Annotated in this window: 53 protein-coding genes and 1 tRNA gene (2 of these 54 only partly in view); 20 read left to right on the top strand and 34 right to left on the bottom strand. The window is 65.4% G+C overall.

Annotated features, from left to right (window positions below; all coding sequences use genetic code 11):
• Positions 1–320, bottom strand: partial view of a murein transglycosylase A gene (gene mltA, locus AC1DB0_RS09680; protein WP_054421202.1) — the start only. The gene continues 982 nt to the left of window position 1, outside the view; only the first 320 of its 1,302 coding nucleotides appear in the window; it begins with the start codon at positions 318–320; its stop codon lies off the left edge, out of view.
• Positions 321–355: 35 nt separating this feature from the next.
• Complete coding sequence (gene apaG, locus AC1DB0_RS09675) at positions 356–730, bottom strand: Co2+/Mg2+ efflux protein ApaG (protein ID WP_006227296.1); 375 nt, start codon at positions 728–730, stop codon at positions 356–358.
• A gap of 131 nt (positions 731–861) precedes the next feature.
• Between apaG and rpe the strand changes: the two genes are divergently transcribed.
• From rpe to trpC, 6 genes are all read left to right on the top strand, one after another.
• Positions 862–1,590: a ribulose-phosphate 3-epimerase gene (gene rpe, locus AC1DB0_RS09670; RefSeq protein ID WP_054421201.1), complete on the top strand. Its 729-nt coding sequence runs from the start codon at positions 862–864 to the stop codon at positions 1,588–1,590.
• Between the two features lie 12 nt (positions 1,591–1,602).
• On the top strand, positions 1,603–2,310 hold the full coding sequence (locus AC1DB0_RS09665; RefSeq protein ID WP_342067459.1) for a phosphoglycolate phosphatase: 708 nt from the start codon (positions 1,603–1,605) through the stop codon (positions 2,308–2,310).
• A gap of 275 nt (positions 2,311–2,585) precedes the next feature.
• The gene (trpE, locus tag AC1DB0_RS09660) at positions 2,586–4,106 is read left to right on the top strand and encodes an anthranilate synthase component I (protein WP_054421199.1); all 1,521 of its coding nucleotides are present in this window, start codon (positions 2,586–2,588) and stop codon (positions 4,104–4,106) included.
• A gap of 44 nt (positions 4,107–4,150) precedes the next feature.
• Positions 4,151–4,717: an aminodeoxychorismate/anthranilate synthase component II gene (locus tag AC1DB0_RS09655; RefSeq protein ID WP_054421198.1), complete on the top strand. Its 567-nt coding sequence runs from the start codon at positions 4,151–4,153 to the stop codon at positions 4,715–4,717.
• A 17-nt stretch (positions 4,718–4,734) separates the two neighbouring features.
• Positions 4,735–5,766, top strand: a complete 1,032-nt coding sequence (gene trpD, locus AC1DB0_RS09650; protein WP_054421197.1) for an anthranilate phosphoribosyltransferase — start codon at positions 4,735–4,737, stop codon at positions 5,764–5,766.
• The gene (gene trpC, locus AC1DB0_RS09645; protein ID WP_054421196.1) at positions 5,763–6,551 is read left to right on the top strand and encodes an indole-3-glycerol phosphate synthase TrpC; all 789 of its coding nucleotides are present in this window, start codon (positions 5,763–5,765) and stop codon (positions 6,549–6,551) included. Before trpD ends, trpC begins: the two co-directional genes overlap by 4 nt.
• A 15-nt stretch (positions 6,552–6,566) precedes the next feature.
• Here trpC and AC1DB0_RS09640 read toward each other — a convergent pair whose 3' ends face one another.
• The gene (locus AC1DB0_RS09640; RefSeq protein WP_476757418.1) at positions 6,567–8,453 is read right to left on the bottom strand and encodes a sigma-54-dependent Fis family transcriptional regulator; all 1,887 of its coding nucleotides are present in this window, start codon (positions 8,451–8,453) and stop codon (positions 6,567–6,569) included.
• A gap of 221 nt (positions 8,454–8,674) precedes the next feature.
• Here AC1DB0_RS09640 and adh point away from each other — a divergent pair, with 221 nt between their 5' ends.
• Positions 8,675–10,204 (top strand): aldehyde dehydrogenase, encoded by a 1,530-nt coding sequence (gene adh / locus AC1DB0_RS09635; protein WP_054421194.1) that lies wholly within the window; start codon positions 8,675–8,677, stop codon positions 10,202–10,204.
• 196 nt (positions 10,205–10,400) lie between these two features.
• Positions 10,401–10,778, top strand: a complete 378-nt coding sequence (locus tag AC1DB0_RS09630; RefSeq protein WP_391568278.1) for a DUF779 domain-containing protein — start codon at positions 10,401–10,403, stop codon at positions 10,776–10,778.
• A 1-nt stretch (position 10,779) separates the two neighbouring features.
• Here the strand turns inward: AC1DB0_RS09630 and AC1DB0_RS09625 are convergent, their stop codons facing one another.
• Both AC1DB0_RS09625 and AC1DB0_RS09620 read right to left on the bottom strand, forming a co-directional pair.
• A complete protein-coding gene (locus AC1DB0_RS09625; RefSeq protein ID WP_476757417.1) occupies positions 10,780–11,010 on the bottom strand; it encodes a hypothetical protein in 231 nt (76 codons plus the stop codon).
• Positions 11,007–11,618: a DsbA family protein gene (locus AC1DB0_RS09620; protein ID WP_476757416.1), complete on the bottom strand. Its 612-nt coding sequence runs from the start codon at positions 11,616–11,618 to the stop codon at positions 11,007–11,009. The genes AC1DB0_RS09625 and AC1DB0_RS09620 overlap by 4 nt, the downstream gene beginning before the upstream one ends.
• Positions 11,619–11,858: 240 nt before the next feature.
• Here AC1DB0_RS09620 and AC1DB0_RS09615 point away from each other — a divergent pair, with 240 nt between their 5' ends.
• The gene (locus AC1DB0_RS09615; RefSeq protein WP_054421190.1) at positions 11,859–12,833 is read left to right on the top strand and encodes a LysR substrate-binding domain-containing protein; all 975 of its coding nucleotides are present in this window, start codon (positions 11,859–11,861) and stop codon (positions 12,831–12,833) included.
• Between the two features lie 302 nt (positions 12,834–13,135).
• Positions 13,136–15,187 carry an LTA synthase family protein gene (locus tag AC1DB0_RS09610; RefSeq protein WP_476757415.1) on the top strand — a complete coding sequence of 684 codons (2,052 nt, stop codon included), beginning with the start codon at positions 13,136–13,138 and terminating at the stop codon, positions 15,185–15,187.
• A 6-nt stretch (positions 15,188–15,193) separates the two neighbouring features.
• On the opposite strand, the gene selD is transcribed toward AC1DB0_RS09610, so the two are convergent.
• Positions 15,194–16,255 carry a selenide, water dikinase SelD gene (selD, locus tag AC1DB0_RS09605; protein WP_342067462.1) on the bottom strand — a complete coding sequence of 354 codons (1,062 nt, stop codon included), beginning with the start codon at positions 16,253–16,255 and terminating at the stop codon, positions 15,194–15,196.
• Positions 16,256–16,407: 152 nt separating this feature from the next.
• On the opposite strand from selD, the gene AC1DB0_RS09600 reads away from it, so the two are divergent.
• Both AC1DB0_RS09600 and AC1DB0_RS09595 read left to right on the top strand, forming a co-directional pair.
• Positions 16,408–17,508, top strand: a complete 1,101-nt coding sequence (locus AC1DB0_RS09600; RefSeq protein ID WP_054421188.1) for a transglutaminase-like domain-containing protein — start codon at positions 16,408–16,410, stop codon at positions 17,506–17,508.
• Positions 17,509–17,528: 20 nt separating this feature from the next.
• Positions 17,529–18,068, top strand: a complete 540-nt coding sequence (locus AC1DB0_RS09595) for a TlpA disulfide reductase family protein (protein WP_427951576.1) — start codon at positions 17,529–17,531, stop codon at positions 18,066–18,068.
• An 85-nt stretch (positions 18,069–18,153) separates the two neighbouring features.
• On the opposite strand, the gene AC1DB0_RS09590 is transcribed toward AC1DB0_RS09595, so the two are convergent.
• The 7 genes from AC1DB0_RS09590 to fdnG form a co-directional block, all read right to left on the bottom strand.
• A tRNA-Sec gene (locus tag AC1DB0_RS09590) sits at positions 18,154–18,249 on the bottom strand.
• A 60-nt stretch (positions 18,250–18,309) separates the two neighbouring features.
• Positions 18,310–20,256, bottom strand: a complete 1,947-nt coding sequence (gene selB, locus AC1DB0_RS09585) for a selenocysteine-specific translation elongation factor (protein WP_476757414.1) — start codon at positions 20,254–20,256, stop codon at positions 18,310–18,312.
• Positions 20,253–21,683, bottom strand: a complete 1,431-nt coding sequence (selA, locus tag AC1DB0_RS09580) for an L-seryl-tRNA(Sec) selenium transferase (RefSeq protein WP_447576970.1) — start codon at positions 21,681–21,683, stop codon at positions 20,253–20,255. The genes selB and selA overlap by 4 nt, the downstream gene beginning before the upstream one ends.
• A 1-nt stretch (position 21,684) precedes the next feature.
• Positions 21,685–22,617: a formate dehydrogenase accessory protein FdhE gene (fdhE, locus tag AC1DB0_RS09575; RefSeq protein ID WP_342067467.1), complete on the bottom strand. Its 933-nt coding sequence runs from the start codon at positions 22,615–22,617 to the stop codon at positions 21,685–21,687.
• 78 nt (positions 22,618–22,695) lie between these two features.
• Positions 22,696–23,328 carry a formate dehydrogenase subunit gamma gene (locus tag AC1DB0_RS09570; RefSeq protein WP_054421183.1) on the bottom strand — a complete coding sequence of 211 codons (633 nt, stop codon included), beginning with the start codon at positions 23,326–23,328 and terminating at the stop codon, positions 22,696–22,698.
• Complete coding sequence (gene fdxH / locus AC1DB0_RS09565; protein ID WP_175170585.1) at positions 23,321–24,220, bottom strand: formate dehydrogenase subunit beta; 900 nt, start codon at positions 24,218–24,220, stop codon at positions 23,321–23,323. Before fdxH ends, AC1DB0_RS09570 begins: the two co-directional genes overlap by 8 nt.
• Positions 24,221–24,230: 10 nt before the next feature.
• Positions 24,231–27,299, bottom strand: coding sequence for a formate dehydrogenase-N subunit alpha (gene fdnG, locus AC1DB0_RS09560; RefSeq protein WP_156336342.1), 3,069 nt, complete (start codon positions 27,297–27,299; stop codon positions 24,231–24,233).
• A 339-nt stretch (positions 27,300–27,638) separates the two neighbouring features.
• Between fdnG and AC1DB0_RS09555 the strand changes: the two genes are divergently transcribed.
• Positions 27,639–29,216, top strand: coding sequence for a DUF1254 domain-containing protein (locus tag AC1DB0_RS09555; protein ID WP_476757413.1), 1,578 nt, complete (start codon positions 27,639–27,641; stop codon positions 29,214–29,216).
• Positions 29,217–29,295: 79 nt separating this feature from the next.
• Positions 29,296–29,802, top strand: coding sequence for an acyl-CoA thioesterase (locus tag AC1DB0_RS09550; RefSeq protein ID WP_054421179.1), 507 nt, complete (start codon positions 29,296–29,298; stop codon positions 29,800–29,802).
• A 64-nt stretch (positions 29,803–29,866) separates the two neighbouring features.
• On the opposite strand, the gene AC1DB0_RS09545 is transcribed toward AC1DB0_RS09550, so the two are convergent.
• The 18 genes from AC1DB0_RS09545 to AC1DB0_RS09460 all read right to left on the bottom strand — a co-directional run bounded on the left by AC1DB0_RS09545 (position 29,867) and on the right by AC1DB0_RS09460 (position 47,456).
• Positions 29,867–30,874, bottom strand: a complete 1,008-nt coding sequence (locus AC1DB0_RS09545; protein WP_054421178.1) for a sterol desaturase family protein — start codon at positions 30,872–30,874, stop codon at positions 29,867–29,869.
• A 2-nt stretch (positions 30,875–30,876) separates the two neighbouring features.
• Positions 30,877–31,617, bottom strand: coding sequence for a polysaccharide deacetylase family protein (locus AC1DB0_RS09540; protein ID WP_175170589.1), 741 nt, complete (start codon positions 31,615–31,617; stop codon positions 30,877–30,879).
• 118 nt (positions 31,618–31,735) lie between these two features.
• Positions 31,736–32,716 (bottom strand): YVTN family beta-propeller repeat protein, encoded by a 981-nt coding sequence (locus AC1DB0_RS09535; RefSeq protein WP_054421177.1) that lies wholly within the window; start codon positions 32,714–32,716, stop codon positions 31,736–31,738.
• A 175-nt stretch (positions 32,717–32,891) separates the two neighbouring features.
• Complete coding sequence (locus tag AC1DB0_RS09530; RefSeq protein ID WP_342067469.1) at positions 32,892–33,764, bottom strand: DUF2950 family protein; 873 nt, start codon at positions 33,762–33,764, stop codon at positions 32,892–32,894.
• 5 nt (positions 33,765–33,769) lie between these two features.
• Positions 33,770–35,302 carry a DUF3300 domain-containing protein gene (locus AC1DB0_RS09525; protein ID WP_476757412.1) on the bottom strand — a complete coding sequence of 511 codons (1,533 nt, stop codon included), beginning with the start codon at positions 35,300–35,302 and terminating at the stop codon, positions 33,770–33,772.
• 120 nt (positions 35,303–35,422) lie between these two features.
• On the bottom strand, positions 35,423–35,638 hold the full coding sequence (locus tag AC1DB0_RS09520) for a TOBE domain-containing protein (protein ID WP_006227327.1): 216 nt from the start codon (positions 35,636–35,638) through the stop codon (positions 35,423–35,425).
• Positions 35,639–35,704: 66 nt separating this feature from the next.
• On the bottom strand, positions 35,705–36,610 hold the full coding sequence (locus tag AC1DB0_RS09515; protein ID WP_342067471.1) for an ATP-binding cassette domain-containing protein: 906 nt from the start codon (positions 36,608–36,610) through the stop codon (positions 35,705–35,707).
• A 19-nt stretch (positions 36,611–36,629) separates the two neighbouring features.
• Positions 36,630–37,454 (bottom strand): MetQ/NlpA family ABC transporter substrate-binding protein, encoded by an 825-nt coding sequence (locus tag AC1DB0_RS09510; RefSeq protein WP_342067472.1) that lies wholly within the window; start codon positions 37,452–37,454, stop codon positions 36,630–36,632.
• A 16-nt stretch (positions 37,455–37,470) separates the two neighbouring features.
• Positions 37,471–38,133, bottom strand: a complete 663-nt coding sequence (locus tag AC1DB0_RS09505) for a methionine ABC transporter permease (protein WP_054421174.1) — start codon at positions 38,131–38,133, stop codon at positions 37,471–37,473.
• Positions 38,133–38,933: a methionine ABC transporter ATP-binding protein gene (locus tag AC1DB0_RS09500; RefSeq protein ID WP_476757411.1), complete on the bottom strand. Its 801-nt coding sequence runs from the start codon at positions 38,931–38,933 to the stop codon at positions 38,133–38,135. The genes AC1DB0_RS09505 and AC1DB0_RS09500 overlap by 1 nt, the downstream gene beginning before the upstream one ends.
• Positions 38,934–38,943: 10 nt before the next feature.
• The gene (locus AC1DB0_RS09495; protein ID WP_441371391.1) at positions 38,944–40,179 is read right to left on the bottom strand and encodes an acyl-CoA dehydrogenase family protein; all 1,236 of its coding nucleotides are present in this window, start codon (positions 40,177–40,179) and stop codon (positions 38,944–38,946) included.
• A gap of 10 nt (positions 40,180–40,189) precedes the next feature.
• Positions 40,190–40,882 (bottom strand): ABC transporter permease subunit, encoded by a 693-nt coding sequence (locus AC1DB0_RS09490; protein ID WP_054421171.1) that lies wholly within the window; start codon positions 40,880–40,882, stop codon positions 40,190–40,192.
• Entirely contained in the window at positions 40,882–42,054 is a 1,173-nt protein-coding gene (ssuD, locus tag AC1DB0_RS09485) for an FMNH2-dependent alkanesulfonate monooxygenase (RefSeq protein WP_447980849.1), read from the bottom strand. Before ssuD ends, AC1DB0_RS09490 begins: the two co-directional genes overlap by 1 nt.
• A 13-nt stretch (positions 42,055–42,067) precedes the next feature.
• Positions 42,068–42,661, bottom strand: a complete 594-nt coding sequence (gene ssuE / locus AC1DB0_RS09480) for an NADPH-dependent FMN reductase (protein WP_054421169.1) — start codon at positions 42,659–42,661, stop codon at positions 42,068–42,070.
• Positions 42,662–42,681: 20 nt separating this feature from the next.
• Positions 42,682–43,482, bottom strand: coding sequence for a MetQ/NlpA family ABC transporter substrate-binding protein (locus AC1DB0_RS09475; protein ID WP_342067476.1), 801 nt, complete (start codon positions 43,480–43,482; stop codon positions 42,682–42,684).
• A gap of 107 nt (positions 43,483–43,589) precedes the next feature.
• Positions 43,590–44,957 (bottom strand): LLM class flavin-dependent oxidoreductase, encoded by a 1,368-nt coding sequence (locus AC1DB0_RS09470; protein ID WP_054421167.1) that lies wholly within the window; start codon positions 44,955–44,957, stop codon positions 43,590–43,592.
• Positions 44,958–44,977: 20 nt separating this feature from the next.
• The gene (locus AC1DB0_RS09465; protein ID WP_476757410.1) at positions 44,978–46,195 is read right to left on the bottom strand and encodes an SfnB family sulfur acquisition oxidoreductase; all 1,218 of its coding nucleotides are present in this window, start codon (positions 46,193–46,195) and stop codon (positions 44,978–44,980) included.
• 4 nt (positions 46,196–46,199) lie between these two features.
• Positions 46,200–47,456 (bottom strand): SfnB family sulfur acquisition oxidoreductase, encoded by a 1,257-nt coding sequence (locus AC1DB0_RS09460; protein WP_476757409.1) that lies wholly within the window; start codon positions 47,454–47,456, stop codon positions 46,200–46,202.
• A 222-nt stretch (positions 47,457–47,678) separates the two neighbouring features.
• Between AC1DB0_RS09460 and AC1DB0_RS09455 the strand changes: the two genes are divergently transcribed.
• The 6 genes from AC1DB0_RS09455 to AC1DB0_RS09430 all read left to right on the top strand — a co-directional run bounded on the left by AC1DB0_RS09455 (position 47,679) and on the right by AC1DB0_RS09430 (position 54,379).
• Positions 47,679–48,515: a hypothetical protein gene (locus AC1DB0_RS09455; protein ID WP_476757408.1), complete on the top strand. Its 837-nt coding sequence runs from the start codon at positions 47,679–47,681 to the stop codon at positions 48,513–48,515.
• 36 nt (positions 48,516–48,551) lie between these two features.
• A complete protein-coding gene (locus AC1DB0_RS09450; RefSeq protein ID WP_054421163.1) occupies positions 48,552–50,240 on the top strand; it encodes an ABC transporter substrate-binding protein in 1,689 nt (562 codons plus the stop codon).
• A gap of 19 nt (positions 50,241–50,259) precedes the next feature.
• Positions 50,260–51,231 carry an ABC transporter permease gene (locus AC1DB0_RS09445; RefSeq protein WP_054421162.1) on the top strand — a complete coding sequence of 324 codons (972 nt, stop codon included), beginning with the start codon at positions 50,260–50,262 and terminating at the stop codon, positions 51,229–51,231.
• Complete coding sequence (locus tag AC1DB0_RS09440) at positions 51,228–52,097, top strand: ABC transporter permease (protein ID WP_175170600.1); 870 nt, start codon at positions 51,228–51,230, stop codon at positions 52,095–52,097. Before AC1DB0_RS09445 ends, AC1DB0_RS09440 begins: the two co-directional genes overlap by 4 nt.
• A gap of 18 nt (positions 52,098–52,115) precedes the next feature.
• The gene (locus AC1DB0_RS09435; RefSeq protein ID WP_441371386.1) at positions 52,116–53,822 is read left to right on the top strand and encodes an ABC transporter ATP-binding protein; all 1,707 of its coding nucleotides are present in this window, start codon (positions 52,116–52,118) and stop codon (positions 53,820–53,822) included.
• A 119-nt stretch (positions 53,823–53,941) separates the two neighbouring features.
• A complete protein-coding gene (locus tag AC1DB0_RS09430; protein WP_054421160.1) occupies positions 53,942–54,379 on the top strand; it encodes a universal stress protein in 438 nt (145 codons plus the stop codon).
• Positions 54,380–54,450: 71 nt separating this feature from the next.
• Here AC1DB0_RS09430 and AC1DB0_RS09425 read toward each other — a convergent pair whose 3' ends face one another.
• The 3 genes in view from AC1DB0_RS09425 to AC1DB0_RS09415 are tightly spaced (at most 26 nt apart) and all read right to left on the bottom strand, a layout consistent with a single transcriptional unit that may run on beyond the window.
• On the bottom strand, positions 54,451–55,461 hold the full coding sequence (locus tag AC1DB0_RS09425; protein ID WP_476757407.1) for a 2Fe-2S iron-sulfur cluster-binding protein: 1,011 nt from the start codon (positions 55,459–55,461) through the stop codon (positions 54,451–54,453).
• Positions 55,462–55,483: 22 nt separating this feature from the next.
• On the bottom strand, positions 55,484–55,963 hold the full coding sequence (locus AC1DB0_RS09420) for a GlcG/HbpS family heme-binding protein (protein WP_054421158.1): 480 nt from the start codon (positions 55,961–55,963) through the stop codon (positions 55,484–55,486).
• 26 nt (positions 55,964–55,989) lie between these two features.
• Positions 55,990–56,727: the 3' portion of an aldehyde dehydrogenase family protein gene (locus AC1DB0_RS09415; protein ID WP_476757451.1), read on the bottom strand. It continues 696 nt past the right edge of the window; the window shows 738 of its 1,434 coding nt (coding positions 697–1,434); its start codon lies beyond the right edge, outside the window; it ends in the stop codon at positions 55,990–55,992.

Below are 56,727 nucleotides of genomic sequence, written 5' to 3'. Positions count from 1 at the left end.
CGGGCGGGTGCGGCCAGGTTGCCGCTGGTGGGCCGCATCAGCCCACGGCAATTGCGCAGGAACAGCGGCCAGAACTGGGTCAGGTCGTCGGTGCTCCAGCCGGGCATTTCAGACCAGGTGCCGGCCTTGAATTTGCCGGCCAGGGCGCGCGGCGGAGTATCGGGCAGGGCCGACAACGACGGCACCACCAAGGGGCCATCAGCCGCCGGGGTACGCACGCCGGGGGTGCCGGGCGCGCCAGATTCAGGGGGGACTTCCGAGGGCGTGGAACATGCCGCCAGCAGAATCGGCAGCAGGGACAGGCTAAGAATGCGCTTCATGAGCAATTGGAAAAACGGGCGACGGGCCGGGCCATTCAATGCAGGGTGCGAGGCATGGCCAGGACGAATTCGGAGATCGGCACTTCGAACGGAATGCCGTTCTCGCCGACGCAGTGGTACGTGCCGCGCATCGTGCCCACCGGAGTGGGCAAGGGACAGCCGCTGGTGTATTCGAAGGTCTCGCCGGGCGCCAGCAACGGTTGCTGGCCAACAATGCCCAGCCCGCGCACTTCTTGCACGCGCTGGTTGCCGTCGGTGATGACCCAGTGCCGGCTGATCACCTGGGCGGGGTGTTCCCCCGTATTGGTGATGCGCACGGTATAGGCAAACACGAATTGCTGTTCGCCGGGATCGGACTGTTCAGGCACGAAGCGCGGAGTGACAGAGACGCTAAGGTCGTAAGGTTTCACAGTCCTTCCCTGTGTGGCTGCTGGACGCGGGGGCCGAAGCGCGGCGCCTGAGCGTTTTGAAAACGCAGTTTTCGGCCCGCGGAACCGGGTCTTTCCCGAACCCGCGCCCCAAACTGCAATAATGGCACATTATGCCCTCCCCGATCCCGAACATCATGTCATCCTCCACGGCCTCCACTCGCATCACCCCCAGCATCCTGTCGGCTGACTTCGCCCGCCTGGGCGAGGAAGTCCGCAACGTCGTCGCCGCAGGCGCCGACTGGATTCACGTGGACGTGATGGACAACCACTATGTCCCCAACCTGACCATCGGCCCGATGGTGTGCGCGGCGATCCGCCCCCACGTCGAAGTGCCGATCGACGTGCACTTGATGGTTGAACCGGTGGACGACCTGGTTCCGATGTTCGCCAAGGCCGGCGCCGACTACATCAGCTTCCACCCGGACGCCAGCCGCCACGTGGACCGCACGCTGTCGCTCATCCGCGAAAACGGCTGTAAGGCCGGCCTGGTCTTCAACCCCGCCACGCCGCTGTCCTACCTGGACTACGTCATGGACAAGATCGACCTGATCCTGATCATGTCGGTGAACCCGGGCTTTGGCGGCCAGAGCTTCATTCCCGGCGCATTGACCAAGCTGCGCGAAGCGCGCGCCCGCATCGACGCCTGGACGCAGGCCGGCGGCCAGGAAATCATGCTGCAAGTGGATGGCGGCGTCAAAATCGACAACATCGCCGAGATCCGTCGCGCGGGCGCCGACACCTTCGTGGCCGGCTCCGCCATTTTCGGCAAGCCCGACTACGCCGGCATCATCAAATCGATGCGCGAACAGATCGCCATCGGCGAAACCACCGCCGTTTAATCAGGAATCGACATGACCGCTTTTCGCGCCGCGCTGCTGGACCTGGACGGCACCCTGCTCGACTCCATTCCCGACCTGGCCTTCGCCGCCAACGCCATGCGCGTGGAACTTGGCATGACCGCGCTGCGCGAAGACGTGGTGGCCACCTTCGTGGGCAAGGGCGTGGACAACCTGGTGCGCCGCAGTCTGGCGGGCAGCCTGGACGCCGCCGACCCGTCGGCAGAAGATTTCGCCCGCGCCCGCGAGGCCTTTTACCGCCACTACCACCTGGTCAACGGCGAACGCGCGCAGGTCTACCCCGGCGTGCTTGATGGCTTAAAGCACATGCGCGACCAGGGCCTGAAGCTGGCCGTCGTCACCAACAAGCCCACCGAATTCACGCTGCCGCTGCTGCAACGCACCGGCCTGGCGGGCTTTTTCGACGCGGTCGTCTGCGGCGACACCTGCGAGCGCCGCAAGCCCGACCCCGACCAGGTGCTGCACGCCTGCGAGCTGCTGGGCGTGGCCGTGACCGAAGCCGTCACCATCGGCGACTCGATCAACGACGCCCAGGCCGGGCGCACGGCCGGCACGCAGGTGCTGGTGGTGCCTTACGGCTACAACGAAGGCCGTGACGTGCGCGAGCTGGATGTCGATGGTATAGTGGACACGCTTGTGAACGCCGCTCAGTGGGTAGCGCTCTGGAATCAAAACCAGAACGCCGCAAAAATCGCTTCCTGATTTCCCCCCTGAATCGGTGTCGGCAACCCGAACACCTGAATACACACACCCGGATCAATGAACGCTTACCCCCAGAACCAAATGCTCGGCGCCTCGTGGCGCTGGTGGCGTTTGTCTTCCGGGTGGCGATGATCCCTCCCGGCCCTGGACGCGTATGCCGCCTAGTGCCGTAGCTGTGTAAACACAGAGCCAAGCCCGGAACCAGTTACCTGGACCGGGCTTTTTGTTGTGCGCCCGGTCTGAAAGCAAATCAAAAATCGCTTACGAGACCCGCCATGACCGAAATCGAATTCAAAGCCCTCGCCGCCCAAGGCTACAACCGCATCCCGCTGGTGGCCGAAACCTATGCCGACCTGGATACGCCGCTGGGCATCTACCTGAAGCTGGCGCATGCAGGCCCCTTGGCCGGCCGCATGACCTGCCTGATGGAATCGGTGGTGGGCGGCGAACGCTTCGGCCGCTACTCCTTCATCGGCCTGCCCGCCCGCACGGTCATCCGCGCCAGCGGCACGCTGACGGAAGTGCTGCACGACGGCCAGGTCGTGGAAACGCACGAAGGCGACCCGCTGGCCTTCATCGAGCAGTACCAAAGCCGCTTCAAGGTGGCGCTGCGCCCCGGCATGCCGCGCTTTTGCGGCGGTCTGGCCGGCTACTTCGGCTACGACACCGTGCGCCACATCGAGCCCTGCCTGGGTCCGGCCGTGAAGCCCTTCCCGGCCGGCATGGACGGCGGCACGCCCGACCTGATGCTGATGCACGTGGACGAACTGGTCATCGTCGACAACCTGGCCGGCCGTATCTACCTGATGGTCTATGCCGACCCCAGCCAGCCCGAGTCCTACAGCCGCTCGCAGCAGCGCCTGCATGATCTGCGCGCCCGCCTGCGACGCCCCGTGGAAATTCCGTACAGCCACGCCAGCATGCAGACCGAAGAGCGGCGCGATTTCAAGAAAGAAGACTATCTGGCGGCTGTGCTGCGCGCCAAGGAACACATCGCCGCTGGCGACCTGATGCAAGTCCAGATCGGACAGGTCATCGCCAAGCCTTTCCGTGATTCCCCGCTGTCCCTCTACCGCGCGCTGCGGTCGCTGAACCCCTCCCCCTATATGTACTTCTGGAACTTCGGTGACTTCCAGGTGGTGGGCGCGTCGCCCGAGATCCTGGTGCGCCAGGAACGTGTGGTGGACAACGGCGTGCCGAAGTCGCAGATCACCATCCGCCCGCTGGCCGGCACCCGCAAGCGCGGCGCCACGCCCGAGGAAGATGCGGCGCTTGCCGCCGAACTGAAGGCCGACCCCAAGGAAGTGGCCGAACACGTGATGCTGATCGACCTGGCGCGCAACGACGTGGGCCGGGTAGCCGAAGTGGGCTCGGTGAAGGTCAGCGACACCATGGTCATCGAACGCTATTCGCACGTGATGCACCTGGTGTCCAACGTGACCGGCAACCTGAACCCGGGCATGAGCAGCATGGACGTGCTGCGCGCGTCGTTCCCGGCGGGCACGCTGACGGGCGCGCCCAAGGTCGAAGCCATGAAGATCATCGACGAACTCGAACCCGTGCGCCGCGGCATCTATGGCGGTGCGGCCGGCTACCTGAGCTACGGCGGCGAAATGGACGTGGCCATCGCCATCCGCACCGGCGTCATCAAGGACGGCACGCTGTACGTGCAAGCCGCCGCCGGCATCGTGGCTGATTCGAACCCCGAAGCCGAATACGCCGAAACCGAAGCCAAGGCCCGCGCCGTGCTGCGCGCCGCCGAGCAGGTGCAGCACGGCCTGGACGAACCCATCTGATTCCGGCCACGGCCAAAACGAACCCTGCCCGCACGGAGAAAAAAATGCTGTTGATGATCGATAACTACGACTCTTTTACCTACAACCTGGTCCAGTACTTTGGCGAACTGGGCGAAGACGTGCGCGTGGCGCGCAACGACCAGATCACGCTGGAAGAGATTGCCGCCCTGAACCCGGACCGCATCTGCGTGTCGCCCGGCCCGTGCTCGCCGGCTGAAGCCGGGATCTCGGTTGCCGCCATTCAGGCCTTTGCCGGCAAGAAGCCCATTCTGGGCGTGTGCCTGGGCCATCAGGCCATCGGCGCGGCTTACGGCGGCGACATCGTGCGCGCCCAGCAGATCATGCACGGCAAGACCGTGCGCATCTCGCACACCGGCACCGATATCTTCACGGACCTGCCCACGCCGTACACGGTGATCCGTTACAACTCGCTGACGATCGACCCCGCCACCCTGCCCGACTGCCTGGCCGTGACGGCCACGGCGCCGGACGGCGACATCATGGGCGTGCGTCACAAGACGCTGCCCTTGTACGGAGTACAGTTTCATCCGGAGTCGGTGCTCAGCGAGCACGGCCACGCCCTGCTGCGCAATTTTCTGAACCTCGCCTAAGACAAGAAGGACGCATCGTGACCATTTCCCCCACCGAAGCCCTGACGCGCTGCATTGAACACCGCGAAATTTTCCACGACGAAATGCTGCATCTGATGCGCATGCTGATGCGCGGCGAGATGACGCCGCAGATCGCCAGCGCGCTGCTGATGGGCCTGCGCGTCAAGAAGGAAACCATCGGCGAGATCACCGCGGCCGCCCAGGTCATGCGCGAGTTCGCCACCCCTGTCGTCACCCCCAACCCCGAAGACCTGCTGGACATGTGCGGCACGGGCGGCGACGGCAGCCACACGTTCAACATTTCCACCACCGCCATGTTCGTGGCGGCGGCGGCCGGCGTGCCGATCGCCAAGCACGGCAACCGCAGCGCGTCGTCCTCCAGCGGCAGCGCCGATGTGCTGGAAGCGTTGGGCGCCAACCTTGTGCTGACGCCGGAAGAAGTCGCCGAGTGCATCCAGACCACCGGCATCGGCTTCATGTTCGCCCCCGCCCACCACGGCGCGATGAAGAACGTGGCCGCCGTGCGCAAGGAACTGGCCGTGCGCACCATCTTCAACATCCTGGGGCCGCTCACCAACCCGGCCGGCGCCGGCAACCAGCTGATGGGCGTGTTCCACCCCGACCTCGTCGGCATCCAGGTGCGCGTGCTGGAACGGCTGGGATCGCGCCACGTACTGGTCGTGCACGGCAAGGACGGCATGGACGAAGCGTCGCTGGGCGGGGCCACGCTGGTCGGTGAATTGAAAGATGGTCAAATACGGGAATATGAAATCCACCCCGAGGACTACGGGCTATCCATGATGTCCAATCGGTCTATCAAGGTGTCCAATCGCGAGCAGTCACGCGAACTTGTCATCGAGGCGCTGGAAAATGTCGAGGGCACCGCCCGAGACATCGTCGCCCTGAACGCAGGTCTCGCCATCTACGCCGGCAATAAAGCCGATTCCATTCCCGAAGCCTTAGCGCTAGCATTTGAAATGATTGCCACCGGTGCGGCGCGAGCCAAGCTGGAAGAATTCTGCGCAACCACCCGGAAATTCCTGAAATGAACGATATTCTCGCGAAGATCCTCGCCGTCAAGGTTGAGGAAGTCGCCGCCGCTCGCCAGATGCGCAGCGAAGCCGAAGTCTTGCGCGAAGCGCAGGCGCGGCAGGACGTGCGTGGCTTCGCCCAAGCCATCGAAGACAAGATCTCGCAGGGCAAAGCCGGCGTCATCGCCGAAATCAAGAAAGCATCGCCGTCCAAAGGCGTGCTGCGCGAGACCTTCGCCCCCGCCGACATCGCGTCGACGTACGCGGTGCACGGCGCGGCCTGCCTGTCGGTACTGACCGACGTGCAATTCTTCCAGGGTTCACACGACCACCTGCGCCAGGCGCGCGCCGCCTGCTCGTTGCCGGTGCTGCGCAAGGACTTCGTGATCGATCAGTACCAGATCATCGCCGCGCGCGCGATGGGCGCCGACTGCGTGCTGCTGATCGTGGCCGCCCTCACGCCCGCACAACTGCGCGACTACGAAACGCTGGCGATGGAACTGGGCATGGACGTGCTGGTGGAAGTGCATGACGCCCGCGAGCTCGACGTGGCGCTGACCATGAAGACGCCGCTCTTGGGCATCAATAACCGCAACCTGCGCACCTTCGAGACCAGCCTGAAGAACACGCTGGACCTGCTGCCCAACATCCCGGCAGGCAAGCGCGTCGTGACCGAAAGCGGCATTCTCAAGCCGGAAGACGTCAAGCTCATGCGCGACCACAAGGTCAACGCCTTCCTGGTGGGCGAAGCATTCATGCGCGCCAAAGACCCGGGCGCCGAACTCGCACGCCTGGTCGGCTAACGCCGCTTACCCAGGCTATCGCGCGCGCGGCAAACCCAACGCCGCCGCGCGCCGGTACACGGTGCTGCGGTGCACACCCAGCGCCCGCGCCGCTCTGCTGACATTGCCGCCATGCGCGGCCAGTGCGCCGCGAACGGCGGCATCCGTCATCGATTGCAGATCTGCCGTACCGCCTTCGGGCGGCGCGGCGGCGGTGGCATGCGCGTTATTCGCCACGGGCCGCAGTTCGGCGGGCAGCATGTCCGCATCGACCACGCCCGACGGCCCCGCCAACACATGCAAGGTGCGCAGCACGGCCACCAGCTGCCGGTAATTGCCCGGCCACGGGTACGCAGCCAGCAGCGCTTCGATGGGCGGCGGCAACACCGGCCCCGCCCCTTGCGCCGCCCAGAGCGCCCGCAGCAATTCAAGACGGTCGGCGCGCGTGCGCAACGGCTCCAGCGTGACGGTGTATTCGGCGATACGGAAATACAGGTCGGGGCGCACCGGCGCATCGGCGCCTTCGTGGGCCAGCGGACGGTGCGTGGCGCACACCAGCGCAAAATCCACCGGCACCGGCCGCGCTGCGCCCAGTGGCGACACCTCTCGCGTCTGCAACACGCGTAGCAGCCGTGATTGCAGCATCAGCGGCATGTCGCCGATCTCATCCAGGAACAGCACGCCGCCATGCGCCTGCCGCAGCAAACCCTTGCTGCCTTGACGCCGCGCCCCCGTGAACGCGCCATCTTCATAGCCGAACAATTCGGATTCGATCAGGCTTTCGGGCAAGGCGGCGCAGTTCACCGCCACGAACGGGCCGGCCGCCCGCTTGCCGCGCGCATGCAATTGGCGCGCGAAGACCTCTTTGCCCACGCCCGTTTCGCCTTGCAGCAAAATGGACACGCCCGCGTCTGACAGGTGCACGGCGCGCGCCAGTGCGCCAAGTGTGGCGGCGTCGAAACTGGGCGCGGCCGGGCGCGTGGCATCGGCGCTTGGCAAGGCCGGCGCCACCGGCTGCGGCGGACGCGAACGCGGCAAGCGCAGCCGCGCGTGATAGCTCGTGCCGGTGCGCGTATGCACGCGGCCCGCGGCATCGGGGCAACGTTCCAGTGCGCCATCGAAAACATCGCTGTAGCGGTACACCCCCAACGCCGTTGCCGCCAGCCCCAGCGCCTGCAAGGCGCGGCGGTTGGCGCCGATCAGCACATCGCCCTGAAACGCCAGCAGGCCTTCGCCCGGCGCGCCCAGGCCGGAATGGTGGTCGTGCAGCCGCAGCACGGCATGGTGGTCATAGGCTTGTTCGAACAAGCGGTGTTCGATCAGATCAACCGCGGCGCGCACCAGCTCCAGGACGTCAGGGCGGATATCGCGCGCCTGGCTGGATAAATCCAGCACGCCGAGCGTGCGGCCTTCGCTATCGGTAATGGGCACCGCGGCGCAGGTCAGGATGCGATTGGGTTCGAAGTAATGTTCCGCGCCATGCACTGTGATGGGCCGGCCTTCGACCAGCGCGGTGCCGATGGCGTTGGTGCCTGCGGCAGCTTCATCCCACGGCGCGCCAGGCATCAGCGCCACGCGCGACGCGCGGCTGGCGAACCCCGCATCGCCGTCGCTATCCAGCACCAGCCCTTGGGCGTCAGACAGAATCACCAGGTTGCCGCTGCCGCCCGCCTCGCGGCGCAGATACGACATGGCGGGTTCGGACAGCCGGCGCAACGCTTCGTTGCGCTGCTGGGCTTCGCGCAGTTCGCCTTGCGTCATGAGTTCGGCGCGGCGCACACCACGCATGTCGAAGCCCAGGTCAGCACAACGCCGCCAGGATTGCAGGATGGGTTCCGCGACGATGCCGCCCGGCACCGCCCCCTGCTGGTTGAACAGCAGGCGCGCTTGCGTCAGCGCTTGCTGACGGGAATGAGTGGCCATGCGTGTCTCCTAGGACAGGCGTTCTGCGACACCTGTTCCGCGACAATGTCGCAAAAAACGGCACTGGATGTTGCCCGCGCCGAGTCCGCTGCGCGGGTTGGTCAACTTTCGCACGCCGGGGCGCGCGCTGTCCAGCGGGGAACCCCGCACCTTGGCATGGTCCTTGCTTGGTAAGGGATAGGCAGCCGACTGCCGCTATCCCAACAATATCGGAGACAAGTATGGACATCGCGACCCGCATCACCCCGGACTCGTATGGCACCCGTCTGGACCTGAAAACGCAGTACGACAATTTCATTGATGGAAAGTGGCAGAAGCCGGCGGACGGTGAGTACTTCGATAACGTCACGCCGGTCACGGGCCAGGTGCTGAGCCGCAACGCGCGCTCGAAGGAACGCGACATCGACCTGGCGCTGGACGCCGCGCATCGTGCCGCACCGAAATGGGGTGCGACCCCGGCCGCCGAACGCGCGCGCATGCTGATGCAGATTGCCGACGTGATGGAAGCCAACCTGGAACGCCTGGCCACCGCCGAAACCTGGGACAACGGCAAACCGATCCGCGAAGCCCGCGCCGCCGACATCCCGCTGGCCATCGACCACTTCCGCTATTTCGCCTCGTGCATCCGCAGCCAGGAAGGCGGCCTGTCGGAAATCGACAGCGACACCGTGGCCTATCACTTCAACGAACCGCTGGGCGTGGTCGGCCAGATCATCCCGTGGAACTTCCCCATCCTGATGGCCGCGTGGAAGCTCGCGCCGGCATTGGCCGCGGGCAATTGCGTGGTGCTCAAACCCGCCGAGCAAACCCCGCTGGGCATCCTGCTGCTGATGGAGCTGATTGGCGACATCCTGCCCCCGGGCGTTCTGAACGTGGTGACGGGCTTTGGCCTGGAAGCCGGCAAGCCGCTGGCCTCAAGCAAGCGCATCGCCAAGATCGCGTTCACCGGTGAAACCACCACCGGCCGGCTGATCATGCAGTACGCGTCGCAGAACATCATCCCCGTCACGCTGGAGCTGGGCGGCAAGTCGCCCAACATCTTCTTCGCCGACGTGGCCGCGCAAGACGACGACTTCCTGGACAAGGCCATCGAGGGCTTCGTGATGTTCGCGCTGAACCAAGGCGAAGTGTGCACGTGCCCCAGCCGCGCCCTGATCCAGGAATCGCTCTACGACAAGTTCATGGAACGCGCGCTCAAGCGTGTGGCCGAAATCAAGCAGGGCAACCCACTGGACGGCGACACCATGCTGGGCGCGCAGGCGTCCACCGAGCAGCTGGAAAAAATCCTGTCGTACCTGGACATCGGCAAGCAGGAAGGCGCCGACGTGCTGGCCGGCGGCTCGCGCGCGCAGATGCAAGGCGCGCTGGAAGGCGGCTATTACGTGCAGCCCACCGTCTTCAAGGGCCACAACAAGATGCGCGTGTTCCAGGAGGAAATCTTCGGGCCGGTCGTGGCCGTGACGACGTTCAAAGACGCCGATGACGCGCTGGCGCTGGCGAACGACACGCTCTATGGCCTGGGCGCCGGCGTGTGGTCGCGCGACGCCAATACGTGCTACCGGATGGGACGCGCCATCAAGGCCGGACGCGTGTGGACCAACTGCTATCACGCGTATCCGGCGCATGCGGCCTTCGGCGGCTACAAACAATCGGGCATCGGACGCGAGAACCACAAGATGATGCTCAACCACTATCAGCAGACGAAGAACCTGCTGGTGAGCTATTCGCCGAAGAAGCTGGGTTTCTTCTGATCGCGCATCCTGCACCTGCCGCAATCCGCGCGCCGGGCCTTCGGGCCTGGCGCGCGGGCAAGGCAAGCGGAAGCGGAGGCGGAGGCGGAGGCGGAAGCGGAAGCGGAAGCGGAAGCGGAAGCGGAAGCCGAAGCCGAAGCCGACGCCGACGCCGAAGCGAAGTGCATCGGAACACACGCCAGACAGGAGTCACAACATGGCAGAACCCACGCCACGCGTCGTCGCCACTGACGACGCGCGCCAACTGATCGACACGCTGCGCACGAAGCACGGCCCGCTGATGTTTCACCAATCGGGCGGATGCTGCGACGGCAGCTCGCCCATGTGCTATGCGCTGGGCGAATTCATGGTGGGCGGATCGGACGTGCTGCTGGGCGAACTGGAGGGCTGCCCGTTCTACATGGGCGAAGACCAGTTCGCGTATTGGGAGCACACCCAGCTCATCATCGACGCCGTGCCGGGGCGCGGCGGCGCATTCTCACTGGACAGCGCGGAAGGCAAGCGCTTCCTGCTGCGGTCGCGCTTGTACTCCGATGAGGAATGGGCGCAAGTGGCGCCCGTGACGAAGGGGTGAATCAACCGCCCTTGCCGCGATGGGCGCCGGAGCGCCCCTTTTCATGTGGCCCCTTCGCATGCGGCCCCTTTGCATGCGGCATCATCGGCTGCGGCATCGCCGGCTGCAAATCGGCCTGCGCTGCCTGCTCCCACTGAAACGACACCCGCCGAATGCGGGCCGCGCGGAACTGCGTGAACGAGCGGCCGCCCGGCATGGGCGCGCCACGATAAGCACTGCTGGCATTCTTCATTTTCGAGCCCACTCCAAGGCGTCTTCCAGGCGGTCATTGCCCCAGAACATTTCATCGCCGACAAAGAACGTCGGCGCGCCGAACAAACCCAGGTTGCGCGCCCGGTCCACCTGGCGGCGCAGCGCCTCCTTGGCGGCTTCGGTCTTGGCGCGTTCGATCAGCATGTCGGCGTCCAGCGACAGATCCTTCAACACCTGATGCACGACATCTTCGGCCTGGATGTCCAGGTCGTGCTGGAAATTGGCGCGAAACACCGCCACGCAAAAGTCCTGGCCCCACGGTTCGTCCTGGCCCAGCAGCGCAATGCGCGCGGGCAGCACGCTCATGCGCGGGAACAGGCGCGGGCGGTTGTACGTCACGCCGTACTTGTCGGCCAGACGGGCGATGTCGCGCATCATGTACGCGCCCTTGCCCGGAAACAGGCGAAACGGCGAATCATTCCACCCCTGCGCCTGGAAGATCGGACCCAGCAGAAAGGGGCGCAGATCGACCACGACGCCCGCCGCTTCAGCCAGTGCGCCGACCCGCTCAATGGCCAGATAGCTGTAGGGGCTGGCGAAATCGAACCACATCTGCATGCGGGGCGAGTCAGGCGAAGGCGCGGTCATCGGGAAGGCTCCGGCGGGAATGGGGCGCGAACAGTAGGGGCAAACGACACGAACGGCAGAGGCGAACGGCAGGGACAAGCGGTTATGGCAGGCGGTAAGGGCAAGCGGTAAGGGCAAGCGGTAATGGCAGGCGGTAATGGCAGGCGGTAAGGCCAAGCGCCCGTCACAGGCTTCTATTGAACGCCGTCGGCGTACTATTGCTCAAGCGACATTTCCGCCCGATACGCATGAGTTTTACGAATGTCATATCCGCTGGCCAAACTCCCGCCCCTTGATCTGGTCCGAGGCTTCGTCGCCGTGGGCCGCCGCATGAGCATCACCCTTGCCGCGCAGGATCTGCATGTGACGCAGTCTGCCGTCAGCCGCCAGATCCGGGCGCTGGAAGCGCATCTGGGCGTGCCGCTGCTGGTGCGCGGATTTCGCAGCGTGTCGTTTACGTCTGAAGGGGCGCAGCTGTTTCGCATGGCCGACGTCTGGCTAAGCCAGTTGGGCGACTTGACCGAACAACTGCGCGCGCCCGAGCGCCGCACGCCCGTTACCGTCACCACAACCATCGGCGTGGCCTCGCTGTGGCTGCTGCCCCGGCTGGGCGCGTTCCAGGCGGCGCATCCGCATATCGACGTGCGTGTGGCGGCCGACAACCGCCTGATCGATATCGACCGCGAAAGCGTGGACATCGCCATCCGCTACAGCTTGCGAGCCATGGTTCCAGACGCCGCGGCCTGGATGTTCGGCGAATCGGTCGTGCCAGTGGCGCATCCGTCGCTGGACGCCCGCGAGCTGGACGCGCGAGAACTGCAACGCCATGTTTTGCTGGAATTCGACGACCCGACGCGGCCCTGGCTGCAATGGTCGGAATGGCTGAACGCGCGCGGGCTGAACCGGGCGCGCGCCAAAGGCATGCTGCGCTTTAACCAATACGACCAGATCGTGCTGGCGGCGCTGGCCGGCCACGGCATCGCCCTGGGCCGGGTGGCGCTGATTGCGCCCATGCTGGCTGATGGCCGGTTGCACGCGGTAGGCGGACAGGCGGCCCTGGCCACTGAACACGCGTACTGGCTGGTGCGCAATGCGCGGCGCAGCACACCCGACGCCGATGTGGTCGCGCAGTGGCTGATGGAGCAAGCTGCGGCCACCGAGCGCGATCTGCGTGATGAATCTGCGTTGAATAAAGGGGCCTCAGACGCTGCCGCCCCGAGGCCCTACGGCCCCTGATTCTGCGGTTCCCCTGAATCAGGCCCACCGGTACACGGCGCTCACAAAGCTATACAAACCTTTGTACATTTCCGGTGCGCCTCAAGTACAGTTCGCGCTGCATGGCGAACAGCGGCCATAACCCGAACCACGATCCCCGCTGATTGCTCCAGCCATTCCGGCGCCCCTTCCCGGTGCTGTCCCTGATATTGGGGCCGGAGTTTCTTGCATGCATCCCTTCCCTTGAAGGCCCCCGAGACTGGGGCCAAGGGCGTTTTGTCGCCGTTATCGGCGTTTTTGCTTAGCCCACCCCATTGATGCAGATGAAGCGTTTACGTCTCACCGACGCGTGGCAAGACTGGTTTCTGAATGTTCAGCGCGCCTTCCTGCTGATCCTGGCGCCCTGGCTGGTCAGCGTGCTGGCGCAGTTCATTGGCCGCAGCTATCTGCTGGTGAAGTACGCCCCCTCGGCCACCTATACGGCGCTGCCGCAAGACGTCGGCCGCACCCTGGGAATCGGGCTGCTGTTTGACATCAAAGTGGCCAGCATCGTGTTCTCGGCCTTGCTGGCGATGGCGATGCTGGCGGCGGGCAGCCGGCCGCTATATGCGCGTTGGCTGCGGCTGGCGCCGGGGGTCGGCGCGGGCCTGGCCGCCCTGTTTGCCGCATCCACCGTCGTAAGCGTCTGCTACTTCGCCACGTTCTCGCGGTCCATCGACATCTTCGTGTTCGGCATGGTCGACGACGACACGCGCGCCATTCTGATGACGCTGTGGCACGGCTACCCCGTGGTGCAGGCGGGCCTGCTGCTCTCGGCCGTGCTGGCCTGCACCTGGTGGCTGGGGTCGCGCTGGCGGCGCAACGTGATGCGCATTTCTTTGCGCCGCCGGGGGCTGCTGCCGACGGTGCTGCAACTGCTGCTCATCCTGGCCATCACCGTACTGGCGTGCCGCGGGTCGGTGGGGCGGTTTCCGCTGAACCGGGACGACACCAGCATTTCCAACATGCGCTTTTTGAACGCCATTGCGCCCAACGGCATCTCCGCGTTTTTCTGGGCGCTGGGCGAACGCGGCAACGACAAGCGCTTTCTGCCGGTCACGGCGGCTGAAGGCGAAGCGCTGTACGCGCGCTTTCTTGGGGCGCCGGGAACGCCGGACCTGCAACCGTTCATGGCCGTCACCGGCGCGCACCCCGCCGCGCAGGCGCGGCCCCCGCACGTGGTGCTGCAAGTCATGGAAAGCATGGGCCATCACCTGAACACCTACGATCAGCCGGGGCGGGATCTGCTGGGCGCGCTGCGCCCGCACTGGGAACAGGACTGGCGCTTTGACCGTTTCCTGTCGGAAGGCAATGGCACGATTGATTCGCTGTCCCGTCTGCTGGTGCGCAGCCCGGTGCCAGCCATCGGCCAATCGTCAGCCGCCGACGACACCTTCGCCAGCAACGCCTTCACGCCGTATCTGGCGCGCGGATACCGCGTGCTGTTCGTGACGTCAGGCGCCGCCACCTGGCGCAACCTGGGCACCTTCGCCACGCACTTGGGCGCGCACGAATTCATCGACCAGCAGACGTTGCGCGCCAAGTATCCCGAGGCCGAAGCCGGCACCTGGGGCGTGCCCGACGAATACATGTTCCGCTACATCGAAAGCCGCCTGGCCGACGCCGACCGCGACGGCACGCCGCTGTTCATCATCGCGCTGTCCACGACCCACCACCCGCCCTTCATCACGCCCAAAGGCGCCCCACGCGGCGGCCTGGCACTGAACGATGTGACGCGCTTGCCGTACTTCAAATCCTGGGATTCGGCAGAAGACGTCTTTGACACGCTGCGCTACGCCAACGACCAATTGGGCCGCTTCCTGACTCGCGTCAAGGCATCGCCCAGCGGCGCCCGCACCATCGTTGCAGCAACGGGCGACCACAACCTGCTTGGCCTGCATTACCCGGACGAGCGCGACGCCGCGCTGGCCCGCGCCGTGCCGTTCTACCTGTACGTGCCGCAGGAGTACCGCAGCCGCGCCGTGTTTGACCCGGCCCGCGTGGGCAGCCACAAAGACATCATGCCCACGCTGTATCAGCTGAGCCTGCCCGGCACGCCCTACTTTCGCAGCGGCTGCGATTTGCTGGCGGCGCAGCCGGACCCGGTCTGGTGTTTTGGCATCAATGACCCGAACGTCACGATCACGCAAGACGGCGCTTACCGGCGCAACCAGCCGGGCAAGATTCTGCCCTGGGCCAACGCAACGGGCCTGGCGCTAGACAGCGAACAGGCCACCACGCCGGCGCAGCGCGAAGAACAGGCGCGGCTTGCCGCCTACCCCAAGCTGATGCTCTGGCAGATCAACCACCAGGTGCAATCGCAAGCGCGGCACTGACGCGGGTCAGCCGGCCTGCACCTGCCCATCGCCCGCGATCATCTCGCCCACCACCGCCGCCTGATCAAAGCCCTGGCTGCGGAACAGCGCCAGCACCGATTCCGCGGCCTCGGGCGCGCATGACACGAGCAAACCGCCCGACGTTTGCGGATCGGTCAGCAAGGCGCGCTGTGTGTCGGTGACCCCAGCGCCCAAACGCACGGCGTCGCCATACGACGCCCAGTTGCGGCCAGACGCGCCGGTGATGATGCCTTCGGCCGCAAAGGCTTCCACGCCCGGCAGCCAGGGCAAGGCATCCAGATGCAGCCGCGCCGTCAGCTTTGCGCCGCGCGCCATCTCCAGCGCGTGGCCCAGCAAACCAAAGCCCGTCACGTCGGTCACCGCGTGCACGCCATCTAGCGTGGCCAGCGCCGCACCGGGGCGGTTCAAGCGGGTGGTGGTGTCGATCATGACGCGGTAGCCGGCCTCGTCCAGCCGATTCTTTTTCAGTGCGGCCGACAAAATGCCCACCCCAAGCGCCTTGCCCAGAATCAGCACGTCGCCCGCGCGCGCATCGGCATTGCGCTTCACGCGATCCGGGTGCACCAGCCCCATCACCGCCAGACCGTAAATGGGTTCGACGGAATCAATGCTGTGGCCGCCCGCCACCGGAATGCCGGCCTCCGCGCACACCGATTCGCCGCCGCGCAGGATGTCGGCGATGACGCTGTGCGGCAATACGTTGATCGGCATGCCGACGATCGCCAGCGCCATGATGGGCGTGCCGCCCATTGCGTAGACGTCCGACAGCGCGTTGGTGGCCGCGATGCGGCCGAAGTCGTGCGGGTCGTCAACGATGGGCATGAAGAAATCAGTGGTGGCGATCAGCGCTTGCTCGTCGTTCAGCCGATACACCGCCGCGTCGTCGGCGGTTTCAGTGCCCACCATCAAATTTGGATAGCTGGCGGCAGGCCCGAAACGCTTGAGCAATTCCGACAGCACGCCCGGCGCAATCTTGCAGCCGCAGCCGCCACCGTGCGAAAGCGAAGTCAAACGCGGTGCGGGCGGGGCCGCGACGTCCTGGGTCATTTCAGTCTCCGTGGATCAATCGAAAAAGGATAGCATCGGCCCCGCTGTTGGCCCTATGATGTTTTGGCAGATCGCATCGCATTCAGCAGCAACGGACGGCCGCCCGGCTCCGGGCGCACCGACAGCCAATCTTCACCGTGCGTGGGGGCTTCATGGATCGCCGACACTTTCTCCGTTTCTCAGGCGCGTTGTGCGCCGCCACAACCGCCTTGCCGCAAGCGCTGCGCGCGCAGCAGGCGCCCGTCAGCGCCGGTTGGCGCAGCTTCGAACTCACCACCGATATTCGAGTCACCGACCCCGGCGCACACACGCGCATCTGGATTCCGGTGCCTTACGCCACCGACACTGCTTACCAGCGCGGCGCGCAAACCACGTGGCAAGTCAGCGGCGGCGGCACCGCCCAGTTAATGCGGGCGCCGGGCTACGACGTGCAGATGCTGGCCGTGCAATGGCCCGATGCACAGACCCCGCGCGCGGTCACGATGACAAGCCGCTTCCAGACGCGCAACCGCCGCGTGGACCTGACCGCGCCACCGTCCGCCGATGCCGTCTTGGAAACGCCCGACGCGCTGCGCGAATACTTGAAGCCCACCGCGCTGCTGCCCACCGACGGCATCGTCAAAACCACCGCCGACCAGATCACACGCGGCCATCAGGGCGACGTGGCGCGTGCGCGCGCCATCTACGAATGGGTCGTTGAAAACACCTGCCGCACGGCATCCACGCGCGGCTGCGGTGTGGGCGACGTGCGCTACATGCTCACGGCCAATGATCTGAACGGCAAGTGCGCCGACATCAATGCGCTGTTCGTGGCCTTGGCGCGTGCGGCCGGCATTCCCGCGCGCGATGCCTACGGCCTGCGCGTGGCGAATTCCGAGCTGGGCTACAAGAGCCTGGGCAAAGCGGGCGACGTCACCAAAGCGCAGCACTGCCGCGCCGAGTTCTATGCGTCGGGTTATGGCTGGGTGCCGGTCGACCCGGCGGACGTGCGCAAGGTCATGCTGGAAGAGCCGCCCGGCGAATTGCCCTTGACCGACGCCAAGGTGCGCGCCGCGCGCGTCATGTTGTTTGGCGCCTGGGAAATGAACTGGGTCGCCTATAACCACGGCCACGATGTCGTCCTGCCCGGTTCCGCGCATGACCCCGTGCCGTTCCTGATGTACCCCAACGGCGAGACGGCCGCCGGGCGTCTGGACAGCCTGGACCCGGCAAGCTTCAGCTACACGCTCACGGCAAAACCCGTGTCCATCTGACCCCTGCGGAGGAAGCCGCCTTGATCAGTCGTCGCCGTCTGCTTCAATCCGGCCTGTCGTTGGCGGCCGTGCCTGCCTGGGTGCGGGCCGCCACCGACTCCGCGCTGAAAACCGCCACCGGCCCCGACTGGGCGCCCTGGACCGCGCCCACCCCCCCGCTCATCCTGCCTGACCTTTCCGGCCGCGAACAGAAGCTGTCGGCGTGGCGCGGCAACGTCGTCATCGTCAGCTTCTGGGCTACCTGGTGCGATCCCTGCCGCGATGAAATTCCGTTGATGTCCACCATGGCCAAGCGCCATCGCGAAGAAGGCCTGCGGCTGGTTGCGGTGAACGTGGGCGAAGCGCTGGGCAAGGTGTCGACCTTTCTGGCGAAATGGCCAGTGGCCGGCACGGTCTTGCACGACCGGAACAGCGCGGCGTCGAAGAAGTGGGAAGCGATTGGGTTACCCGCCAACTACCTGGTGGACCGAGGCGGATCAATCCGGTATTGGCACTTGGGGGAACTGGATTGGACGTCGGCGCGCGTGACGAGCGTGGTGACGCGGATGCTGCGCAGCTGAAGTGCGCGGATGAAGTGCGCAGATGACTCGCGCGGATGTCTTGCATTGTTGACGTGGGCCGCTGAATTGCGCACCTGAAACAACGTGGCGGAAGGCAGCAGGAGTCGAACCTACCTGGGAGCGTCTGACGCCCCCAACTGGGTTTGAAGCCCAGCCGTGCCGCCGGGCACGAATGCCTTCCGCAGCGGACCGCCTATGATACCGGCTGCTGCGATTTTTGCAGCCGCTCTTGCCGTCCGTATTACGGACGCTCTTGCTGCACCCCTTGCGCAACGGCATACGCGCTTTCGGCGCGCAGCACATGCGTGTCCCGCACCCGCCGCGTGTAGCCCACGCGATCAAAGAATTCCAGAATCTGGATGGCGCGCTTGCGGCCCAGCCCGGTGGCGTCACGGAACACGGCTGCGTTCAAACCGCCCGGCTGCGCGGCCAGATCCGCCGCCAACCCCGCCAACACCCGCACCTGATTGCGGTGATAGAACAGGTCCTTGACCACCTGCGCCACCTCGCCGCGCCGCAGCAGCTTGCGTAGCAATTGCCGCACGTGCTCTTCGGACGCTTCCAGTGATCGCGCCAGATCCCGCACCCAAGGGGGATCAAACGCACCGGCCTCCAGCAGCGGCAACAGCCGCGCCGCCAGGGCGATTTCGGCATCCGCCAACGTGGATGTGTGCGCCGGCAGATGCAGCCACGGCCCGTTGCGCACAATGCGGCCATCGCGTTGCAGCGCATCCAGCACCGCCGTCCACAACGCATCAGGCCCCACCGGCATCGCCATCCGGCGCAAGCGCGCGCCATCGGGGCCGGGTTCATCCGGCGCGCTGTGGTGGAAGGCCGCCAACGCTTGTTCCACGCGCGCGCGCAGCGCGTCCCAATGGGCAGACAAGATCAAGGTGCGCGGGGCTTGGGCATTGCGCGTCTCGAGCCACAAAGCGCCGTGCGGCGCTTCGATGTCGCGTACCGGCTTGCCGGTCAGGCGTTGCAATGTGGCTTCGTCCAGACCCAACGGCGCATGCTCCAGCACCGGCGCCAGGCCGCCGCCATCCAGCATGTCGGACAGCGCCTGCAAGCCTTGCAGGCGCGAGGCGGCGCGGCGCTTGCGGTCGGGCGCGTTCGGGTCCAGCACCCGGCCGCCGCCGACGGTGCGCGTGGCCTGCGCATTGCGCACGATGTAGCGGTCGCCGGGCATGGCGCAGACGGGCTCGTCGAACACCAACTGCACCCAGCCTGACTGCCCGGGCGCCAAGGTTTCGGCGCTAAGCGGCACCACGTGCGCCACATGGCGCGCCGCGCCGATGTGCACATGCAGCGGCGCCCAGGCGCGCACGGGCGCATCGGCGGACGGCAGCAGGGTCAACGCCACATCAACATGGCGCGACGGCAGAAAGCAGCGCGCATCCGCAATCCAGTCGCCGCGTGCGATGGCCTGCTTGTCGATCCCGGCCAGATTCAAGGCGCAACGCTGACCTGCCACGCCGGTTTCGCTGGGCTGATTCTGCGCATGGATGCTGCGCACCCGCACGCGTGTGCCAGCGGGCATCAGGCGCAGATCGGCAGCGTCGTCGCCCGCGCGCACCTGCCCCGCGTGCGCCGTGCCGGTCACCACCGTGCCGTGGCCCGCCAGCGTGAACACGCGGTCCACGGCCAGCCGGAACAGGCCCGCCGCATCGCGCTGACGCAACGCTTCGGCTTGCGCGTGCAAATAGGTGTTGAGTTCGGCCGTGGCGGTGTCGCCGGGTTGTGACGCGCACACGGCGAACACTGGCGCGCCATCCAGAAACGTGCCTGCCGTCAGCTCGGCAATCTGCGCGAGCACGGCAGCTTGTTGCGCGGCGTCGGCGCGGTCGGCTTTGGTCAGGGCGACGGCGCCTTGCGCCACGCCCAGCAACGACAGAATGGCCAGATGCTCGCGCGTCTGCGGCATCACGCCGTCGTCCGCCGCCACCACCAGCAAGCCGAAGTCGATGCCGCTGGCGCCCGCCGCCATCGTGTGCACCAGCTTTTCATGGCCGGGCACGTCGATGAAGCCCAGCACGTCGCCATTGGCCAGCGGCGTGTAGGCGTAGCCGAGTTCAATGGAAATACCGCGCGCTTTCTCTTCCTTCAGGCGGTCGGTGTCCACGCCCGTCAGCGCGCGTACCAAGGTGGTCTTGCCGTGGTCGATATGCCCCGCGGTGCCGATGATCATGCCAACGGCTCCGCCAATTGCGCGGCAAACGCGGCTTCGTCGCGCGCTTCCAGGCAGCGCAAATCCAGCCACAGCGCGTCGTCGGCAATACGGCCGATAACGGGCGTGGGCAAGCGGCGCAGCTGCGCTTCCAGCTTGTCCAGATGGCGTCCCGGACGGCCGCTGCCCGTGTAGCGCACGGCCAGGCCGTAGCTGGGCAACTGGTCCACCGGCAACGCACCGCTGCCAATCTGGCTGAACATCGGCACGGCTTCCACCGCGTAGTTCGGCCCCACGGCATGCGCCAGCGTGCCGCGCAGGGCTTCGGCTTGCGGCTGAATCTGGCGTTGCGGACGCGTCAGCAGGCGCAGCGTGGTCAGGCGTTGCGACAGGAATTCCGGTGCGCGGTACAGGCCCAGTACGGGTTCCAGCGCGGCCAGCGTCAGCTTGCTGACGCGTAGCGCGCGCTTGAGCGGATTCTTCTTGATCTTGCGGATCAGGTCGGCGCGGCCCACCAGCAGTCCCGCCTGCGGGCCGCCCAGCAGCTTGTCGCCGCTGAAGGTAACCAGGTCGGCGCCAGCCTCGATGGTCTCGCGCACGGTGTCTTCCTTGGGCAGGCCGAATTGGGTCAGGTCCACCAGCGTGCCGCTGCCCAGGTCCACCGTGGCCGGCAAACCCTTGGCGTGCGCCAGCGCCGCTACCTCGGCCACGCTCACGCTCTTGGTGAAGCCGGTGACCGCGTAGTTGCTGCAATGCACCTTCATCAGCATCGCGGTGCGCGGGCCGATGGCGGTGTCGTAATCGGTGGCGTGCGTGCGGTTGGTGGTGCCCACTTCAACCAGCTTGGCGCCCGCGCGCTTCATGATGTCGGGGATACGAAACGCGCCGCCGATTTCGACGAGCTCGCCGCGTGACACAACCACTTCACGTTTGTCGGCCAGCGCGTTCAGCATCAGCAGCACAGCGGCCGCATTGTTGTTGACGACGGTGGCCGCTTCCGCGCCCGTCAGTTCGCACAGCAGCTCGTCGATGAGATCGTCGCGGTCGCCCCGGCCGCCGGTGTCCAGGTCGAACTCCAGGTTGGCGGGCGTGGTCAGCGCGCGCAATACGGACGCCACCGCTTCGTCGGGCAGCAGCGCGCGGCCCAGGTTGGTGTGCAACACCGTGCCGGTCAGGTTGTAGACGGCGCGCAGACGCGGCTGGGCCGCTTTATCCAATGCCGCCGACACCCGGGCCGCAACAACCGGCGCATCGAGTTCCTGGCGCATCAAGCCGCCCGCCAGCGCCCGTTGGCGCAAGGCATCCAGATCGCGCCGCAACGCCGCAACCACTTGAGTGCGGCCATGCGTGTCGAGCGCCGTGCGCAACGCGTCGGCATTCAGCAAGCGGTCTAGCGGGGGAATATCGGAAACGGCGGCCACACTGCCTTCTGACGGGTGCTGGGCCATGCTATTCCTCGTTGCCGTGCCACAGCAGGGGGTTGCCGCTTGCGCGTGAATAGCCCGCCTCGCCTACCAGCACGTCCAGCATCAGGCTGGCCAGGTCATCGGCCACCGGCTCTACGTACAGGTCTTTGTCTTGGTAGAAGATCTTGCGATAGGTGTGGCAGTGGTCGCAGGTTTCCGCCTTGATGGCGGGCGAGCGGCCGTCGATGGCTTGATACGCCACCGATTCCACGTCTTCACAATGCGAGCATTTCACACGCACCATGTGCCATTGCGTAGCGCACAGGCTGCAACACAGGTAGCGGTAGCCTTCGTACTGGCCGCCGACGCGCACCACGCTGGCCACCGGCAGGCTGGCGCACACGGGGCAGACGCCAAACGGGCTGACCACGGGCAATTGCTTGTCGTCAAAGCGGCTGGCCAGGTCCGTCCAGTACACCTGCAAGGCCGCCATCACGAACGGGGCGGCGGCGCCGTCCACGCCCTGGTCCTGTTCGGACAGCACGGCTTCGGCCAGGTCTTCGAGCGATTCGGGGTCTTCGTCCACGGCGCGGCGCAGCGCGCGGCAGACGTCAACGGCTTCGGCGGGCACGTTCTGGCCGCGCGAAACGTCGTCCACCAATTGCGCCAGGATGCCCCGCCACATCGGGTCGCGCGGCCAGCCCACGGCTTGCAACGGCGGCATGCCGTGCGCCTGCGCCAGGGCAAGGCGATCTTCCGATGCACCCGGCGCCGCACAGTCTTTCAGCGCGCGCTGCTGGGCGTCAACCAATTGCGCCATCAGCAAAAGATAGTCAGCCACGGGGCTGTCGGCCGCCAATTGCCGCAAGCGCGCGGCACGCGTCGCAAACACCGACGCGCGGTCGGGCAGGCTGACGCGGGGGATGACATTGTGGTCTAGCGCTTCGATCTCGCCGCGCGGAAGAATTCGCTGCAATTGCGTCTCCAAGAAAACAAACACGGCTGCCAGCCTTCGAAGAAGGATAGCAGCCGTGCGGTCAGGATAAAACTGGCGCTACTTTCGGATCTGTTCGCGGAACCAGGCGCGGTGGTGTTTCCACGCCCAGCCAGCGGTGACATAACCGCGCAGCATCGCGGTGAGCGATCCCTTGACCCAGATGGCCGCGTAGATGTGCACGATGATCGAGCAGATCAGCACCAGCGCCGTCACGGCATGCACGACGGACGCCACCCGCACCACCCAGATGGGGAAGTAGAACGCGAAGAACTCGCGCCAGATCACGATGCCGCTGGCAAACAGCCCCAGCATGCACAGCACCAGCACGTAGAACAGCAGCTTCTGGCCGGCGTTGTACTTGCCGACTTCGGGCAGCTTTTCTTCGCGGTTCTCGACCACGTCGTTCAGTTGCTTCAACCACTGGCGGTCGGCCTTCGTCATCAGGTTGTGCCGCCACATGTGGCCGGCGAACACGACGAAGCAGGCGAACATCACCACCCCGATGAAGGGGTGCAGGATGCGCGTCCAGGGGCCGCCGCCAAACAGGTTGGACAACCAGTACATCGACGGGTGGAACAGCGCCAGCCCGGACAACGCCAACAAGATGAACGTGAGGGCAATGATCCAGTGGTTGGTGCGCTCGCCCGGCGTATAGCGCTTGATCCGGCGGTGACGGTGGTCTTCACTCATGGCGCACCTCCTCTTCGGCACGGCGTTCGTCTTCTTCCGAGACCTCGTTGCGGCCCACGCGGGCGTAGTGGAAGAAGCCCGCCAAGGCGGTCAGGGCCATCATGGCCACGCCCAGCGGTTTGGCCAGCCCCTTCCACAACGACACCATGGGGCTGATATGCGGGTCTTTGGGCAGCCCGTGATACAGCCCGGGCTGGTCGGCGTGATGCAGCACATACATGACGTGGGTGCCGCCCACGCCTTGCGGGTCATACAGGCCAGCCTGATCGAAACCGCGGGACTTCAAGTCCACGATCCGTTCTTCGGCATGCTGCTTCATGTCTTCTTTGGTGCCGAACACGATGGCGCCGGTGGGACAGGCCTTGACGCACGCCGGCTCCTGGCCGACGGCCACGCGGTCGGAACACAAGGTGCACTTGTACGCCTTGTGGTCTTTCTTGGAAATGCGCGGCACGTTGAACGGGCAGCCGGTGATGCAGTAGCCGCAGCCAATACAGTTTTCTTCGTGGAAGTCCACGATGCCATTGGTGTATTGGATGATGGCGCCCGGCGAGGGACAGGCTTTCAAACAGCCCGGGTCCTCGCAGTGCATGCAGCCGTCTTTGCGGATCAGCCATTCCAGGTCGCCTGCGGGGTTCTCGTATTCCGAGAAACGCATGACGGTCCAGGAATGCTCGGTCAGGTCGGCCGGGTTGTCGTAGACGCCCACGTTGGTGCCGATCTCGTCGCGCAGATCGTTCCATTCCATACAGGCGCTTTGGCAAGCCTTGCACCCGATGCATTTGGAGACGTCGATCAGCTTGGCCACCGAGCCCGTGATGGGTTCACGGATGCCCGGCGGCGGGGTCGTGGTGGCGGAGCGCCGCTTGATGTCTAGGGATTGCAGGGACATGTCGGTTCTCCTAAGCCTTCTCGACCTTGACCAGGAACGACTTGAATTCCGGTGTTTGGGAATTGCCGTCGCCCACGACCGGCGTCAACGTGTTGGTCAGGAAGCCGGGTTTGGCCAGGCCCACGAAACCCCAGTGGATGGGTATGCCTACGTGGTGCACGGTCTTGCCCTCGATGGTCAGCGCGCGCAGGCGCTTGGTGACCAGCGCCACGGCCTTGATGTAGCCGCGGTTGGACGAGACCTTCACACGTGACCCGTTGGCGATGCCCAGTTCCTTGGCCAGCGCGTCGCCGATTTCAACGAATTGCTCCGGCTGGAGAATCGCGTTGATGCGGACGTTCTTGGTCCAGTAGTGGAAGTGCTCCGTCAGACGGTACGTGGTGGCCACATAGGGGAACTTGTCCACCGTGCCCATCGCGGCCAGGTCGTCCTTGAAGACGCGCGCGGCCGGATTGCTGGTGACACCCTTGGCCTTCGGATACAGCGGGTTGTAGCCCAGCGGCGTCTCGAAGGGTTCGTAGTGCTCGGGGAACGGCCCTTCGGCCATGCCCGCCTTCGCGAAGAAGCGCGCCACCCCTTCCGGGTTCATGATGAACGGACCCATGCCGCCATCGGGGTTTTCATCGCCCTTGAAGTCGGGGATGTCGGCGCCCGTCCAGATCTTGCCGTTCCACGAGATCAGGCTGCGGCGCGGGTTGAATGGCTTGCCCGACACGTCGCACGATGCGCGGTTGTACAGGATGCGGCGGTTGGCCGGCCACGCCCACGCCCAGTTCAGGGTTTGGCCGATGCCGGTCGGGTCGCTGTTGTCGCGGCGCGCCATCAGGTTGCCGCCGGGGCCCCAGGCGCCGGCGAAGATCCAACAGCCGCTGGCCGTTGAGCCATCGTCGCGCAATTCCGCAAAGCCCGCCACTTGTTCGCCGCCCTTGCGCACGAGCTTGGTGGGGTCCTTGGGGTCCATGACGTCCACCAGCGCCTTGCCCGAATATTCCTTGGCCAACTCTTCCGCGGTGGGGTTCTGCGGGTTGGAGTACGGCCAGGACAGGTTGACGATGGGGTCGGGGTACTTGCCGCCTTCCTCCTGGTACATCTTGCGCAGGCGCGTGAAGATGAGCGACATGATTTCGATGTCGCTCTTGGCTTCGCCCGGAGGCTCGGCGCCCTTCCAGTGCCATTGCAGCCAGCGTCCGGAGTTCACCAGCGCGCCATCTTCTTCGGCAAAACAGGTGGTGGGCAGGCGGAAGACTTCGGTCTGGATCTTGGACGAATCCACATCGTTGTGTTCGCCCGCGTTGCGCCAGAACTCCGAGGTCTCAGTGACCAGCGGGTCCATGATGACCAGGTACTTCAGCTTGGCGAAGCCGTCGTTCAGCTTGCTCTTGTTCGGCGCCGCCGCAAGCGGGTTGAAACCCTGCGCGATGTAGCCGTTCATCTTGCCCTGGACCATGAGCTCGTAGACTTGCAGCATGTCGTACATCTTGTCGAGCTTGGGCAGATAGTCAAACGCCCAGTTGTTCTCGGCAGTGGCCGACTTGCCCCACCAGGCCTTCATCAGGCTCACGTGGAACTTGCCGTAGTTCTGCCAGTAGCTCAGCTGATTCGGACGCAAGGGCTTTAACGCACGCGTCTCGATGTACTTGGCGTAATCCTGCTCGGGCTCGTTGGGCAGCGTCATGTAGCCGGGCAGCAGGTTCGACATCAGGCCCAGGTCAGTCAGGCCTTGAATGTTCGAGTGCCCGCGCAGCGCGTTCATGCCGCCGCCGGCGATACCGATATTGCCCAGCAGCAGCTGCACCATTGCGCCGGTGCGGATGATCTGCGACCCGATGGAATGCTGCGTCCAGCCCAGCGCGTACAGGATGGTGGCGGCGCGATTCGTCGTGGCCGTAGAGGCCAGCATGTCGCACACCTTCAGGAACTTGTCGCGGGGCGTGCCGCACACGCGCTCAACCATGTCTTCGGTGTAGCGCGAGTAGTGCTTCTTCATCAGCTGGTAGACGGTGCGCGGATGCGTCAGCGTCGGGTCCGTCTTGACGAAGCCGTCATCGCCGCGCTCGTAGTCCCAGCTTGCCTTGTCGTACGTGCGCTTCTCGGCGTTGTAGCCGGAGTACAGGCCCGCGTCGAACGTGAAGTCCTCGCGCACGATGTAGGAAAAGTCGGTGTAGTTGCGCACGTACTCGTGCTGGATCTTGTCGTGATCCAACAGGTACTTGATGACGCCACCCAGGAAGATGATGTCGGTGCCGGTGCGTATGGGCGCATAGAAGTCCGCCACGGAAGCCGAGCGCGTAAAGCGCGGGTCCACGACGATCAGCTTCGCCTTGTTATGGGCTTTGGCTTCCGTGACCCATTTGAACCCGCACGGGTGGGCCTCGGCGGCGTTGCCACCCATGATCAGTACTACGTCCGCGTTCTTGATGTCGACCCAATGGTTCGTCATCGCTCCACGGCCAAACGTCGGGGCAAGACCTGCCACCGTCGGGCCATGTCAGACACGGGCTTGGTTATCGAATGCCAACATCCCCATGCTGCGCACGGTTTTGTGCGTGATGTAGCCCACCTCGTTGCTACTTGCCGAGGCGGCCAGCATGCCGGTGGTCAGCCACCGGTTAACGGTTTTGCCGTCCGCGGTCTTCTCGACGAAGTTCGCATCGCGGTCGGCTTTCATGAGTTTGGTGATGCGCGTCAGGGCGTCGTCCCACGACATCCGCACCCATTTGTCCGACCCGGGCGCCCGGTATTCCGGGAACTTGAGACGGTTGGGGCTGTGGATGAAGTCGATCAGGGCTGCGCCCTTCGGACAGAGCGTGCCGCGATTGACGGGGTGATCGGGGTCGCCTTCGATGTGCATGATGCTGGCGCGCGCGTTCTTGGCGCCGTCGCCCAGACCGTACATCAGCAAACCGCAGGCGACCGAACAGTAGGGACAGGTGTTGCGCGTTTCAGTCATGCGCGCAAGTTTGTACTGGCGAACTTCGGCCATGGCTGTGCCGGGAGCAACCCCGAGCAATGCCAGGCTGGAGCCTGCCAGGGTTGCACCTGTCACCTTGAAGAACTGGCGGCGATTCATGTTGACCATGAAGCACTCCTCTCCTGGTGAATGAAGAAAGCCGGAGGCCTGCCCGAAGGAAGAAGCCCTACAACTTCCAAGGATATTTCAATGAGTATATTCCGAAGCCGACCCAGCATGCCATGGGTCTATCCCCCTTTTCTGCGCGGATTTACAGGCGAAATGGGAGTTGTTCGCAGATTTTGGACGGTCGGCCGGCTGCTACCATTGCCGGCTGTCGTAATGTGCAGCGGCGTGGTTCTTGGCCCGCTTGCCCCCCGCTTGCACCTTCGATCGCACCTTCGCTTGCCCCTCGCTTGCACCCTGCTTGCCCCTGTTGCCCCTTTTTGCCTGATCGCTGGAGCGCCGATGCGCCGCTTTGCCCCGTTGGCCCTGTCTCTTGCCGCCCTGGCATGGACCACCGCCCCCGCCGCCCTGGCCGCCCCCGCCCGGCCCGCGCTGAGTCCCGCCGCGGCCGCCACCGAAGCCGCGCAGCAGGCGGCGATGGAAGGCTATCTGTACTTCTACCCGCTGGTCACCATGGACCTGACGCGGCGCCAGTTCACCCACCCGTCGCAAGGGGCTCAGGGCGCACCCGCCAACACCTTTCTGCATGGCCGCACCCTGCCCCAGCCCGGCACGGCGGCGCCGTGGACCAACCCCGACATGCTGCGCAGCACGGGCTGGCTGGACCTGACTGCCGGCCCCGTGGTGCTGTCGGCGCCCGATACGCAAGACCGTCTGTACACGCTAAGCCTGCTGGACATGTGGACAGACGTCTTCGCCACGCTGGGCAAGCGCACCACCGGCACGGCCAAGGGCAACACCGTGATCGTGCCGCCCGGCTGGACGGGCACCCTGCCCTCGGGCATGGCGCGCCTAGACGCCCCCACGGCGCACGTGTGGGCAAAGATCCTGATCCAGGCTGACGGGCCGGCGGACCTTTCTGCGGTCAACGCCTTGCAAGACGGCTTCACGCTGACGCCGCTGTCGCAATGGAACCTGCCCGCGCAATCGCAACGCGTGAAGTCGGACCCGAACCTGGACTTGAAGATTGCCGTGCGCGAACAGGTGGAATCCATGCCGACCGACGCCTTCTTCACCTACGCCTCCGAGCTGATGCGCAAGCACCCGCCGCACGCCACCGACCAGCCCGTGCTGGCGCAGCTGCGCCGGGTGGGCCTCATCCCCGGCCGCACCTTCGATTTCGACAAGCTTGACCACCCCGCCAAGCAAGGCATGCGCCGGGGCCTGCGCGCCGCGCGCGAGCGCATGGACGCCGCCGCCGGCCAATCATTGCGCAACCTGAACGGCTGGCAGCAGGAAACGGGCAGCGTCGGCGTCTATGGCAATGGCTATTTGCGCCGCGCGCTGGCGGCCCAGGCCCAGCCCGGCGCCGGCCTGCCCGAAGACCTGAGCGTGTTGCTGCTGGCGGCTGACAGCCACGGTGCGCCGATCGACGGCGCGCACCGCTACATGCTGCATTTTGAAAGCGGCCAGTTGCCGCCCGCAGGCGCCCTGTGGTCGCTGGCCGTGTACGACGGCCAGGGCATGCCGGTGGCCAATATGCTGAACCGCTACGCGCTGGGAGACCGCGCGCCGTTGGCCTACAACGCCGACGGATCGCTGGACGTGCATGTCAGCGCGCTGCCGCCCGCGCCTGAAGTCCAGGCCAACTGGCTGCCCGTGCCGGCCGTGGGCCCCGTGACGCTGCTGCTGCGCGTCTATGAGCCGGGCCCGGCCTTGCTGGACGGGTTGTGGATGCCGCCGGGAATGGTGCGCGATGAAGGGGAGACCAAACCCGAACCCCAATCCGAACTCGCCCCCCACATGGAACCTGCCCCCGCCCCTGCGGAGACCGCGCCGCTGGTGCAGGCCGCGCCGCCTGTCGCCGCGCCCGCTGCCGCCCCCGCCAAACCGTCAACCGCCACGCCCAAGAAACCCTGATCGCCGTACGAATGTCGGCGCAATGACAGGCGCCTGCCGCTACCATAGGCGTTTTATTCACGAATGATGAGCGCCCGCCATGGACGACGCCTTTAGCCACCAATTGACGATGACCATCCTGATGACGCCAGACATGGCGAATTTTTCAGGAAACGTACACGGCGGCACCATCCTCAAGTATCTGGACCAGGTCGCTTATGCCTGTGCGAGCCGGTATGCCGGCCAATACGTGGTGACGCTGTCCGTGGATCAGGTTGTGTTCCGCGAACCCATTCATGTGGGCGAACTGGTCACGTTCCTGGCGGCGGTGAACTACACCGGCCGCACGTCGATGGAAATCGGCATCAAGGTCGTCACCGAAGACATCCGCAAAAAGCTCGTGCGCCACACCAACAGCTGTTACTTCACGATGGTGGCGGTAGACGACAAGGGCGCGCCCACCGCCGTGCCGCCGCTGGAACCGCGCAACCTGGAAGAACGGCAACGCTTCGAAGCCGCCGGCCTGCGCCGCGAACTGCGCCAGGAAATGGAGCGCCGCCACGATCAGATCAAACGTGAAACCACGCACGACACGCCGCAAGCCTGATTCCGCGCGCCGGACGCCATAAAAAAAACCGAGCCACGCAGGCTCGGTTTTTTCATGTGCAGAATCACGCGCGTTCTGCCGCGCCAGGAGGCGCGGGTGGCGCCGATGCGGGCTCGCGGTCGCGGCCCACCATGCGTTTCAATCCCAGCCATTGCTGCGACCAGAAGCTGCGGCCGTAATCGCGCCCGCCCAATTCCGCCTGCTGGTCGTGGATGCCCGTGGGGCCGTAGCCCACGCCGAAGCGGGCGGTACGGAACAGCACGTCCCAGATGGGGAACAGCGCGGCGAAGTTGTAGCCGCCCACCGGACCCGGCGACGAGGCGTCGTAGGCGATGGAATGGTGATGGCGGTGAAAGCGCGGGCTGACCAGCAAACGTTCGCCAATCGCGCCGAAGTGCATGCGCAGGTTGGCGTGCGAAAAGCTCTGCGCCAGTTGGGTAATGGCCACCACCATCACGAACTGCGCGGGCGGCACGCCCACCAGTTGCGACACGAACACGACCAGCACGTCGCGCAGCATGTCGTCCAGCAAGTGGTTGCGGTCGTCGCTCCAGATCGTCATCTGGCGTTGGCTGTGATGCACGGCGTGCAGCGCCCAGAGCCAGCCGAAACGATGCTGCGCGCGATGGTAGAAATAATCGACCGCGTCAAACAGCAGCAGGTAGATGATCAGGCTGACCCAGGCCTTGTCGGTAACGCCGGGCCAGTACTGGTCCAGCTGAAACGGCGCAAAGCCCCAGATGTGCAACTGGCCGAACACGCTGTCCCAGAAGGGATCGATCGTGAAGAACAGCGCCAGCCGGAACACGCCCAGGCGATGGATCAGCGTGTAGAGCACGTCGATGCCGATCTGGCGGCGGTCGGTGACGGCTTCAACGGGCCGCAGGCGTTGCAGCGGGCCGAACACCAGCACCAGGACGGCGATCTGCACCAGGCCGACCAGCAGCCACATGGTGGCGTCGTAGCCGTCTTCGATGAAGTTGCTCAGCCCCAAATGGAACAGAGCGGGCTGGATCAGCGTCTCGAAGAGCCATTGCTGGCAAGCCCCGAAGAATTGACTAAGCGTATCCATAATCAATGATGCGTAGCGATCCAATCGCGATAAGCGGGATGCGTGTTCAAGGTAGCGAAACAATAGCCCTTCTGCTGCAAGCCCACAATCAAGGGCTCCAGCACCGCGGGCGCCCAGGGGTCCTGGCGCGACCAGATGCCCAGATGCGCCAACAGGATGTCGCCGGGCTTGATGGTGCGCAGCGCCTGGTCCAGCAGCTTGGCATTGGGGAATTTGTCGCTGGGCAACTCATCGCCCAGGAAGCCGGCAGGCGCCCAGCCCACGTGTTCGTAGCCGCAGGCCTTGGCCGCCTTCAGCAAAGCGGGCGAGGTCTTGCCGCCCGGCGCACGGTAGATCGGCAGCATGTTCTGGCCCGTCATCTGATGGAAACGGGTGGCGGAACGCTTGATCTCGGCGCAGTACTGCTCGGCCGTCCACTGCGCCGTCTTGCCCGTGTCGGGGCCGGCGCTGGGCTTCACGCGGAACTTGCCGCCGGGCAGGTCGCCCTGCCAGTAGACGTGGTCATAGGTGTGCGAGCCAAAGGCGTGGCCTTCGGCCGCGCGCGCCTTCCACCACGGCGCCCACACGTCGTCCAGGCTCGAGCCCTCGGTCTTCGTGCGTTCGTTGGCCAGGAAGAACGTGACCTTCACGTGATGGCGGTTGAGCACGTCGGCGATCAGCGGCGCAACACCCATGTGGCCGGTGTCGAACGTCAGGTAGACGGGTTTGTCGCAGGTGGCCTGCACCGGGGCGGCGTTTGCCATCGGGACGGCAATAGCGAGACAGATGGCCAGAACGCTTTTCGCCGCCGGGCCGCCCCAAGGCGAAAAAGCCCCCTTGGGGGGCAGCAAGCTCGCGACAGCGGGCGCGGCGTGGGGGCCTTTAACGCGTTGGCGCATGGTTCAGCGTCCAGACGCCGTGAGGCGACTTGCCCACCGTCACCTGGTTCACGACCTTCTTCTGCTCCAGGTCCACCACCGTCAGCTTGCGCGCCCAGCGCGACGTGACCAGCAGCGTCTTGCCGTCGGCCAGCACGTCCATGCAGTCCGGGCCGCCCGGCACGGGGAACGTGTCGGCAACCGTCAGCGTCTGCATGTCGATGCGACTGATGGAGTTGGCGGTGCGGTTGCTGACGAACAGGTGGCGCTTGTCGCCCTGCGCGCGGAACGCGTGTGCGCCGGCCGCAGTCGGGATGCGTTTGACCAGCTTGGCCGGGCCGTTGCTGACGTCATAGGCTTCGACGAAGGAGTCGCCCGTCAGCGCCACCAGCAGGGTCTTCTGGTCGGGCGTCAGGAACACGTCGGCCGGCGTCTTGCCTACCGACACCGTCCACTTGGGCGTCTGCGTGGCCAGATCGATGGCGATCAGCTGGTCGCTGTCTTGCAGCGTCACGTAGGCCGTGGTGCTTTTCTTGTCGATCATGATGTGGCTGGGCGTCTTGCCCGCCGGCACGCGCTTGACGAGTTTCAGCTCGGCGCCCTTTTGCTGCGGCTGCCAGGCGTAGATGTCGATGTGATCCAGGCGGTTGGCCGCCGTGACGAACCACTTCATGTCCGGCGAGAACTGCAACTGGTAGGGGTCGACGATGCCGGTCAGCGTGCGCTGCACTTCACCCGTCTTGGGGTCCATCATCGTGATGGTGTTGCCGGTAGCGTTGGCCACCATCAGCGACTTCTCATCAGGCGTCAGGTACAGGTGATGCGGCTCTTTGCCGGTGGGCACGCGCCGCACTTCCTTGTAGGTGACCGGGTCGATGATGCTGACGTTGGCGTCCAGGGAATTCAGGACGAAAATCGGGGCCGATGCCGCCGCTGCGCTAAGCGCCATCCCCACGCCTGCCAGGGCGTAGCGGACAAAATGCATGAGATTCAATTTCAAGGTCCGGCAAGTAAGGATCGGGCACCGATCCCAATGGTCGCCATTTTAGGCACAGCGGCCTTTCAAAAGGGCAACAAGCAGGGGTTTGGCGACAAACGAATGCGCCTGTTGCCGTCCAGCAACAACCCCTGCCCGAAGCGTCCCCCGAATCGCCAAAAAATCATTTGGTTCCAACGGGTTGCGCGTCGGCGTCGACCCACGCGCCAGCGGTGATATCGCGTTCGCGCAAGGCCGCTGCACGGGATGCGGATGACGGCCCCAGGTCCGATTCCAGCACCCCGCCTTGCGGGCCGATGACAAAGGTGCCGATGCCGGTGCGTCCGTACTGCGCGGGCCACGCGACGATGCGGTATGCCGTGTCCTGGCTGCCCGGCAACACCTTGAAGCGATAACCGGAATAGGCATCCGCCACCGGGGTTTCCGGCCCCATGACGAGCGCGTCCGGCCCAAACGCCTGCTCGGGCGCGCCGGGCACTTCGGGCCAGTACAGGCCGTCCATGCTGCCGGGCCGGCTGACGAGGCGGCTCGCATAACGGCCCTGGCCCACGCCTTGCATGTATCGGGTCTGCGCCGCCTGCAATTGCTTCAAGGCTTCGATGGCGCTCAATTCATTGCGGCCAATCGTGCGGCGCTGGATTTCCGCTTTGCCCGCTGCCGGGTCGAAACGCCAACCCTTGCCCGACTGCACGATCGGCACGGGCATCGTCCAGCCGGAATCTCCCACCGCCAGCCAGGAACGGCCGCCGTCGGCGATGATCTCGTGCTTCTTTGCCCAGGCCGACAGGAATCGGTAGATGTCGTCCTGCGCCACGCCGCCCGGCACGATCTGGTTATGGTTTGGCCCCAGCACCTTGGCCATGGCGGCGGAATCGCTGGTGGCCAGCGCGTCGGCAAAGGCGTCGGCCGCGGCCTGCGACGTCGGATACACGCTTTGCGCCGCCACCGGCGCGGCCAAGCCCAGCGCCAACAATGTTGCGGCGCTTAGCGTACGGGCACGAACCCAGGCATTCGTCATGAAAGCTCCCTTGTCCATGGTGCTTACCTCCGGCCGCCGAAATGACCGCCGCCGCCGCCACCCGCACGTCCGCTGCCGCCGCCGCTAGCCCGATGTCCGCCACCGCCGCCGCCCCGATTCATCTCGCTGCGTTGGCTCTGCTGGCGCATCCGGTCGCCGTTGCCGGCGTCGTGCAGCGCGCTGCTGCTGTTGGAGGCGCGGGCACGATCGCGGGCGGCGGATTCGTCCGCGCGCTGGCGTTGGGCCGCTGCCTGGTGGTCCTGCGTGGAAACGCTGGAAGAACGTGGTGTGTGGTTGGCGCCGCTTTGCGCCCGGTCGCGGGAGCCTTGCCCGGCGCCTGCGTTGGCGCCTTGTCCACGGCTGGCCGCCGCGTCACCACCCCGGCCTGCCGCACCCTCACCACCCCGGTCCGCCGCAGCCTGGCCGCCTCGACCTGCGGCGCCCTCGCCGCCTCGCCCGGCTGCGCCCTCGCCGCCCCGGCCCGCTGCGCCTTGGCCGCGTGCCCCGCCCCGTTCTTCATGACCGGCTATCGATTGCCCCGTGCGCCCCTCGAAAGACTGCGCGGCGCGGTCACGTGCGGCTTCCCGGGAATTCGCTGCGGGCGCGGCGCCGGCAGCGCGGCCGCCCTGGCTCTGCCCAAGCCCCTGCCCTTGCCTCTGACCCTGCGCTGCCTGGCGGTTCTGCAAACCCGCCTGGCGTTGGCTGTCGAAACGCTGGCGGTTGCCCGCATCCGCATAGGGCGTGTTGCCGCGGTTGGCCGGGTTGTGCTGCCACGACACGTTGTTGTTTCTGGCGTTGTCGATCCGGTTATTGACGTTGATGTTATTGTAGCGGTTCACGTCGATATCAACGTCGTTGTGTCCCCAGTTGAATCCGCCCCACATCGAATTCACGGCCGCCACCCCCAGGCCAAACCCGATGCCGGATACAAGCGCGGTCGCAAATACCGAGCCCGGAGGCGGGGGATAGTAATAAGGCGGATACGACGGATAGGACCACGCCCCGTACACCACCGTCGGGTTGTAGCTGGGCACATAGACCACTTGCGGGTCGGTCGGCTCAATCACCACCACCGTCTTGTTGGTGTCGGTGGTCGTGGACTTCACCGTCTGCTGCGGCGTGCTCTTCAGGTTGCCGGCCTTTTGCGCTTGCGTGCGCAGCCGCTGAACCGAATCCATCACCCCGTCCGGCTGCGCCAGGAAGGCGTCGCCCACGGATTTCACCCAGTCGGGCTGACGCCCCATCATGTCCATGACGGAAGGAAACGCCACCAGGGATTTGACGCTGGGGTCCCAGCTTTCGCCTTCAACCGCCTTGACCGCCGCATCGCCCGACTCGGACGTATGCGCCGCCGACCATTTGGCCGCAGCGGCAATGTCGTCGGGGTACGTGGCCCCCATCAGGATTTGTGACAGCAGCGAATCAGGGTACAGCGCCACCGGCGCCATCAGCTGATCCAACTGCCCATTGTCCAGCTTGGTCTGCGCCACGGCGGGCAGGCAGACTGCAAGCCCCAGGCACAACCAGCCGATGAACCACCTTTGCAGTCGACGCATGAACCGTTCTCCGTGTAGCAACGCATGAAGCTGAACACCAGGAAGAAACCGCCGGATAACGCGCTGACAATATATGCCTAACGCCGGCGCAGGGGAAGCGCCGGCGCCAATCTCGCTTTCTTACAGTTTGGCGACGGACACCTCGGTGGCTTTGACGAAGGCCAGCACCTCGGTGCCGACTTGCAGGTCCAGTTCCTTCACGGAACGCGTGGTGATCACGGACGTGACGATACCTGCCGGCGTGTCCACGTCCACTTCGGACACCACCGGTCCCAGGATGATTTCCTTGATCTTGCCGCGGAACTGGTTACGGGCGTTGATGGATTGAATGCTCATGGCTTGCTCCTGATGAAAGGGTCGGCGCCATCGGGGCGCCACGTAAAAGGGAAATGACTGACGGCGCTACACCGCCAGCCGCAAATGCCGAATCTGGATCACGGGCGCAAGCGGCCGGTCGGTCAACGGCGGCTCTGCTTCTTTCAAGATGGCGCGCAACACCCGCGCGGCCAGCGCGGCAAAAGCGGCGGAACCGCGTGCGCGCGGGCGCGTCAATGCCACGCGCTCGTCAAAAATCACCGCACCCTCGTCGATCACCACAATGCGATCGGCCAGCGCCACGGCTTCGTGCACGTCACGCGTGGCCAGCACGGACGTAAAACCGCCGCGCTGCCACGCCTGTTCGATCAGCGCTTGCGCGTCGATGCGCGACAGCGCATCCAGCCCGCTTAACGGGTCATCCAGCAACAACAGGCCGGGTTGGCGCAATAGCGCTCGCGCCAACGCCACGCGCTGGCGCTGCGCAGCATTCAACTGCGCCGGCCAGTCGCTGGCGTGTTCCGCCAAGCCCACTTGCCGCAGCGCATCAAGCGCCCGGCCCCGCGCATCGCCCGGCACACCCAGCGCCACGTTCTGCCACACGCGCTTCCACGGCAGCAGCCGGTCTTCGGGAAACACCAGCCGCACCCGTTCGTCGGACGCCCATTGCGGAAAGTTGTCGAACAGCACGGGCGAACGCGTGGGCGGCCCCCCCTGCGCGCCGCTTGGCCGGTCAAGACCCGCCAGAATGCGCAGCAACCTGCTCTTTCCCGCGCCGCCACGTCCCACGACGGCCACGAACTCGCCCGCGGCAATATCCAGATCCAGCCCCTTGAGCACCACGCGCGCGCCATCCCGCTTGGCCAGCTTGCGCAGGCTGATGCGCAGCGGCCGGCCGGGTTCCTCCACGGGCGCGTCCGCGTCATCGCGCCGCGTCCGGTCAGGCACCTCCAGATGCTGCAACAGCTCGAACTCCTGCGGCGGGATGAACATCAGCGTGCCGGCCGCCACCCTAGCGGGCCGCCTCCAGCTTTTGCTGATAATCGGTCTTCACGAAACCCGCAAATGACTTATCGGTCACCGCCAGGAATTCGCGCGACGCGTAAGCCGCCGCGATGTCTTTCACATACGGCTTGCCGATATCAGCGGTGCGCACGGCGACCAGGTTCTGGTAGGTGGGCGTGGTCTTCTCCAGCGCCAGCGCCGAGGTCAGCTTCAGGCCCGAGGCCAGCGCAAAGTTGCCGTTCACAAACGAGTAATCGGTGTCGTCCAGCGAACGCGGCAACTGCGCCGCTTCAAGCGGAATCAGCTTGATCTTCTTCACGTTCACGGCCACGTCCTTTTCTGACGCCTGCAAGGGGTCGTAGCCATCGCGCAGCTTCACCCAGCCCAGCTCCTGCAACACCACCAGCGCACGCGCCTGATTGGTCGGGTCGTTCGGCAAGGCCACGGTGACGCCGTCAGGCGCCGCGTCCACGCTATTGTATTTCTTGCTGTAGATGGCGATGGGCGCAGTGGGCACCTTCACCAGCTCGGACAGCGCCAGCTTGTTCTTGGCCGCGAAGTTCTTCAGATACACCTCGTGCTGAAACGCGTTGGCGTCCAACGCGCCCTGCGCCAGCGCGAAGTTGGGCTGGATGTAGTCGTTGAATTCCACGATCTTGACCGTGTAGCCCTGCTTTTCCAGGATGGGCTTGATGCCAAGTTTGATCTGGTCGCTGTACGGCCCGGCCGTGGCGCCGAACACGATTTCTTTCTTCGCGGGGTCGGCAGCATGCGCCGCACCGAGGGTCAGCGCGGCCAGCGCCGCGAACAGGGCAAGTCGAGGGAATGACATGTGAGTCCTCAAGCGTTCAACGCTTGTCGATATGGCGCGCGACGGTATTGCCCGCTACCTGAATGATTTGCACCAGCACGACAAGCAGCGCCACGGTCAGCACCATCACGTCGGTCTGGAAGCGGTAGTAGCCGTAGCGAATGGCCAGGTCGCCGATGCCGCCGCCGCCCACCACGCCGGCCACCGCCGAATAGGAAAGAAAGCTCACGGCCAGCACCGTCAAGGCAAGCACCAGGCCAGAGCGCGCCTCAACGAGCAGCACGCGCCGCACAATCTGAAGCTCCGACGCGCCGGCCGCATGGGCGGCCTCGATCACGCCGCGCGGCACTTCCCGCAGGCATTGCTCGACCAGGCGGGCAAAGTAAGGAATGGCCGCGAAAGACAGCGGCACCGCCGCCGCAACGGGACCGATCGACGTGCCCGCAATCGCACGCGTAAACGGCACCAGCGCCACCAGCAAAATGATGAACGGAAACGAACGCACCGTATTCACCGTCCAGCTCAGCAGCCGATGCAACACCGGACGGTCCAGCGACTGGCCGGGCCCCGTCAGAAACACCAGCACACCCAACGGCCCTCCAAACAGAATGGACGCAGCCAACGCGATGGCCAGCATCAGAAACGTCTGGCCGACCGCCACGCCCAGTTCGGGCAGCAACTGCACAAAGGTATCCAGCATTACGCAACCTCTTCATACGGGTGGGTGGCCTCGCGGATGAGCTCGCGGCCCAGCGCGGACGACAGGTGCACGTTGGCGCCCGAGATTTCTGCCTGCTCAAGCACGCGGCCGTCTTCCATCACCGCCACATGGCGGCATAGCGCGCGCACGACGGCGAGTTCGTGTGTGACGATCACAATCGTCACGCCCAGCCGCTTGTTGACGTCGCGCAGCACGGCGAGCACGGAACGCGTGGTCTCGGGGTCCAGCGCGGAAGTGGGCTCGTCGCACAGCAGCACCGCGGGCTCGCTGGCCAAGGCGCGTGCGATCGCCACGCGCTGCTTCTGGCCGCCCGACAATTGCGCGGGGTAGCTGGCGATCTTGTCGGTCAGGCCCACGATGTCCAGGCAGTCGCGCACGCGCGCCGCAATCTGTTCGCGGCTGCGTCCGCCATGCACGCGCAATGCAAAGGCCACGTTCTCGAACACGGTCTCGTTTTGCAGCAGATTGAATTGCTGAAAGATCATGCCGATGTTCTGCCGGGCGCCTCGCAGCGCGCGCTTGGGCAGCGCCGTCAATTCCGTGCCGGCCACATGCACCGCGCCTTCGTCTGGCCGTTCCAGCAGGTTGATCAGGCGCAGCAGCGTGGACTTGCCCGCGCCGCTTTTGCCGATGATGCCGAAGGTGTCGCCCGCGCGAATCGACAAGGACACATCGCGCACGGCATCGAAGCGGCCCGCGCGCGTGGCGTAGGCCTTGCTGACGGCGTCCAGCCGGATCACGGTCTGCGGCGCGCTGGGAAGAGAAGAAATCTGGGTCATCGGGAAGGCATCAGGAGTAAGCGGTGGGTTCAGGAATCTGGTCCAGCAGCGCGTAGCGGCCCAGATCGCGGACCTTGTAGGCCACCGGGTCGTGCAACGTGTGCACGCGCGCATTGCGCCAGAAGCGGTCGTAGCCGAAACGCGCGGCGGTGGAACTGGCGCCGGTGACGTCGAACAATTCCGACCCCACTTCCAGCGCGGCGCGATGCGCCAGCACCTTGGCTTGTGCGCCCGCCACCGCCACCCGGCCGCGCTCGTCCGCCGTCACGGACGGGCCGCGTTCCAAGGCGGCATCCAGCGCCAGACCCGCCTGGTCCGTCAGGGCCTCTGCGGCTTGCAGGCGCAACCAGAACTCGCCGAAGCGCTCCTGCACATACGGGTCGTCGGCATGGCGCTGCACGCCTGCGGCAAACCACGCGCGCGCATCCTCGCGCACATAGCGGCGCGCTTCCTGGAATGCGCCGCGCGCCAGCCCCAGGTACAGATTCGTCATGATCAGCTGCGCCACCTGCGACCGCAGCGTGGCGCGTGGCGTTGCCGTCACGCCCGGCGCTTGCAGCACCTGAATGGCTTCCAGGCGGACGTGGTCGAAACGCACCGTGCCGCTATCGGTCTGGCGTTGTCCGAAGGCATCCCAATCCGGGTTTACGGTAATGCCCTCAGCCCGCGTCGGCACCGCCGCGATCAACGCGGTATCCGACGCCTTGTGCCAGGCAGAAAACGTCAGCACATCCGAACCCACCGAGCCCGAGCTGAAACTCTTCACCCCGTCGATGCGGTAGCCATCCAGTTCGGCGCGCGCAACCACGCGGCGGTCCAGCGGGTTCAGCGCATTGCCCCAGAACAGATTGCGTTCGACGGTGGGTTTCAAGAAATACGCGTGCTGTGCGGGCGTGCCGTAGAGCAGTACGCCGGCGACTTGCAAATGGTGAAAACCAAAGACGTGCGCCAAGGCGCTGTCGGCTTCGGCCAAGCGGCGCACCGCCGCCAACACCGCGGACCAGCTTGCGCCCGCGCCGCCAAATTCTGTTGGCACTGACAAGCGCAGCAAGCCGCTCGCGCGAATCAGTTCACGTTCGTGCGCGGCGTGTCCGCCCTGCCGGTCGCGCTCGACAGCGGTCGCGGCCAACTGCGACGCCAGTGTTTCCAGCGCCTGCGCCGGGTCTGCGGAGAACGCCGGAGTGACATCATCGGCTTCAGCGGCCTGCGCCACGGATGTTGTTCGTATGGCTTGAATCTTGGCCATGGTTGAAATCCTAATAAGCGCCAGCGGCGGGCCGCGCGCGGCTCCAGCGCGACGCATGACGCGACCAGGCAGACAGCAAGCGATCGGCCGCCTGGGCCAGCACGGCGTAAATCAAAAAGGTCAGCACGATGCGGTCAACGGCCGTGCTGCCATCGGGATGGGCCGCCAGGGTGCGAATGGCTTCGACGCCAAGCAGCAAGCCCCACAGCAGCACCAGCGCCCCTCGCAGCCCGGACAGTACCGACGGCAAGGCGCCCAGCAAGATCACGTCGCGCAACAGCGGCCAACGGGCAAGACCTGCCGTGCGGCCCAGCTCGATCAGCGTTGCGTCCACCCCGCGCACCCCTTGGAACGCGGCGGCATACACCGGAAAGAACACGCCCACGGCCAACAGGCCCAGCGTTGCGCCTTCTTTTGTTTCCCCTATTGCGCCCGCGCTCAGCAGCAGCAAGGGAATGCTCGCCAACACCGCCACGCCGCGCAACACGCGCACTCCTGCGTCCAACACGTTGCCGGCCGTGCGCGACAACCCGTTCAGCGCACCCAATGCCACCCCCACGGCGCCGCCCAACAGCAGCGCCACCGACACACGCCACACGCTGACGCGCAGCAGCGCCCATGCGTCGCCCGACCTCCAAGCCTCTGCCGCAGCGGAGACCAACGAAGACGGCGTGGACAGCACCGGCAGCCAGAGCGCAGACATCAGCTTGCCGATTCCTTTGGCACCAGTTCGGTCGCCATGACTTCGCCAAACGGTCCTGTCAGCACCGTGTTGCCCGCGTGGCGCTGGCCCTTGCCAGGCAGCAGCGGAAACACCAGCTCGGCAAAGCGATACGACTCTTCCAGATGCGGATAGCCCGAGAAGATGAAGGTGTCGATGCCCAGATCGGCGTATTCCTGGATGCGGGCGGCGACGGTCTTGGGATCACCCACCAGCGCGGTGCCCGCCCCGCCACGCACCAGCCCCACACCCGCCCACAGGTTTGGAGCGATTTCCAGATGCGAACGGCCGCCCTGCCCGTCGCTAAGCTTTCCGCCATGCAAGGCGGCCATGCGCCGCTGGCCTTCGGAATCCATCTTGGCAAACGCTGCTTGCGCCGCGCTCACCGCGTCTTCGCTCAAGTGGCTGATGAGCTCGTCGGCGGCCGCCCATGCCGCTTCTTCCGTTTCGCGCACGATGACGTGCAAGCGGATACCAAAGCGCAAGGTGCGCCCATGCTCCGCCGCCCGTGCACGGATGTCCGCGATTTTCCTGGCCACAGCTTCGGGCGGCTCGCCCCAGGTCAGATAAACGTCCAACTGCTCGGCGGCCAGCGCATGTGCGGCCTCGGACGAGCCACCGAAGTACAAAGGCGGATACGGCCTTTGCACGGGCGGATAAATCACCTTGCCGCCCTTGGACACCAGCTGTTCGCCTTCGAAGCTGTAGCCTTCGGCCTGATGGCTGTTTTCCAGAATGCCGCGCCAGATGTGCAGATAGTCAGCCGTGATGGCGTAGCGCTCGTCATGGCTGACAAAGACACCGTCGCCTTCCAGCTCACCCGGGTCGCCGCCCGTCACCACGTTGACCAGCAAACGCCCTTCGGACAGACGGTCAAACGTGGCGGCCATGCGCGCCGACACCTGCGGGGAGCTGACGCCGGGGCGTATCGCCACCAGAAACTTCAACCGGCGCGTGGCGCCGATGAGGCTGGACGCCACGACCCACGCATCTTCGCAAGACCTGCCGGTGGGCAGCAGCACGCCGTCATAGCCCAGCGTGTCGGCCGCTACCGCGACCTGACGAAAGTAGTCATAGCTTGCCGCGCGCGCGCCCTGGCTGGTGCCAAGGTAGCGCGAGTCGCCATGCGTGGGAATGAACCAGAAAACATCCATGTGCAGCTCCGGGTCAGACGCTGAACCCGCCCGCAAGCGCGAGGCGGCCCAGGTCATAGGCTTCGTTGACAACGATGGTGCGCGGCAGCACCTGCTCGCTCAAGCGGTCAACGGCGTCGTCCAGGCGCGCGCGCACGTCATCGTCGATATGAATGGCGCCGTCATCATCGACGCGCACCTGCTTGTCGGTGGCGTACACGCCTGCCAGGATGTGGCGGGCGCCCAGCGCCGACAACACCGGCTTCAGCCCGTATTCCAGCGCCAGCAAATGCGCAGGGCTTCCGCCCGTGGCAATCGGCAGCACCACCTTGCCGGCCAGCGCCTTCTCATCCAACAGATCCAGCACGGCCTTCAGCCCGCCGGCGAACGAAGCCTTGTAGACCGGCGTCGAAATCAGCACCGCATCCGCGGCGCCAACCCGCGCCCGCAACGCGCCGGCGGCCGCGCCCGAGTAATGGCCTTCAATCAATTCTTCGGCCGGAATATCGCGCAAGCCCAGTTCACTGACACCCAGCCCCAACGCGCGCAACCGTTGCGCGGCATGGCGAAGCAAAGCAGAAGACCGGGAACGCTGAGACGGGCTGCCCGTCAAGGTAAGGATGCTCATGGGGGTTCGCAAAGGTCGCGTCAGAACGCAGGAATGAGGGAACCCTTGAATTCCTTCTCGATGTAGGCGCGCACTTCGGGCGACTGGTAGGCAGACACCAGTTTCTTCACCCAAGGCTCGTCGCGGTCTTTGGTGCGGACAGCGATCAAGTTCGCATAGGGGCCGTCAGCCGCCTCACGGCCAATAGCGTCACGGGCAGGCACCAGGCCAGCTTGTTCGGCGTAGTCGTTGTTGATGGAGGCCGCCGTCAAGTCATCCAGCGAACGCGGCAATTGCGCGGCATCCAGCGCCACCAGCTTGATCTTGCGCGGGTTGGATACGACGTCCAGCGGCGTGGCGGTGTTCTTCTGTTCGGCTTCGGGCTTCAGCGTGATGAGCTTGTAGGCAGCCAGCAAGCGAAGCGCGCGGTTGCCATTGGACGGGTCGTTCTGAATGCCAACAGACGCGCCTTCAGGCAGGTCGTTGAGTGATTTGATTTTGCGCGAGTAGAAGCCCAGCGGCGCCGTGATCGTCAGGCCAACCGGAACAATATCGAAGCCGCGGGCTTTGATCTGATTGTCGAGAAACGGCTTGTGTTGAAAGGCGTTGGCATCGAGGTCACCGGCGTTGAGGGCCGCGTTCGGAAGCTGATAGTCGTTGAACTTGACGAGCTTGATGGTGAGGCCGTCACGGGCGGCGACTTTCTGAACAACATCGAATATCTTTTCCGCCGTGCCGACAGAGATGCCAACGGTGATGGTGGATTTATCTGCGGCGTGTGCGGGGGTGATGAACGGAATCGCGAGGAGTGAGGCGGCTAACAGGTAACGAAGCGAGGGCATGATTTTTGGCTCGGAGCGAGAGATGATTTGAGGATTCTGGCACCGGGATGAGATGGCGAAAAATACTTAGTCGGTATGAGGTTATGTGTGCGCGCACCCACCACAACTCAATACACCCGCACTCCCCGCTTACCCACATGCTCCAACGGCAGCTCCCCCCTACCCGCCCCAAACAGCTTCTCCCGTAACCCCCCTTCCGAGTAAGCCGTCTTATAAGCCCCCCGTTCCTGCAACTCCGGAATCACCAGATCCACAAAGTCCTCATAGCACTCCGGCGTCACCGTCCTGGCCACATTGAACCCATCAATATCCGTCTCAGCCACCCAAGACTCCAACTCGTCCGCCACTTGCGACGCGCTACCCACCAGCGCCGGATATCTCCCCCCCAACGCCATATCGGCAAGCAGATCCGTCACCGTCCGATCCGTTCTCGACACCGTCAGATTCTTCACCGCCGACTCAATCGCGTTGTTCTTCACATACCGGATTGGCTCGTCCGCCGCATAACGTGAAAAGTCGATGCCCGTAGAACTTGCGTAATGCGCCAGCCCCGCCTCCGGATTCGCATACCGCAAATACTCCGAATGCTTCTCCCGAGCCTCGGCTTCCGTCTTGCCCACCACCGCCGTCACCCCCATGAAGAACTTGATATCACGCGGATCACGCCCCTCGCGCGCCACCGACTCGCGCACGCTTGCCACCAGCTTACGCAAGCCTTCCTTCGTCTGGCTCGACACAAATACGCACTCCGCATGACGTGCCGCAAACGCTTGGCCCCGGCCCGACGAGCCTGCCTGATACAGCACCGGCGTGCGCTGCCGCGACGGTTCCGACAGGTGATAGCCCTGCACCTTGTAGTACTTGCCCTCGTGATCAATTCGCCGCACCGCATCCGGGCTCGCATACACACGCGCACGCTTGTCTGCCTTCACCGCATCGCGGTCCCAGCTTTCTTCCCACAGTTTGTAGGCCACCTCCAGAAACTCATCCGCGCGGTCATAGCGTTCATCGTGCGCAATCTGTTCCGACAAGCCCATCGCACGCGCGGCGCTTTCCAGATAGCCCGTCACGATGTTCCAGCCGATGCGGCCGTTGCTCAGGTGGTCCAGCGTGGAAAAGCGACGCGCCAGCAGATACGGCGCTTCGTAAGTCAGGTTCACCGTCACACCAAAGCCCAGGTGCTGCGTCACCGCCGCCATCGCCGACACCGTCAGCAGCGGGTCATTCACCGGCAGCTGAATCGATTCCCGCAACGTCAGGTCCGCCGAGTCCTGGTACACGTCATACACGCCCACGATGTCAGCCAGAAACAAGCCGTCGAACAGGCCTCGTTCCAGCAACTTCGCAAGGTGCGTCCAGTATTCCAGCGTCTTGTATTGCGTGGACGTGTCTCGCGGATGCGTCCACAAACCGTGATTGATGTGGCCGACGCAATTCATGTTGAACGCGTTGAGCAGGATTTTCTTTTTCGCCATGAAAGTTGGCTCCGTCAGGATCAGGTGGTGCCCACGCGGCCGTGCGCAATGTCGTTCAGGTAGTAATTGCCCACCGCGTGCCGCTTCCAGCGCACCGGATCGTGCAGCGTGTGCGTGCGGGCATTGCGCCAGTGGCGGTCAAGATTCAGGTGGTCCAGCGTGGATTGCGTGCCCGCCAGCTCGAATAGCTTGGTGCCTGCGGCCAGCGAGGCTTCGGTCGTCAACACACGGGCCTCCGCCACCGCGATGGCGGCGGCGGCCACGTTGGCGGCGGTGCCGTCGGCCGTAGCCACATCCAGAATGCGGCCGGCGCGGGCGACCAGCGCGCGCGCCGCTTCCAGCCGGATGGACAGGCGGCCGAACTCGCTGATCGTCAGCGGATCATCGGCGGCACGTTCAACGTTGGCGTCGATCCACGGACGCGACCGTTCGCGCACAAAGCTCAGCGCGTCTTGCAACGCGGCCTGGCCGATGCCCAAATCGATAGCGGCGTGGATGATCTGCGCCAGCGGCTTGATCGTGTTCGGGGGGGCCACCGGATCGGCCAGCAGCAACACGTCTTCGGCAAGCACCGCCACGTCGGTGAAATGCACGGTGCCGCTGCCCGTGACGCGCTGGCCAAAGCCTGACCAGTCGTCGATGACTTCCACACCGGGGCTGTCGCGGCGCACGATGGCCAGGCGCTGAATGCCGTCGCCATCCACAGTGGCCGTCGGTATCCACTGCGCGTACAGCGCGCCCGTGCAATAGAACTTGCTGCCGTTGATGCGCCATCCGCCCGCGCCATCCGGGTCCAGCCGGGTGCGGCGCTCGGCTGCCGTGCGCGTGCCGGTTTCGGCCAATGCGTTGCCGAAGCGTTCACCCGCCAGCGCGCGTGCGTAGAAGCGGCGCTGCTGGTCGGCGCTGCCGTTCACGCGCAACACTTCCAGCGCGTAGTAGTGATTCTGCGGAGTCTGGCCCAACGAGCCATCGGCGGCCGAGATGATGGCGGTGATTTCGGCCAGCGTCACGCGCGACACGCCCGCGCCGCCATGCTCGCGCGGCACGGTGATGCCCCACAGGCCCGACAAGGAATAGCGCTCCAGCTCCGCCAGCGGCAGACGCCGTTCGCGGTCGCGTTGGGAGGCTTCGCGTGCGAAGTCTTCGGCCAGCGCCCGCGCTACCGACAACGCTTGCGCACCCGACTCGATGACAGCGGCGCGGCGCGGCGCCAACGTGGATATTTTCTCGTGCGTCATCGCGTCAGATCCAGGAATGGCGGTTGGGGCGCTGGCCGTTAAGCACGTAGTGGCCCACCGCGTGATACTTCCAACGCACGGGGTCGTGCAGCGTGTGCGTGCGCGCGTTGCGCCAATGACGGTCCAGATTGAACTCGGCCAGCGACGCCCGCGCACCGCTCAGTTCGAACAGCTTTTCGCTGGCCGCCAGCGCAATCTCGGTAGACAACGCCTTGGCGCGCGCCACGGAGATCGACGCGGCGGCAACGTCGTCTCCGTTCAGCGCGCGCCCACGGGCATCGTCCAGGTGCTGCGCAGCTTCCGTCAGCAAGGCCTGGGCCGCATGCAGTTCGATGTAAAGCTGCCCCACGTCCGCAATCACATACGGGTCTTGCGTGGCGCGTTCAACGTTGGCCTCTACCCACGGACGCGAGCGCTCGCGCAGAAACGCCACCGCGTCTTGCAACGCCCCTTCGGCGATGCCGACGTCGATGGCAGCCTGCATTAGTTGCGCGAATGGCCCGATCAACACGAAGGCCTGCTGAGCTTGCCAGGCAGGCAAGATGGCATGAGGTTCGACACGCACGTTATCCAGCAGCACCGTGCCGCTGGCCGTGGTGCGTTGGCCGAAGCTGGACCAATCGTCCACGACGGACAGCCCCGGCGCACCGCGCTCCAGAATCACGGTCACCAGCCGGCCTTCGGTGTCCAACACCTTGGCGGGTATCCAGTGCGCGAATAACGCGCCCGTTGAATAGAACTTGCGTCCACTGACGCGGTAGCCGTCACCATCGGGCGTGAGCCGCGCTTCGATATCGCTAGTGTGTTTCGTATGCCGCTCGGGGCCCGCATTACCCAGCCGGTAGCCGTCCAGCACGCCGTCGTAGTAGCGGCGCTGCTGCGCGGGCGTGCCGGTCAGGCGAAGCAAATTGAGGAAGCCAAAATGGTTTTGCGGAATCTGGCCCAACGACGGGTCAGCGGCGCTGATGATGCGAAACACATCGGCCAGCGTCACATGCGACACCTCTGCGCCGCCATATTCGCTCGGCACGGTGATGCCGCCCAATCCGCTTGCCGTATAGCGTTCGATCTCTCGCCAAGGCAGCCCGCGTTCGCGGTCGCGTTCTGCCGCACCCAACGCGAAGTCGGCGGCCAGCTCGTGCGCGGAGGCAATGGCCTGGGCATCGTCATGAATGCGGGCCGGGCGTATCCGCCGCGGCGCCTGATCCGGTTCGTGGTGGGGTGAAAGGCTTGAAGCCGTATTGCTGGACCCGTGCGGCATGGTGCGCCCCGGCGTTGAGGAAACATGCAGCCTATCGGCGCGCCATCACACGCGGAAGGACGGATTTCTCATGCGGTTATTTGAAATCGGTATATGCGCGCGGCGCGCCCGTTGCCTACTGTTAGCAGCGCGCATAGGCACATATCGACATGACCAAAGAATGTTTGCGGGCGGCGTCAGCGCTTGCTTAGAGTCGAGACTTTTCCGCGTCCGACACCTGCCATGCCTGAACTGGACCTGCCCCGCTTGCCTCTGACGCTGGACTATGACGGCGCCTTGGAGGCGCGCTTGTTCGACGACATCCGGCTGGTTGTCGCGCCCAACATTCCTGCCGTGCGTCTGGAGCCACCGCGTGATCTGGCTACGGCCGAAGAGCGCCACGCTGCCGCTGATTACGCCATCTGGAACACGGTGCACGACTTGTTCATCACCCAGGTCGCCGCGCAGGCGATTGCTGGCCCGTTCAAGGAGGACACCGGCTTTCAATTCGCCCTGGCGCGCCAGCTGGGCGACGACGCGGCGCACGCAGAGTTTTCGCTCGGCCGCGCGACGGTGCTGCTAGGCGCATCGCCGCTGGCTGCTGTTGAGCAAGGCGTGCAGGAAGCCTGGGATCTCGTTGGCGGCTTCGCGCTGCGCAATTGGCAGAACTTCCTGGCCTGGCAATTCCATTACGAGCACTACATCCTGGCGCGGCTGTTCGTGAACCGGCGCACGGCACGCGTGCTGGACGCGGGACATCGGGAATTCGGCGAGAACCGCATCCTGCCCGATGAAGAAGCGCACCGCATCCGCATCACGCAATGGTGGCTGGAAAAACTGGCGCGCACCGACCCCGCACAACGCGAAGACTGGGTCGCAGGGCTGATCCAGGCTGACGAGGACGTGCAGCGCCTGCTGGGCCCCTATCTGCGCGATTCCTGGCAGTTGAACCTGCGCGCCACCGGTCTGGACACCCGCAACCATGTTGCGCTGTATGACGCCTGGCGCCGCGAACTGCTGGCCACGCTGCTGCGCCTGGACCCCGACGAACTTCCCGCTCTGACCAGCCTGGCCGCCTGACACCGCCGGCACTCTCTTCCAAAGAAGGAAACCTTCATGACGCAGCAACTGCCTCCGGGCGGCCATCTCGACCCGCAAGACGAACCGACCAACCCGCTGCGCCGCTGGCTGCTGAGCGCCGGCGCGCTGATGGGCGCGGGTGCGCTGTTTCCCAACGTGATCTTCGCGCCCGCTTATGCCGACACCCAAAGCCTGCCCAACACCGTGGACGGCGCGGCGCGCGGCGGCGTGCTGAACGCCGTGGTCCACCCCGAGCCGCCCACGCTGGCCTTCTACCTGAACTCGTCCACGCCCACCGGCGCCGTGGTCAGCAAGATCTTCGACGGGCTGGTCGAATACGGACCGGACTTGAAGCCGCGCCCGCAACTGGCTGAAAGCTGGGCCGTGTCGGATGACGGCAAGACCATCACGTTCAAGCTGCGCCAAGGCGTCTTGTGGCATGACGGCAAGCCGTTCACGGCGGCCGATGTGAAGTGGTCGGCGGAAGCGGTGTGGTTGAAGCATGCGCCCAGCGCGCGCCGCGTGTTTCAGTACTTGCAGAAGGTGGAAACGCCCGACGACCACACCGTGGTGCTGCACCTGTCGCAACCCACGCCCGTGGCGTTGAACGCCATCGACTCGTTGGGCGCGCCCATTCTGCCGCGCCACCTGTTCGAAGGCACCGACATCCAGAACAACCCCTACAACAACAAGCCGATTGGCACCGGCCCCTTTGTGTTCAAGGAATGGAACCGGGGCAACTACATCGTGCTGGAAAAGAACGACAAGTACTGGCAGCCGGAACGCCCGTACCTGGACCGCATCGTGTGGAAGATCATTCCCGATGTGTCGGGCCGCGCCACGGCGCTGGAGACGGGCGGCGTGGCCTACGGCGAACGCAACCCTGTCGCCTTCACCGATGCCACGCGCCTGTCCAAACTGCCCAAGCTGGCGGTGGACACGTCGGGCTACAACGGCTTTGCCGCCTGGCTGTGGCTGGAAGCGAATCTGCGCGACCCGATTTTGTCGCAGCTGAAAGTGCGCCAGGCCATCGCCCACGCGGTCAACAAGCAAGTGCTGGTGAAGACGGTATGGAACGGCTATGCCGAACCCTTCGTAAGCCCGGTGCCGTCGCTGGTGAAGCCGTATCACAACCCGAACGTGCAGCAGTATCCCTATGACCCGGCGCTGGCGGAAAAGCTGCTGGACGAAGCGGGCTTTCCCCGCAAGGCCGACGGCTGGCGCTTTGCGTTGACGCATGACTACATCCCCTTTGGCGATGACTACCGCCGCACCGGCGAATTCGTGCGTCAGGCGTTGCGCAAGATCGGTATTGACGTCACCTTGCGTGGGCTGGATCTGGCGACGTGGACGCGCAACGTTTTCACCGACTACAACTTCCAGCTGATCAGTTCGTGGGGCACGGTGCTGATCGATCCGCAGCTGGGCGTGGAAACGCGGTACTGGAGCAAGGCCGAAGCGAAAGGCACGCCCTGGTACAACGTGTCGGGCTACAACAACCCCGACATGGACCGCGCGATTGAAGCGGCCCAGGTCGAGACCGATCCGAAAAAGCGCATTGAGCAATACAACGAGGTGCAGCGCCTGGCGCAACGCGACCTGCCGCTGATCGGGCTCTTTGAATTCCGCTGGTTCGGCGTGTGGGACAAGCAGGTGCGCAACGTGACGGACGCGTCCTCACATTCGCGCAACAACTTTGCCAACGTCTGGCTAGGCAAGGCCTGACGGCCGCGGGAACCTCACCATGCGCCTGCCCCGCCCCTTGCGTTACCTGCTTCAGATTCTTTTTGTCGTAGGAGCCACCGCCGTCGCCAATTTCTTCCTGCTCAAGCTGGTGCCGGGGGATCTGGTGGACGTCATCGCCTCTGAAAACAGCGGCATTACGCCGGAACACGTGGCGCAGTTGCGCGTGGCATATGGGCTGGACCAAAGCGTGTGGGCGCAACTGGGCTATTACCTGAAGAGCCTGGCGTCACTGGACCTGGGCTATTCGTTTCGCTATGGCGAGCCGGTGGCCGATCTGATCGCCGGCCGTTTGCCCGCAACGCTGGCGCTGATTGGCACCGGCCTGGCGTTGTCGGTAGCGCTGGGCGTGCTGTTGGGCGTACTGGCCGCCCGGCGCCCCCACGGCGTGCTGGACACCCTGCTGTCGGCCCTGGCCACGGCGGGGTATTCCGCGCCGATGTTCTGGACGGCGCTGATGCTTATCGTAGGCTTTGGCGTGCACCTGAACTGGCTGCCCGTGGGCGGCATCCGCGATGTGGGCGCGGCCTACACCGGCTGGGAAAAGTGGCTGGACTACGCGCGGCACCTGGCGCTGCCGGTGACAACGGTTGCGATCTACTACGTGGCCATCTACGCGCGGCTGTCGCGCGCCTCCATGATTGAAACGCTGCAAGAGGACTACATCCGCACCGCCCGCGCGCGCGGCAACGGCGAAGCGCGGGTGATCTGGCGGCATGCGTTGAAGAACGCCATCCTGCCCGTCATCACCATGCTGGGCTTGCAAAGCAGCGCGTTGCTGGGCGGCAGCATCGTGGTCGAAACCGTGTTCGCGTGGCCGGGCCTGGGCCAGCTGTCGTTCGAAGCCATCGCCAGCCGCGACGTCAATCTGTTGCTGGGCATCCTGCTGATGAGCGCGGCGCTGGTCGCCTTGATGAACATTGCCGTGGATGCCACCTACGGCTTGCTGGACCCTCGGGTAAGAAAGACATGAAGCAGAATCTGCTGGCCGTGCTGCGCCTCTTGCGCGCCCCTTCCGCTGCCGTGGGCGCGGGCATCCTGTTGATCGTGCTGGGCGCTGCCGCAACGGCGTCGTGGCTGTTCCCGGGTGACCCGCTTGAAATGGTCGGCGCGCCCTTTACCTGGCCCGGCGAAGACGTGGAGTTTCCGGCCGGCACCGACCTGATGGGCCGCGACATCCTGGCCGGCCTGTTTCACGGTGCGCGCGTGTCGCTGCTGGTGGGCGGCGCGTCCGCCGCCATCGCGCTTTTCATCGGGCTGATGGTGGGCGCCTTTGCCGGCTATGCGGGGCCGCGCGTCGATGCGGTGCTGATGCGCATCACCGAACTGTTCCAGACGGTGCCGTCCTTCCTGCTGGCGATTGTGCTGGTGGCAATTCTGGGGCCGTCGTTATCCACCATCATCTTCGCGCTGGGCGTGACGTCGTGGACGGGCATCGCGCGCCTGACGCGCGGCGAATTCATCGCGCTGCGTGAACGCGAGTTCGTGCGGGCGGCGCAGACCTTGGGCGCGGGCCATGCGCGCATCATCTTTCTTGAAATTCTGCCCAACGCGTTGCCGCCCATCATCGTGACCACCGCTGTGCTGGTCGCACACGCCATCCTGTCAGAGGCCGGCCTGGCGTTCCTGGGCCTGGGCGACCCCAATGTGGTCAGCTGGGGCAGCATGGTTGGCGCCGGACGCGAGGCGTTGCGCACCGCCTGGTACATGACGGCGCTGCCGGGGTTGACCATCATGGCCACCGTGCTGGCGCTGAACCTGCTGAGCGATGCGGTGAACGACGCGCTCAATCCCAAACTGCGCCGCCATCGGGCCGTTGCGCCCGCCGCCGCGCGCTAGCCCGCCCTGCGAACCATCATGACCACGCTGATCGACATCCAAGGCTTGAACGTGTCCTTTCCCGGGCATCAGGCCGTACGCGGGCTGGACCTGCACATCCATGCTGGCGAAACGCTGGCGCTCGTAGGCGAATCCGGCTGCGGCAAATCCACCACCGCGCTCGCCTTGCTGGGCTTGCTGCCGCGCCATGCGCGCGTCGCTGGCCGTATCGCGTTTAACGGACAGGACCTGTTGGCGCTGACCGAACGCCAGCGCTGCGCCTTGCGCGGCGACCGCATCGCCATGATTTTCCAGGAGCCGATGACAAGCCTGAACCCGGTGCTGACGCTGGGCGAGCAGATTGGCGAGGCACTGCGCCTGCACCGCGGCGCCAGCGCTCGCGCGGCCCGCGCGCGCGCCATCGAATTGCTGGACCTGGTGCGCGTGCCGGAACCGCAGCGCCGCGTGGACGACTATCCGCATCGGCTGTCGGGTGGCCAACGCCAGCGCGCCATGATCGCCGCCGCCATCGCCTGCCAGCCTGCACTGCTGGTGGCGGATGAGCCCACCACGGCGCTGGATGTGACCGTGCAGGCGCAGATTCTGCAATTGCTGGACGACCTGCGCGCCGAGCTTGGCATGGGGCTGCTGCTGATCACCCACGATCTGGCCGTGGTCGGGGAATGGGCGGACCGTGTGGCCGTGATGGTGGGCGGCGAGAAGGTCGAAGAAGGTCCGGCGGCAACACTGCTGAGCCAGCCGCGCCATCCGTACACACAAGGCTTGCTGGGCGCCTCGTTACAGCTGGACGACGCCACCCACTACCGCACGCGCCGCCTGCCGGAAATCCGCACCCGCCTGGACCCGGAGTCTGGGCGGCCGGTGTTTGGCCTGGTCACGCCCCCGCGCGTGGCCGCCGCGGCCAATGACCCCGCGCCGCCCGGCACGCCGCCCTTGCTGCGAGTGGAAAACCTGCGCGTGCAATACGCCACGCGCGAAGGCGCGGCGACGGCGGTGGACGGGGTGTCATTCCAGCTGGCGCCCGGGGAAACCCTGGGGCTGGTCGGCGAATCCGGCTGCGGAAAATCCACCTTGTCGCGCACGCTGGTGCGCCTGCTGACACCGGCGTCCGGCCGCATCCTGCTGCGTGGCGAAGACACCGCGCAACTGGACCGCCGCCGCCTGGCCGCTTACCGCCAGAGCGTGCAAATGATTTTCCAGGACCCGTATGCGTCGCTGAACCCCCGGCATACGGTGAACGACATTCTGGAAGCGGCGCTGCGCATCCACCGTGTGTCGGACCGGCATGAGCGGCGGCGGCGCATCGACCACATCCTGGATGCCGTGGGCTTGCCACGGGCGGCGCTGGCGCGCTATCCCAGCGAGTTCTCGGGCGGGCAACGACAGCGCATCGGCATCGCCCGGGCGCTGGTGCTGCGGCCGGCCGTTGTCATCTGCGACGAGCCAGTGTCCGCGCTGGACGTGTCCGTGCAGGCACAGATTCTGAATCTGCTGGTGGACCTGAAGGCCGAGTTCCGCTTGTCGTACCTGTTCATTTCGCACGATCTGTCGGTGGTGCACTATCTGGCGGACCGGGTGCTGGTGATGAATGCGGGCCGGATCGTGGAAGAAGGCCCCAACGCCACCCTATGGCGCCACCCCCGCCACCCCTACACGCGCAGCCTGATCGACGCACTGCCCCAGGGCCTGGCGACCCGCGACGACGCGTTGCGCCGCCGCGCCTGAAGGCGAGAGCTGCCTCGTCCTTATGCGGGACTGGATTGCCGATAACGGCGAGCCTATACTGATTTCGCCGTTGCTCGACCTTCGTTGCTCGACATTCCTTTTTCTAAAGGAGAAGCGACATGTATCGGCACTTGCTCATCGCCGTGGATGGCTCCCTGCTGTCCGAATCGGCTTTCAAGCGCGCGCTCGTTTTCGCCAAGGAAATGGGCGCGACCATCACCGTTATCCGCGCCATACCGGAGGACCATCTGCTGGTCTATCAGGCCGAGATGCTGGGCACGACCCAAGCGCACCATACTGACCAGGCGCGGAAAAACGCGCAGAGCTATCTGGAAGGCCTGGAGATGGAAGCCCGCCATGCGTTGGTGCCTTGCAGCACCGTTGTCATGGTCAACGATCACCCGCACGAGGCCATCGTCGAGACTGCGAAAAGCGAAGGCTGCGACCTGATCATCATGGGCTCGCACGGGCGGCACGGCATGACCGGCTTTCTGTTGGGCAGTGAAACGCAGCGCGTGCTGAACAAGACGCGGCTACCGGTGCTGGTGTTCCGGTAGCGGCTGCGCAGGCAAAGGTGGCGATGGTGGCGGCGTCCGAGCCGGACGCCGCCAGGCCACGTCGGACCGCGTCAGGCGACAGGCGCCAGCGCGTGTTGGAAGGTGAAGCTGTCGGCGTACAGATGGTCCAGGCTGGCCCCGCGCGCGGCCAGCTGGTGTTTGGCGTCCAGGATCATCGCGGGCGCCCCGCACAGGTAGAAGGCGTGCTCGGACAAGTCGGCGTGGTCTTGCAACACCGCGTCCTGCACATGGCCGCGCCGGCCTTCCCAGCTGGCGCTTGCACGCGACAGCACCGGCACGTAGGTGAATTCGTACAAGCGCCCTGCCCAGCTTGCGATCTCGTCTTGCAGATACAAGTCGGCTTCGGTGCGCATGCCCCAATACAGGCTGACCGGCGGGCAGTCTTCCTTGTCCAGCAAGGATTCCAGAATGGCCTTGATCGGCGCAATGCCGGTGCCCGTGGCCATCATGATGAGCGGACGCCAGTCTTCCTCGTGATAGCTGAACACGCCCAGCGGCGCTTCGATATTCAACGCTGCGCCGGCCTGCGCCTGCCCCAGCCAGTGGTCGGTATACCGGCCGCCGGGAATGCGGCGCACATGGAAATCCAGCAGCCCGCTGGCAGGCGCCGACGCCATCGAAAAACTGCGCGTTTCGCCATCGGGCAGCAGCACATTCATGTACTGGCCCGGCACGTAGTCCAGCGCGTCATCGGGCAGCGCCAACGTCAGATGAATGATGTCGTCCGTGTACGCCTCAATGCGGTGCACGGTGGCCGGCAGCTGGCGCGGCTCGGGAAACTGCTGCCGGCTGCTGGCCACGCTGATGCACAAATCGCTTTCCGGGCGGGCCTGGCAGGCCAGCGCGTAGCCATCGGCGGCTTCCTCGGGCGTCAGGGCCATGGGGAATTCGTCGTAGCGCACGGCGCCGGATTCCAGCTTGATGCGGCAGGTGCCGCAGCCGCCGAACGTGCATTCGTGCGGCAGCTTCACCGCCGCGCGCACGGCGGCGTCCAGCACGGATTCGTCCGGCTCCACAACGAACGCCTCGTCCGTTTCCAGGATATGCACGCGGTATGCCATCGCGGCCTCGCTCGTTTCGTCGTTATTTTTTGATGTCGGCCTGCACCAGCACTTTCATGCCGCGCGGCTCCAGCAGTTCGGCCAATGCCGCCAAGGCGGCCAGGCCGGCTTGCGTGTCCTGTTCGCCGTTGCCGCCGCTCAAGCCCACGCCGCCGATCACCTCGTCATTCACCACGATCGGAAAGCCGCCGACGAACACCGCGAACTTGCCGTCGAAACTCCATTGGATGCCGAAGGCTTCGTTGCCGGGCAGCGCGGGGCCGTTGGGCGGCGTGTTGAACAGATGCGTCGAGCGCTTGTGCCCCGCTGCGGTGAACGCCTTGTTCCACGCAATCTGCGGGCCGGTGATGCGCGCGCCGTCCATGCGTTCCAGCGCGATGGGATAGCCGCCGTCATCCACGATGCAAATGGATTCCAGGACGCCGATAGCTTCCGACTTGGCGATAGCCGCGCGCACCATCAGGCGGGCTTCTTCCAGTTCCAGGCGATAGATCTGCTTCATTTCGTAGCCTCTTTGTTTGCGCGGGTTCAGCCGGCGCGGTAGATGGTTTTGATCTGCGTGTAGAACTCCAGGCCGACGCGTCCCGATTCGCGGAACGTGGAGGTGCTGGAATGCTTCAATCCGCCAAACGGCGCGTTGATCAAGTTGCCGGTGGTGGTGCGGTTGATCTTCACCGTGCCCGCCTGAATGTCGCGGGCGAAGCGGTGCGCGTAGCGCGCGTCGGTGGTGGCGATGGCGGCCGACAAGCCGTATTCGGTGTCGTTGGCTTTGGCGATGGCGTCGTCATAGCCGTCGACTTCGATCAGTGCGATCACCGGGCCGAAGATTTCTTCGCGCGCGATGCGCATCTGCTGCGTCACGTCGGTGAACAGCGCGGGCGTCACGTAATAGCCGCGTTCAAAGCCCGGGCCGGTGAGCACGTCGCCGCCGCACAGGTGCGTGGCTTCCTGCTTGCCCACGGCGATGTAGCTCAGCACGTTGTCCAGCTGCTTGCGCGTGGCCAGCGGACCCAGGTCGAAATTGCCGTCCAGCCCGTTGCCGATGGTCAGCGTCTTGACGCGCGCGACGAGCTTGTCGGTGAACGCCTGGCGCACGCGGGCGTCGACCAGGACGCGGCTGGTGCCGGTGCAGGCCTGCCCGCTCAACGAGAATCCGCCCTTGACCGCCAGGTCTACCGCCCGGTCAAGATCGGCGTCGGCCAGCACGATCAGCGGGTTCTTGCCGCCTAGCTCCATCTGCGTGCGGGTAGTCAGGCCCGCGCTGCG

The organism is Achromobacter sp. 10T422 (assembly GCF_056394065.1).
This window is presented reverse-complemented; position numbering and strand designations above follow the sequence as displayed.

Bases quoted from the DNA above. Each gene is read 5' to 3' on its own strand.
- rpe (WP_054421201.1), top strand. From the start codon at position 862: ATGCCCTCCCCGATCCCGAACATCATGTCATCCTCCACGGCCTCCACT.
- AC1DB0_RS09665 (WP_342067459.1), top strand. From the start codon at position 1,603: ATGACCGCTTTTCGCGCCGCGCTGCTGGACCTGGACGGCACCCTGCTC.
- trpE (WP_054421199.1), top strand. From the start codon at position 2,586: ATGACCGAAATCGAATTCAAAGCCCTCGCCGCCCAAGGCTACAACCGC.
- AC1DB0_RS09655 (WP_054421198.1), top strand. From the start codon at position 4,151: ATGCTGTTGATGATCGATAACTACGACTCTTTTACCTACAACCTGGTC.
- trpC (WP_054421196.1), top strand. From the start codon at position 5,763: ATGAACGATATTCTCGCGAAGATCCTCGCCGTCAAGGTTGAGGAAGTC.
- AC1DB0_RS09640 (WP_476757418.1), bottom strand. From the start codon at position 8,453: ATGGCCACTCATTCCCGTCAGCAAGCGCTGACGCAAGCGCGCCTGCTG.
- adh (WP_054421194.1), top strand. From the start codon at position 8,675: ATGGACATCGCGACCCGCATCACCCCGGACTCGTATGGCACCCGTCTG.
- AC1DB0_RS09630 (WP_391568278.1), top strand. From the start codon at position 10,401: ATGGCAGAACCCACGCCACGCGTCGTCGCCACTGACGACGCGCGCCAA.
- AC1DB0_RS09625 (WP_476757417.1), bottom strand. From the start codon at position 11,010: ATGAAGAATGCCAGCAGTGCTTATCGTGGCGCGCCCATGCCGGGCGGC.
- AC1DB0_RS09620 (WP_476757416.1), bottom strand. From the start codon at position 11,618: ATGACCGCGCCTTCGCCTGACTCGCCCCGCATGCAGATGTGGTTCGAT.
- AC1DB0_RS09615 (WP_054421190.1), top strand. From the start codon at position 11,859: ATGTCATATCCGCTGGCCAAACTCCCGCCCCTTGATCTGGTCCGAGGC.
- AC1DB0_RS09610 (WP_476757415.1), top strand. From the start codon at position 13,136: ATGAAGCGTTTACGTCTCACCGACGCGTGGCAAGACTGGTTTCTGAAT.
- selD (WP_342067462.1), bottom strand. From the start codon at position 16,255: ATGACCCAGGACGTCGCGGCCCCGCCCGCACCGCGTTTGACTTCGCTT.
- AC1DB0_RS09600 (WP_054421188.1), top strand. From the start codon at position 16,408: ATGGATCGCCGACACTTTCTCCGTTTCTCAGGCGCGTTGTGCGCCGCC.
- selB (WP_476757414.1), bottom strand. From the start codon at position 20,256: ATGATCATCGGCACCGCGGGGCATATCGACCACGGCAAGACCACCTTG.
- selA (WP_447576970.1), bottom strand. From the start codon at position 21,683: ATGGCCCAGCACCCGTCAGAAGGCAGTGTGGCCGCCGTTTCCGATATT.
- AC1DB0_RS09570 (WP_054421183.1), bottom strand. From the start codon at position 23,328: ATGAGTGAAGACCACCGTCACCGCCGGATCAAGCGCTATACGCCGGGC.
- fdxH (WP_175170585.1), bottom strand. From the start codon at position 24,220: ATGTCCCTGCAATCCCTAGACATCAAGCGGCGCTCCGCCACCACGACC.
- AC1DB0_RS09555 (WP_476757413.1), top strand. From the start codon at position 27,639: ATGCGCCGCTTTGCCCCGTTGGCCCTGTCTCTTGCCGCCCTGGCATGG.
- AC1DB0_RS09550 (WP_054421179.1), top strand. From the start codon at position 29,296: ATGGACGACGCCTTTAGCCACCAATTGACGATGACCATCCTGATGACG.
- AC1DB0_RS09545 (WP_054421178.1), bottom strand. From the start codon at position 30,874: ATGGATACGCTTAGTCAATTCTTCGGGGCTTGCCAGCAATGGCTCTTC.
- AC1DB0_RS09540 (WP_175170589.1), bottom strand. From the start codon at position 31,617: ATGGCAAACGCCGCCCCGGTGCAGGCCACCTGCGACAAACCCGTCTAC.
- AC1DB0_RS09535 (WP_054421177.1), bottom strand. From the start codon at position 32,716: ATGCATTTTGTCCGCTACGCCCTGGCAGGCGTGGGGATGGCGCTTAGC.
- AC1DB0_RS09530 (WP_342067469.1), bottom strand. From the start codon at position 33,764: ATGGACAAGGGAGCTTTCATGACGAATGCCTGGGTTCGTGCCCGTACG.
- AC1DB0_RS09525 (WP_476757412.1), bottom strand. From the start codon at position 35,302: ATGCGTCGACTGCAAAGGTGGTTCATCGGCTGGTTGTGCCTGGGGCTT.
- AC1DB0_RS09520 (WP_006227327.1), bottom strand. From the start codon at position 35,638: ATGAGCATTCAATCCATCAACGCCCGTAACCAGTTCCGCGGCAAGATC.
- AC1DB0_RS09515 (WP_342067471.1), bottom strand. From the start codon at position 36,610: ATGTTCATCCCGCCGCAGGAGTTCGAGCTGTTGCAGCATCTGGAGGTG.
- AC1DB0_RS09510 (WP_342067472.1), bottom strand. From the start codon at position 37,454: ATGTCATTCCCTCGACTTGCCCTGTTCGCGGCGCTGGCCGCGCTGACC.
- AC1DB0_RS09505 (WP_054421174.1), bottom strand. From the start codon at position 38,133: ATGCTGGATACCTTTGTGCAGTTGCTGCCCGAACTGGGCGTGGCGGTC.
- AC1DB0_RS09500 (WP_476757411.1), bottom strand. From the start codon at position 38,933: ATGACCCAGATTTCTTCTCTTCCCAGCGCGCCGCAGACCGTGATCCGG.
- AC1DB0_RS09495 (WP_441371391.1), bottom strand. From the start codon at position 40,179: ATGGCCAAGATTCAAGCCATACGAACAACATCCGTGGCGCAGGCCGCT.
- AC1DB0_RS09490 (WP_054421171.1), bottom strand. From the start codon at position 40,882: ATGTCTGCGCTCTGGCTGCCGGTGCTGTCCACGCCGTCTTCGTTGGTC.
- ssuD (WP_447980849.1), bottom strand. From the start codon at position 42,054: ATGGATGTTTTCTGGTTCATTCCCACGCATGGCGACTCGCGCTACCTT.
- ssuE (WP_054421169.1), bottom strand. From the start codon at position 42,661: ATGAGCATCCTTACCTTGACGGGCAGCCCGTCTCAGCGTTCCCGGTCT.
- AC1DB0_RS09475 (WP_342067476.1), bottom strand. From the start codon at position 43,482: ATGCCCTCGCTTCGTTACCTGTTAGCCGCCTCACTCCTCGCGATTCCG.
- AC1DB0_RS09470 (WP_054421167.1), bottom strand. From the start codon at position 44,957: ATGGCGAAAAAGAAAATCCTGCTCAACGCGTTCAACATGAATTGCGTC.
- AC1DB0_RS09465 (WP_476757410.1), bottom strand. From the start codon at position 46,195: ATGACGCACGAGAAAATATCCACGTTGGCGCCGCGCCGCGCCGCTGTC.
- AC1DB0_RS09460 (WP_476757409.1), bottom strand. From the start codon at position 47,456: ATGCCGCACGGGTCCAGCAATACGGCTTCAAGCCTTTCACCCCACCAC.
- AC1DB0_RS09455 (WP_476757408.1), top strand. From the start codon at position 47,679: ATGCCTGAACTGGACCTGCCCCGCTTGCCTCTGACGCTGGACTATGAC.
- AC1DB0_RS09450 (WP_054421163.1), top strand. From the start codon at position 48,552: ATGACGCAGCAACTGCCTCCGGGCGGCCATCTCGACCCGCAAGACGAA.
- AC1DB0_RS09445 (WP_054421162.1), top strand. From the start codon at position 50,260: ATGCGCCTGCCCCGCCCCTTGCGTTACCTGCTTCAGATTCTTTTTGTC.
- AC1DB0_RS09440 (WP_175170600.1), top strand. From the start codon at position 51,228: ATGAAGCAGAATCTGCTGGCCGTGCTGCGCCTCTTGCGCGCCCCTTCC.
- AC1DB0_RS09435 (WP_441371386.1), top strand. From the start codon at position 52,116: ATGACCACGCTGATCGACATCCAAGGCTTGAACGTGTCCTTTCCCGGG.
- AC1DB0_RS09430 (WP_054421160.1), top strand. From the start codon at position 53,942: ATGTATCGGCACTTGCTCATCGCCGTGGATGGCTCCCTGCTGTCCGAA.
- AC1DB0_RS09425 (WP_476757407.1), bottom strand. From the start codon at position 55,461: ATGGCATACCGCGTGCATATCCTGGAAACGGACGAGGCGTTCGTTGTG.
- AC1DB0_RS09420 (WP_054421158.1), bottom strand. From the start codon at position 55,963: ATGAAGCAGATCTATCGCCTGGAACTGGAAGAAGCCCGCCTGATGGTG.